We start from the raw sequence: 55,149 nt of genomic DNA on the forward strand, positions 1-55,149 counted from the left end.
AAGAAGGTCGCCAAGAAGCACAAGCTCAAGCTGTCCGTGCTCGTTCGCCTGGCCCTCGGCGACTTCTTCAGCGTTCCGGTGCGGATCGCCCGGACGAAGCGGTAGACCACCAACCCTCGCGCCTCCTCCGCGCGGTCCACTGCCGTGCGGAGGAGGCGCTGTGTAGGGCGTTATACAGTTGGACTAGTGGCTGGGGCCGGGAAGTCTCGACATGCTGCTGAACAGCAAAAAGCTGCACCCGATGACGACCGGCGAGCCAGTTGACCCGGCAGGCAACCCCGCCCCGCCGGATCACTGGGACCTGGTTCCTGAACTCGTGATTCAGGCGCCGGCGCTATTCGGTGGGCGCCGCGGACCCTTCCAGATAGCACCGTTCGAGCGACCCCACGTGCTCTGGCAGCAGGACGGCACGTGGCGTATCGACCCGTACGGCGTCGGCCGACGTGAAGGTTCTGACTACGAAAAGCAGACATTCCTCGTCGTGGATGGGCAGCTCCTCAACGACCTCGAACCCGAGCAGACCTACTTGCTCCGGCACACGCGGGCTGGCGACGGCCATTGTGGAGTCGAGCTCCGCCGCGCGTGACTGTCGGTAGCCCTCGATCGAACATCGTCACGTGTCATCCGTTCCCAGCCGGTCAGCTCCGTCCGTCCAGCACCTCAGCGGCCTCTCGGAACCGGTGGGCACGCTCCTGGAGGCGAGCAGCGAGCTCGCCCAGGATGATGATCGTGGTGTGGAGCCCCGGAGAACAGGCGGCTCGGTATTCGGCGGCCTGCTCACGTAGCGCGATGGCCAGATGTTGAGCCTCTTCGGCGCGCTGCCAGCAGTCGTACTGGTCGAGACCAGACGTACTCGGGGCTTCGAGGTGGGCAAGGGTGTAGTTCACGCTCCTACACCCCCATTGAACAGGGGAGACATGTAGCGATCCCGGACGATCTGCCTCGTCCACCCCCTCGCCGACAGCCTCATCGAAGTGCGTTGTCTTTGGACCCTTGCGGCGCGGTGGGTACCGGTGGCGGCTCGTTTTCCGTACCGCGTGCCGGGGCACTGGCTTCGGTCGATCGGCTCGGCCATGCTGGGCACGCTCCTTCCTGGTAGGGGGAGTGGCCCCGTCGCGGCGACGCTTGCTGGCTTGGCCGTGGCGGGGCGCTACTCGTGGGAATTCCTGCTGTTCAGCCGCGTTCGCGACAGGTGTTGAGCATCTGGGCGAGCGCGGTCTTCTCCGGACTGGAGATGGTCAACTTCCACTCGGTCTTCACTGCGACCCAGCGGACGGCGTAGTCGCAGCGTTCGGCCGGCACCGGGAGGTATTCCGGCGGCGGGCCGTCGCCCTTACTGCGGTTGCTGTGGGCGGTGACAGCGACCAGCTCGGTCTGCCAGTCGTTGGCGAACCGCTCGCGCTGGTCCTGGGGCCAAGAGGCCGCTCCGGTGCGCCATGCTTCGGCCTCTGGCACCAGGTGGTCAATGTCGAGTTCGGTTGGGTCGTGGACGGTGACCCCGTCATAGAGGGACACCCAGGTACCGGAGATGACCTTGCAGGTCTTTGGGTCGCTGCGGACGTCCCGGCCTTGGCGCTGAAGCACGATCTCGCGGGTGTCGCAGGAGTTGCCGTGGCTGGCCCAGCGGTCTCCGAACTTCGTCCGCGCGTAGCCAGCCATGGAGCCGGGCGCCTCGACGCGGAGCTCGCCGAGCTGGCGGACGGCGGCCGTGAGGGCGGACGGCTGGGTAGTCGCGACGATCGGCGCGGAGCTCCCTGTGACGTTTGCGCCGGTTTGCCCGGGTTTGCAGCTGGTCAGCGACGCGGCGAGGAAGATCGTCAAAGCGAGTATGCAAGACCGAGCTGGCTTGCCATCTGCGCTGTTCAAGGTGGGTTTCTCCACTTCTCCCGGGGGCATGGTTGCGGCGCGGGACGGAGACCTCGCGACCGCCCGGGAGGCGGCCACGCATGTCCAATTTGTGCGGTATTGGAGCGTGTTGGCGACGAACAGCTCGTCGAGCGGCCCGCGACCGGTCGCGAATGAGGGGGTGGCGGGCCCCGGTCAGGGCTCCGGCGAGCACGAATGTGCCGTTGAACAGGTCGAATGACATTCGACCGTCCAGGACGTCGGCGTTTACGAGGCGGCCTCGTTCAGGACGCCGCCGTTATTGACCGACCATTCGTTGACGACTTCCCAGACGGTGTGGTCTGGGCCGTAGTCGGGTGCGGCGATGGTGACCTGCCGTGACCTGATAACCGCGTTGATCGCGTCGCGGTGGCACTCGTCGTACTGGAATCGAATCTCGCTGGCGCGACGCTGGGTCCCGAAGCCGGTGCAGACCTGCTCGGCGCGACGCGTCACGTCGATGAAGTCGCGACAGCGGCGGGCGAACCGCGTGTTCAGGACGGTATTTGTGATGACGATCAACCCTGCTTGCTGGGCAACGTCGATCAGCTCGGAAGACCGGTCAGGAGCGATCCAGCCTTCGACTGCGGCCCGTTGAGCCCAGGTTGCGCCGTCGAACCCCGTGCCGGGTGCGCGGCCGGGCTGGCTGGCGTCGGTGACGTAGCCGGCGCGATTGGCGCGCGCCAGCACGGGGACGAGCTCTGCGGTTTCTTCGTCGGGGCCGAATCCGGGTTCGTAGCCGGGCTGGGACTCGATGGCGCCTTCGAGCCACAGGGCAGTCAACCGGCCGAGATCACGAAGGTCGCGTGCGGCGTACCAGCGCTCGCGGTCGGCGCGAGCCATGCGCTTCATCGCTGGTCCAGGGGGGCGGTTGCGCTGTTCATGCTGTCGCTCCCGAAGCGATGTCGGCTTCGAACTCGGCTGCGCTGCGCGCTTCTGCGGCGAAGCGGAGGCGGCCTTGAGCAACGCGGTGCCACTGCTGGGCGAGCTCGGCATCACCGGCCTCCGCGGAGCCGCGGGCGAACAGCGCGGCGGCATTCGCCGCGATCTCGAAGTCCTCGGCCACGTCGGCGAAGCGCCCCAGGCGAAGGAGTCGAAAGGCTTCCTGGACGGCGATCTGGGCCAGGATGTACAGGCTCAACGAGGGGCCTTGCTGGGCAAGCAGGCCCAAGGGATGCGCGTGAGACACTGATGGTCCCTTCCGTGCTGGTAGGGGCTGGCGGGTCGCACGAACTGTGGTAAGGGCTGTGCGGCCCGCCGCGCCGGATCTCCGTCCGGCAGCTCGGCTAGGTGATCATCAAGTCGCCTTAGAGACGACTTGATCAGGAGTCGGCCATCACCTCCCCGGCGTCCTCGAGCCGCTTCCTCACCTTGTAGACGTGCGCGGCCGTCCGGCCGATGGCGGCGCCGATCACCGTCTCGTTCATCGACCGCTTCTTGCCGTAGCGCACAGCGGCTTCATCGGCGAGCTTCGACTCCTTCTTCAGCCACTCCTCCAGCTTGTGCACCGCCGCTGCATAGGTCAGCGGGTCGCTGCTTGGCGGGGGAAGCTGCGGCTGCGGATCGTTGCTCAGGGTGTCTTCCATGCACTGATTCAACAGCGTTGACACGGTGACGTCAACCATAGTTCGCCGCCCTTTAGCCGGTGTTGACAACGTGGTTCGACGAGCATCGGCTCGTAGCGCAGAGTGACCAAAAGGCCAACTTGGCGATCCTGAAATCGCCAAGACATTGACCAGGAATCGCCCAACTTGGCGTTTGAATCGCCAAGTTGCCGAGCGGATGAGCAAGGCAATGACTGTGCGTTTCGTGGCGTGGTATACCTATATCCGCGCGCGCGCCCGCGCGAGCGCGCGCCACGCGCGCGGGGGCGCGCGCCTGCGCGTTACGAGCCCCCGCGATCGCCTATCCCGCGCGAGAGACCCCTTCAATCAGGGCTTGGCGTTTCACTCACCGTGCACTGGACGCTGGCCGGCGGGGCGCGTCGCCCCGCCGGCCAGGCCGGCTAGGAGAGGTGGTCGTCCGGCGCCTCGCTGATCAGCTTCAGCATCGCCTCCCGGGTGCCGGTGCCCAGCTCCTCGGCCTTCTCGTGGTCCCACGCCTTGTAGCGGCCGTTCGGGTCGGTCTTGCCCTCGTCGTCCATCGGGCCGAGGACCGAGTACCGCCGGCCTTCGGTGCGGTCGAGGGTCGCGGCGTACTGACCGTCGGCGTTCTCGTCGAAGAGGATCTTGTTCGTCATCGTGGCCTCCGCTGCTCGGGTCTGGCGTTCCCGTCGTTCTGTAACCAGTAAACCCCGGTTCGCCGCCGTTGTCAACACCCTTGACTCTGCCGTTTAAACTGCGTTGAATCGCGGGGTGAACGACGCGCTGACGGGACGTGGAGGACGTGACATGGCCGAGGGCACCAAGCACACCTGCAACTCGGACCGACCCGGCATGCCGCTGTCGTACGGCCGGCGAGCCGAGCTGGGCGTCTGCCCGCGGTGCGACGAGCTCCACGCTGGCGCTGCGCCGCGGACCCTTGCCTGGGGCGGCCGAGCGGCCAGCGCGGTGGTCGACGACCGCAGCGCGGAGATCCGGGCGCACTTCGCGGCCGGCGGGCCGCACTCGCGGGGTGCGTGCGGGCCGGTGTGCACTTTCGGCGACTGGTGAATGGCACCCGCCGCGTCACCAGCCGCCGGTCTCCGGGTCGTGGTTGCAGCGCACGGTCGGGGTGTCCGCGGGCACGTGCAGCCAGCCGAGCTCGTCGCACAGCTCGCAGGCGTCGATCGCGGCCCGGCGTGCTGCGATCTCCTCGCGGCGGGCCTGCTCGAACGCCTCCCGCTGCTGCTGCCGCAGGATCGGGCTGTTGCGCTCGACGTCGCGGATGACGCGCTGCTTGAACGGCGACAGCGTCGGCTCGGCCCGCGCCAGCCGCGCCCTAATCCACCCGCGGGCGCTGCGGATGTAGCGGGGGAGCTGGGTGAACTCCGGGTAGCCGTGCAGTTGGTCGGCCAGGTCCTCCCAGCTCCAGTCGTGGCGGTCGAGCAGGTGGGACGCCCGGATCTGTGCCGCCAGCCACCGCACCGACACCGCGTCGCACACCCGCGGATCAAGACGCGACCGAAGAAGCCATTCAGCGGCCCGCACAGCCTCAGACTGGGGCGCACGCTCGCGATCACCCTCGGAGCCCTGAGTTCGCCCGCCAGCGGCCGAATCAGAGCCGTTTTTGATCGAGGAAGCCGTCTTCTTGTCACTGCCCGGCGAAGCCGGTCGGTTATCCACAGGTTGTACGGAACTGGACTTCACTTGATCTTGGTTACACACCTGCGGGGGGTGGACATTTTGGTGTTTGTGCAGGTCAGCGCCCAGGGGGTTGAAGCGCAGGCACCCGGCAACCGGCCCGCAGTCCGGGCAGACCGGGTTCGAGCTGGGCGCCCAGGACACCAGGTCGACCGGCTCGTGGACGGTGTGCGCTCCGCTCGCGTAGACGACGGTCACCGTGCCGTACAGCAGCACGTTGGCCGGGTGGACGCGCTCGTCGGCGTGCTGGCGCAGCAGCTGCTCGCCCGCGCTGACGCACGCGTCGACCAGGGCGCTGGCCTCCTCCAGCTCCTGGACAGCGAGCGGGACGCGCAGCTCGTAGACGGGAGCCAGCTGTACGAGGGTCGGTTCGTCGGCCTGGTCCTCGCGCTCGACGTCGTCGTTCAGTTCGAGATCGAGGGTCTGCCGGGCGGCTGCGGCCGCCCGGCGGCCGCGAAGGCCGGCGCGGACGGCGTCGAGTTCGGCGCGAGCACGGGCGATTGCCGCGTCCTCCGCCGCGACAGCCTCCGCGACCCTGCGTTCCCGCTCTTGGCGCTCCGCGGCGGTCTCGCCGTCCGGGGCCTCTTTCCGGGGCAGCTGGCAGCCGGGCAGGATCTCCCACAGCAGCGCCTCCCGCTGGAGCCAGGCGACACAGCGCCGGACCGTCCGGTCCGAGCAGCCGACAGCGGCCGCGATCTCCTCCTGGGTCACCCAGGTCAGCGGGCGTCGTCCCTGGTCTGAACAGCAGCGGAGCACGTTGCAGATCCGCCACCAGCGCCGCCGCTTGGCGTTGTACCGGAACTCCTGTCCCGGCCCGCTCTGCTGCCGTATGCGGTCCTCGACGGCACCGAGCCACACCTCAGCCGAGTCGGCCACCCGCGTGCACTCCGGCGCGCTGCGACGAAGGATCTCGCCAGCCAGCCGCATCCGCGCCGGGACCGCGATGTGCCGCAGCACGGCCCACCGAACCCCGGACTCGACCAGCAGCCGGTCGATGGGGTGCAGCTGGTCGTACTCGTCGGCGGCCGCCAGGACGGCCTCGATGGCCGGGTCGAAGACCAGGATCGGCTCGAGCTGGCCGCTCTCGGTCGCTGCGACCTTGGCGTGCACGGCCGCGGTTCCGCCGGCCAGGTGCCAGCACTGGTCGCAGACGATCAGCTCGGCGCAGTCCAGTAGGCCGTCACCTGGCACGAGCGGTGCCCGCAGGCGGCCGAACGGCCGGCCGCAAGCCAGGCAGTCAGGCCGCTGAACAGCGGAAACAGGCGCATACAGGAGCTCGGCGGTGGTCATCGCGTCCATCCGGAGGCCGGTTGGCTTGATGACCTGCACGAACGCAGCGCGATGAGGTGTTCAGCGGCCGATGAAGACGCCGTGAACAGGGGAGAGGCGGACAGGCGGCGGGTGTGTCCCGGCGCGCATGAGTAGACCGCGCTCCTGGTGGTAGGTATGCTGCAACACCAGGAGCGCCGTGTTGTTGCCACGACGTGGGGCTTCCTTCTCCGAACCCGCCAGGTTCGGGGTAACGGCGAAGGCCGGTGTTGCTAGCACCGGAATTCGCACTCGGCTGTGAGCCAGGGGTGGTGCCCTGACTTTCTTGCTGAGGTGTTCAGTTGTTGTCCGAGTAGGGCGCTCTGGCTGGTGAGGCCAGATGTCCGAGTTGAAGCTTTGGGTGACTCGATCAGACTCGGGGCGCTGCGTGCGCCTTCGGACTTGCCGGGGCGGTCCCTTTTGGGGCCGCCCCGAAGTCGTTGTTATGAGGCTTGCGCCACCTCCTCGAGGAGGAGCTGCTGCTGGCCATCGAGGTCGTGGTGGTGAGCCATCTCTTCGGTGACGCGTGCAGCGAAGGCGCTGAGGTCGTTGGGCCCGTCGGCCTCGGCCAGGCGGGCGAAGCCGTCCATGAGGCGAACGGCGAAACTGGCGTGCTCGTACTGGGCGATCGGGATCACCACGGCCAGGGTTTCCTGGTAGCGGGTGATCGCGATGTGCGCGGACTCCTTCTCCACCTTCTCCAGATGGACGGCCTGGTCGCGGCGGAAGATGTGGGCGGGGACCTTCTGGATGTCGCGCGCGTAGGTGTCGTCCTGCGGTTCGGCGCGCTGGGTCAGGCCCTTGACGGCCTGGACTGCGAATGACATCCGGCGGTGGTCTTGGGGCGGCACCACGACGCCGACCGTCGTGCCGTAGCGGGACAGCGCGACATGACCGCCCGCCTTGACCTCGGCGAGGTAATCGGCCTGCTTCTCGCGGAAGCGCTGCGCCGGAACACTCATCAGGTCCATGGCACCGAAACTTACAACACTTGGCGCCGAAATGCATGATCGAGTTTTGGCGTGTCGGAACTTCGCTGCCCCTGCTACCTGCACCTTCCCTGGGTTCATCCGGATCACCTCCTCATCTACTCGGCATGGCGGCCGGAGCCAGCTGCGCCGGAAAGCCCTGTTCAGCGGCCATCTTTAACACGCGGTGATCGTCGTCGACAACCACGGCGATGGAGCGCACCGCGGCGATCATGTGCAGCCGTTCGAGCTTCCAGACCGGCGAGGGGCGGAGGTCGTCATCCGGACGCATCACCAGCTCGCCGTCCGGGAGTTCATGCTGGCGTAGCCAGTCGGCCGTCAGTTGATAGATGCGGTCCGAGCGAGCCGTGAGCCAGACGACGTCGTTGTCCGCAGCGAAGTGGTGGGCCAGGGCGACGCCGGAGGGGATCGGCCGGTCGGCGCCGGCCGCGTCGAAGAACGCGGCCCACGCTTGACGTGACGCCGTCGAAGGTCGGGGCCCGAGTAGCGGTAGCCGCCACGACCCGTCCGCCACGAATCCGTCGACGTCGAACACGGCGACCGGCCGATCGTAGGTCACTGTTTCTCCTGTTCAGGCGGCCTTGGCGTTGTTGTTCAACACGTGGTCGGCGGTGACGAGCTGGTCGCGGCCGATGAAGTACTTCATGGTGAGCAATCCGGCGTCGTGCCGCTTCGGGTCACCATGGGAGGTGCACGCGTCGGTGACGACCCACGGTGTGTAGCCCAACTCGAACGCGTCGCAGGCCGTCTTCATCACGCATGACTCTGTGGCGATGCCGCAGATCACCATCTCGTTCCACCCGTTGCGGTGAACCATCCGCGTGAACTCCGGAGTGAACGGCGAGTACTGCGCCGGCTTGTCGATTACCGACCATCGCGCGGCCGACTCGGCCAGCTCGGGGATGATCTCGGTTTCCTCCTCGCCGGGCATGAACCGCTCCCAGTGGATCAGCCTGGTGAACTGGCTGTCGGGCTGGTTGAGGAAGCGCGTGTACACGACGTCGCGGTCGAGCTCTTCCCATCGGCGCACCAGGTCGACGACGTGAGGAACGATCGGCCGCGCACGTGTGCTGACGAACCCGTTCTGCATGTCGACGACGACCAGCACGCTCTTTCCGCTGTTCACGGCGCTTCCTCCTTGAGTAGTTGCACGGTCTCAATGAGCTTCTGGTCCAGCTCGCTCGAGGACACCACGGCGGCGCGCAAGGCCCGCAGCTGTGCCGGTTCATTCGCGTCGCCACGCACGATTGCCGCCCGACGTCCGCGGAGCCAACGCCAGTCATGGCCGGCGGGCAACTTCGGGTCCTCGCCGTCACGAATCTGCTGCTCTAGTTCTTCGCAGAGGCACCACAGTCCCTGGGCCAGGAGCTCAACGGAGGCCAGATCGTCTTCGGTGAGCGCGGCCGCCGGCGCGAGCGGGTGGTACGCCACCCCGGCCCACGACGCCCAGCCGAGGGACACTCCGTCGACGCCAATCGGCACGTGGTCCTCGGGCGCGAACCCGTCGTTGAACAGGCGCTGCTCGATCTGACGAGCATGGTGGTGGTCACCGTCGCCGCTACCGAGCAGCGCGCGGGGCGAGGTGAGCAGCCGCAGGGCGGTGTGCAGATCACGTCCCGACCAGGCAGGTTCAACCAGCCAGAACGCTGTGAGCACATACCGAGCACACGCTCGTTCGTGATCCAGCAGGCGAGATAGGTGGGCCGCGAGTCGCTGCCGTACGAAGCGGTGGGACTCGCGCCGCCACACCGACACATCAGCGATCGCGTCTGCGCGGTGCGGGGTGACCATGTGCCACACCGCTACTCCCCAGCTGAACAGGTACAACAGACCACGCACCGGAGGTTCGCCGTCCTCGTCGAGAACGAGTTCGACTCGCTGCGCGTCGGCCCAGCCGACGGTGACCGGGACAGCCGACAGCGCGCTGGCCAACTCGTCGACTGCCGCGCCAACGAAGACAGGTACGAACTGGTGAGCGTGCACGAGGAACGTTCCGTCACCTGAGATCGAGGGCCGCAGGTTGCCGAACAGCTCTTCTGGACGGCGTCGGTACGCAAGGGAGTAGAGCTGGGCGTAGGGGTCGTCGGCGCGCTTGGGGGAGGACTGTCCGTCCTCGTGGCGCATCAGCGCTCGCCGCACGCTCTCGACGCTCGCGGTCATGGGTATTCCGGCCTCCTGAGCCATCCGGTGCAGCTCGAAGGCCGCGCGGTTCAGCGACCAGCCGCGTTCCTCACGGCAGCCGCGTAGCACCCCATTGGAGCGTCCCGCGTCGTCGTGGTTCGCCGCTAGTGACATCGGCAATGTCACCCCCATGTCCGTGCTGTCATCTACCGCACCCTCTCTGAACAGCCAAAACTGGCCACTAATAGGTCAGTTCCTTGACAACTCCATCAGTGACTTGCTGATCACCTTGCGCATCCGATACTGGCCGCTCGAACAGCGCGGCGGAAGGACGCTGCGGATCTGCAATCCGGACGAACCGGAATCCGGCGGCCCGGTAGTAATCGTGCAGCCTCGTGTTCGAGGTCCACGCGTCGAGCCGCACGAACGCCTTGCCGCGTTGGCGGGCGATCATCTCGGCGTGATCGAGCAGCAGCGAGCCGAGCCCGCGGTGCCGGTTGCGCCGATCAGTGATCATCCGATGAACGATCACGCATTCGGCCTGTTCAGCGGGCGTCCATAGCCACGAGTCGGTGTGCTCGTCAATCGCGATCGTTGCAGCAGGACGCTCGTCCACCTCCGCGATCCAGGTTTCGCCGGCGGCGACCGACGCCGCCACCCGCTCCTCGAACCGTGCCGCGGAGAGTCCCTTCTCGGACCACTGGTCGCTCCCGATCGAGGCGAGCCACTGGGCGGTCTCGCGCCGCCACCGGGCGATCATGGCCACTTCTGCGGTGTTCGCGCGCCGGATCTCGACGTCCGCCTTCCCGCTCACTCGTCCTCCCCACGGTCGTTGTCCCTGTTCAGAGCGGCGCGGATGAGCCCCAGGGCCTGGTGGTCACCAAGTTCGTGGATCAGCCGGTTCCGGTCCGCCACTGATCGCTTCCTCGTAACCCTGGTGATCTGGTGCGGGTTGGCGCCGATTCGGATGTAGTCAGTGATCCATGTGCCAGTGGGCACCGCGAGGGCCATGGCCTCGTCCGGGGTGGCCGGCCGCGCGTGGTTGGAGTCGCGCCAGGCCACTTCGCCCAGGCCGCGATCGGCCAGGCGGCGCGTGGTGCCTTCCGGGATGTCGTGCGGAGAGTCGAGTCCTGCCTCTTCGGCCAGGGTTTTCGGATACCAAGACTCCTCCCAGGACCACGGCTCCCCGTCGACCAGTTGCCGCAAGGTCCGCACCACCACCCACGACTCCGGCTCGATCCCCAGCCACCGTGCGACTTCAGCGTTCGCCGGCTCCATCCGCATCGCGAACTCCTTCGACGGCTCACGTCCGGCCAATCGCACGGTCTCCACGAAGACGTCGGAGATCGCGGATGGAGGCCGGTCAGGGCGGATGAAGTCGGTGACGACGTGGTCGAGCACTTCCTGCGACCGAACGATGGTGCCGCGGCTGGTCGAGGTCATCAGCAGCCGCTCCGCGACGAGCTGCTTCACGGCAGCGCCGATGGTGACCGGCGATGTATTGAACCGTTCGCCCAGTTCAGCGTGGGTTGGCAGCCGATCACCGGGCTTCCAGACCCCGTCGTGGATGTTCCGACGCAGCCGGTCGGCGACGTAGGTCGTCTTCGTCGGACTCAACGCTCAGCTCCCTCTTCCACGGTTTCCCAAGAGAAACCTAGCGAACACCCTTGACAGGCACCATCCCCGACATGTTTATTAAGAGAAACTGTTACTGATCTTGAACGGTTGAACCGATGAACAGGGAGGTTGAGAAGCGATGACCAGCACAAAGACCCAGCTCCGCGCCTGGTACCCGTCCCCTGCCCGGGGCTCGAAGGTGGAGCCGACGGTGCCCGAGCTGCTGGCGATGGCCGATCAGAGCCGCCAGGACTGGCGGCCGGAGGAGCCCTCGAGCCGCGATCTGGCCGCCTTGGACCCCGAGGTTCCGAAGCTGCTGGCCGAGTTCGCAGGCATCCAGAAGCAGCTGCTCGACACCGCTGAACGGAAGCTCGCGCGCACGATCCGGCCGTCTCGCCGACGCGCGCTTCGCGACGAGATCAAGGGCCACTGGGACGCCATCGGCCACCTGGCCACCGGCGCCTAGTCCCCCGGCCAACCAAGCCCCCGTGAACTGGAGTCCCAGATGACCCTTACGGAGCAGCCCACGACCAACGGGCACGCGCCGGCTGCGGCGTTCGTGCCGCCGCAGATGACCACCCAGCTCTACGCCGCGACTCCGCAGTCCCAGCCCCCCGCCACCCCCGACCGGTTCACGTCGATGCCGTCGGCGGCCGAGTTGAAGGCCCTCGAGCAGCGCGCCACCGAGGCGGTCGAGGTCCAGGACGCCGAGGTCATTCGCGAGTGGAAGAGCCGCAAGGAACTCGACGCTGACTGCGATCTGGCGGAGAAGCACCGCACCGCCCTGCGTGCCGTCCAGGCCAAGCGCAACGCATTCGAGATCGAACAGGCCGAGCGCGAACTCTCGACCGAGCAGGAGATCGCGAAGGCCAAGCAGCGTGACGTGCTGGACGCCATCAGGGCCAAGGACAAGCTGCGTGCCCTCACCAGTGCGACCGCGTTCCTCGGCGCGCAGTACCGCTCGCGGAAGCTGGCTCTCAACCTCGCTGGCGCACCGGCGGTCGCCGGCGTCATCATCGGCACCGTTCAAGCTCAGGACGCCTGGTCGCGGGTCATGCACCTGACCTGGACCAATCCTGTCTGGTCGGTGCTGTTCCTGCTGGAATCCCTGGCGACCGCTCCGCTGGTGGCCATCCTGATCTTCCAGGCTGGCAGGCCCGGCGGCTCGGCCAGCGCGATGCGGCAGGCGTTCGCCTCGATGCGCAAGGAGAAGTTCGCTGGGATCAAGGCCCTGCTGCTCGGCATCAGCGTGTTCATCAACGTCGCGCCGCACCTGATCCTCGGCGAGCTCTCGGGTCTGATCTGGCTCTGGGTCCCGGTCGCCGTTGTGCTCTCGCTGTGGCTGCTGCCGGTCCTCGCCGCGGAGTTCAACGACCGCATCCTCACGGCTAAGACCGACGCTGAGCTGAGCGCCCCGGCAGGACAGCTTTCGAGCGAGCTGTCGAAGCTCGGCCGCATGGTGCGCGCGGTCGAAGAAGCCGAATTGACCGGCGCGCTGAAGGCCCCGGAGGACCAGGCCACCGCCGGCGCCGGCGCGATCCGCAAGGTGCTCGCCGCACGCTTCGGGCAGGCCGGCATGCCGGACGCCCAGCTCACCCGTGACTGGCTGAAGTTCGTCCGCACCGGCGAACTGCCGTAACCCCAAGCCGGTGGTCCGGCCAACGCCCCCCTACCAGCACTGCGCTGGCCGGACCACCTCCCAATCGAACACGGAGTCCGTGGACGCGTTGAGGTCCACCGGTAGCAGATCCGGTGGACCTCAACGGGAGCACGGAAGCCCGTCACCCCAACTGAACAGCACAAACGAACGCTCCGGCCGCTGCGGGCCGGGCAGGCGCGGAACTGCTTTCGACTCACGGAACCCGCGCTCCGATTGCACGGAAGGAGAACGACCGCGATGTCCACACCAATCGACACCGGCAACCACGCCGGCAGCGAGACGGGTGCCGACGCGGAGTTCACCACGGCGGACTTCGCGCTGCTCGCCTCGAAGGGGAACTGGGAAGCCCAGCCTCCGACGCAGGTTGCGGCATCCGCCAAGACGGACTCTGCCGCGAACATCGACCGCGCAACGCCGATCGGCGACCCGGACGCCGAAGGCTGGAACTCCGCCGCCGCCAAGCAGGCCAAGAAGGCCGAGCAGAAACAGGTCACGGCGAACACCACCGACAAGAAGTCGCGCATCCTCACCGCGGCCGCTTGGACGCCGGGCGACTACACCGCCGTTGCTCCAGCAGATCTCGGCGCGCTGTTTGCTGAGCACCGCGAGCGCTGCCAGGCCATCGACGCACCGATCGGTCGCGGCCTTTACCACGTCTACGCCGGCTCCGCCGCGACCGTCGGCGTCGCCCTGAACGTGTTGTCCTACATCACCGCGAAGCTGTCTGCGTTGCTGACCGACCCCAAGAACTCCTCCGCGCCCGGCTCCCTGGAGGAGACCGTCGCAGTACACGTGCGCCGGGCGCAGAACGCCCGGTTCGGGGTCGGGAAAGTCCTGTACAGCGGCTGGGCCACCATCTCGACCCCGACGGCCACCGCCCTCAACCTGGTGTCGTGGCTGGCCGCCCAGTCCGCGGTTGCGGTCAACGATCCGCGCCGGTTGCGGCGCGTACTGCTCGCGGCGCTGCTGGCTGCGATCGTCATTGCCGGTATCACGATGGTGGCGGGCTGACCAATGCCGACCACCACCAGCAGCCGCCGGCGAAGCCGCTCCACCGCACCTACCCGTCCCGTCCGTGCGGCGGGACACCTGGCAGGTCGGCGCGCGGGTCGTCACGGCGACCCGGACCAGTGGTTGAACCGGGTCGAGCGGGAGGTCGGCGAGTACGCCCGCGACATGATCCACCGGGGTCACCAGGCCCGGCGGATTATCTACAAGAAGCGTCCTGCTGTTGCGGGGAAGGGCAAGATCCGACACGTCCGCGTCGCCGGTCGTGGACTCGTTGTTGTCGGCCGCGCTGCGGTCGGAACTGCCGCCGTCGCTGTCGCCGGCGCCTACCTGACGACCCGCTGGACCGTGCGGCACTCCTACCGCGGCTACCGCGCGGTCAGGCCGCACGTGAGCCGCGTTGCCGGGCACGCTGCTCGGTACGTGCATTCCCGCAGCGTTGTCTACGGCGATGCCGCGGCCCGGCGGATCGTTCGGATGCAGGCCCGCAACCGCGTTCGGGTCCGCCGAATGCGGTATGCGGCAGCGACACGGCTGTCTGAGCTGCACGTCCGCTCGATTCAGCGGGACTGGAGCCGGATCACCCCGGTAGCTGCGCGTGCGGCAGCTGCGGTCGCACCTCGGAAGGGTCGCGTACACCCGATTCGTCAGTTCGGTGTGTTCAGCGGCGGCTCCAGTGCGGCCGGCCGTCGAGCGGAGGCCGAGGCGATCCGTCGAGCGGCGGACAACCTCGCCGACACCGCGTCGACCGACCGCGGAAGCAACGGCGACTCGGTCGGCCGAGGTGGCGTCGGCACTCTCGACGGTTCGGGTGATGCGCCAAAGCCGGCTTCGGGTGTGCGGGTGGAGCCCTCGGCTGACGAGGACGCTGCTGTTCGTCGCGCTCGGGCGAAGCTCGCCGGCCTCGGCGACGTCGATCTCGGCCGCACCCCGACCGGCGACCCGGACAAGGAAGCCCGCCGGGCCGGACTTCCCGAGGCCACGCCCGGCGTCTGGCAGCAGAACAAGCCCGATGTCCAAGAGACGCCCAAGCCGCAACGCGAGTCCACAGAGGACAGGGCGCGGCGGCACGACCTGGAGAACCACACGCTGCTGCGGCCTGACGGCTACGTGCCTGGGTGGGTCGGCCCCCGCATGGAGTGGGACTACGTCGTCCCGCCCGACAACAAGGCCGCCCAGACGCAACGTCCGGACAGCGGAGCGCACGCAGCTCGGGCGGCAGAGAGCGACCGTGGCGATCGCTCGACCGCCGCTCCGAAGACCCCCGCCAGCAACACCCCGAAGTTGAGCACGATCAGCACCACTGGAGGAACGATGTCGAACGACCCGACCGTCCACCTGAACAGGGGTTTTGCCCTGCTCGCGGACTACACCCCCGAGGGCTTCCAGGACTGGTTGCAGATGCTCGCCGGCACGGCGCACGCCTTTCGACTGGGGGCGGAGGCGGTCACCGTGCTCGCGTTGCGCATGGACATTCAGGAGAAGATGGACCCCCGCGCACTTCAGAAGCTCTACCTGACCGGCCCGATCCTCGGCACGGCCATGCAGATGACCGCCGGGGCGACCAAGGACTTCTGGTGGCTCTACCAGGACCGCTTCGAGGTCAACGGTGATCGTGGTCGCACGATGCGCGACGAGTCCCGGTTCTTCGGCCGGCGCTAATCCCGAGATGGTCGCGGTCAATCCCGGCCACCCCGATCTCGCGCGCGGGGTGGCCGGGTGTTGTCCCTGACCAATCCACTTACGAACGATCGGTTTGATCAGAGAGCGAGAACGACTCCGATGGCGAACGCGACGAAGGTCAAGAGCCCGAAAGCACAGGCAAAGGCCGACGCCAAGGCCAAGGCCAAGGCGGCCAAGAAGAAGGCCCGCCACGACAAGCTCAAGGCTCAGTCGCGTGCCCTCGCGTCGCGAAACTCTCACCAGCTGCGCCCCTTGATGATCAACGGTTCGGCGCTGACGACCAGCGTGCTGCTGCACGGGATTTCTCCGACCATCGGCGCAGCGTTCGGTCTCTCGGCTGCTGCCGTGACCGCGGTCAACGCCTGGCTTGGCAGGCTGTCCGAGAACGAGCGCAAGCACATCGCCGTTCACGGGCTCTCGGCAGCAGCATGGTCCGCGCTGGCCGGCCTGGTCGGCTTCACGCCGATGGTCGATGTCGCCGGCCTGGTCGGCCTCATCACCTCGCACTTGACCTGGCATGAACGTCGCGGCGTCCCAAAGCAGGGTGTCTCGGAGCGCGCGACGTCGAACGAGTGGAACGCAGTCTCCGACGAGGGCGACGACCGCGACGGCATCCTCGCCCGCGCCGGGTGGCCTGGCGCACGGATGTTCTACCGGGAACCGATCACCGACGCGAAGGACACCCAGATCGGTTTTCGCTACCACATCGACATCTCCGAAGCCTCCACCACCGCTGACGCGTTCGTGGTGTCCGCGCCGGCCATGATCGCCAAGCACCTGCCTGGCCGCACCCGCAAGGGCGCGGTAACCGCCCACGCCATCGAGGAAGACGTCAACCACGTCTACGTCGACGTCATCTGGCGGAAGCAGTGGTCGATGGAGACGAGCCTGTTGCACCCGATCGTGCAGCACCTGCCGGAGCTCACCGAGCTGGTCCACTGCGCGATCGAGCACCACCAGTCCGGCGGCGCCACCGAGCCGATCGTCATCCCGCGGCACCTGCGCCGCCTCATGCCCGGCATGGCGACCGTCCGTGACCCGATTCTCAAGGGCTTCAAGGCCGACCAGTCCTACGCGACCGAGACGATCTTCAAGAAAGGCTACGGCCCGTTCCACAAGTTCGGCGTCGGCAAAAGCGGCTCCGGCAAGACCTCCGACATCAACTCGGAAATCGCGTCGCTGATGCCGTGCCGCGACGCGATCGTCTGGGCCATCGACGTCAGCGCGAAACGAGGCAAGCACTTCGCGCCCTGGGGTAGCTGCATCGACTGGCTGGCCACCGAGATCCCTGACGCCAACGCGATGTTGAAGGCGATCGTCAACATCATCAACGCTCGCGGTCGCCATCCGGCCTACCGCACTGGCGCGGTGGTCTCTCCCAAGACCGCGCCCACCATCGTGCTCATCATCGACGAGCTGCCCGCGTTGTGGGAGGCGCTGGGCAGCGAGCGGATGAACAAGTTCCTCGCCAACATCGCGCGGCAGGCCCGTGCGCAAGGCGTGCGCCTCGAGCTGTGGGGTCAACGTGGCGTGCAGACGGACTACGGCAACGGGTTCCACTCGGTGATCACCCAGTGCGACAGCCGCACGCTGTTGAAGGTGCTCCACGAGACCGAGGCCGGCTACGTGCTGAACAACGCCGAGCTGGTGCAAAACGACGTGACCGCGATGCTGCCCGGCGAAGGCATCGACCAGGACGCGGAGACCGGCGAGATGACCCACCGCCGCGGCTGGCTCGTCCGCGAAGGCGACGACGAGGCAGACGAGGGCTCGTTCGAGGCGCTGGGCGACATCCCCGCGATCGCCGCCCTTTACGCCCCGTTCCGGCCGAAGCTCGATGCGGTGTCCGCGCAAGCCGCGGGTGAGGCGTACGCCAACCGGAAGGTCTTCCTCCCCGACAACCCGCTGCTCACGCCTGAAGAAGTCGTGACGCCGCGCGTCACCGTGGAGCCTCCGGTGTCCGAGGACGACCAGGACGCCGTGATCAGCCAGCTCCGCACCAACATCTCCTGGCTTGACGCGATGCTGGACGGCCGCCTGTCGGTCCCCGGCATCACCGCTATCACCGACGACGGCGAAGCCGTCATGACCGACGAGGACGACTCCCAGATGGACATCGCAGAACTCGACACCGCCGGCGTCATGCTGGACATGGGTATCCCAACCGGTGAGTCAGACGCCGCGCGGGAGCAGCGCGGCGAGATGATGAGGGCGCAACTGGACAAGCAGCTTGCCGGAGCGACCGCCGAACTGGACGAACTGACGTCCGCGATCGCCACAATAGAGCCGACTGTCACGGTGGCGGAGGCCGCTGGCCGCGACGAGGCGCCGCAGGCGTTTCCAGACGATGACCCGATCATCCTGGCCGCCCTGGAGATCATGGGCAGGCAGGGCCCCAAGGGCGCACCGGTCGGCGAGATCGTCGCGGCGCTGGGGAAAGCCGGCAAGACGCCGTCCTCGGAGACCGTCAGGGCCCGCCTGCGGGACCTCGCCAACCGGAACAAGGCTGTGCTGGCCGGCTCCGGCCGCGGAGCTCGCTGGTACCTCACCCACCACGCCCCGAAGGGCGGCGACAAGTGACCAGCCGGAAACGCCAGCCCTCCAGGACCCGGACGTCGGCGCGGAAACCCGCGCGGCGCAGGGGGAGCGGCCGGTCGAAGAGCGGGAACTTCACCGCCTCGGTAGCGACCGCGTGGAAGTCGGCTGCTCGAGGCACGGGCAAGCTCACCCGAGCAGTCGGTAGCACCCGTGAACTCGACGTTCCACACCAGCGTGACTGCACAGCACTCGGCCTCATCGTGGCTGCTGTCGTGGTAGCAAGCACGGCCTGGTTCCAGGCTGGCGGTTCGACCGGGCGACGGGTTGGCGACGGCATCCACGCTCTGCTCGGCCTGCCTGGCCTCGCTGTTCCTGTTGTGCTGATGGCGACGGCGGTCACGCTCATGCTCACCACCGCGCGGGTTGAGCGCCGCCCTCGCCTCATCTCGGGTGCCGTGCTGCTGGTGGCCACGATCCCCGGCCTGTTCGAGGTTTTTGCCTCTGCTGGTGGTGCAGTCGGTTCCCTGGCGGGCGGCCTTCTCGCGGAGTCGGTCACGGTGTGGCTCGCCACACCTCTCCTCCTTGCGGGTTGCGTCTTCGGCGCCATCTTGGTCGGCAACGTATCGCTGGCGACTGTCCGAGCCGTCCTCAAGGAGACGTTCATCGGCACGCCCGACGCCACCGACGTCGCCCAGGCCGGTGTAAGTGATCAGCCTGCCTCGATTCCGCGCCGAAACCGGCCACGCGTCGCCACCTCCGGCACCTCGGGCACGGTGCCGGATTCCACATCGGACATCTTCGAAGAGCCGACGTCGGCCGAGGTCGCTCCTGTCGACTTGGACGCTCTCCAGTCAGCTCAGCCCGCGGTCTGCCGTGTTTCTTCGAGCAGCTACCAACTCCCGCCAGCTGACCTGCTCGCGCGCGGCGACCACTCCGAGATCGACCGCGAGGGTGTCAGCAGGCAGGCCAAGGCGATCACTGCCGTGTTCGAGGAGTTCAAGGTGAACGCCAAGGTCACCGGCTTCACCTGCGGCCCGACGGTCACTCGCCACGAGGTCGAGCTGGGTCCGGGGGTGAAGGTCGAAAAGATCACCGCGCTAACCAAGAACATCGCGTACGCCGTGGCAACGGACAACGTCCGGCTGCTGGCGCCCATCCCCGGCAAGTCCGCGGTCGGCGTCGAGGTCCCGAACGTCAACCGGCAGACCGTCCACCTCGGCGACACCCTGCTGTCGAGCACTGCCCTGAAGGACAACCACCCGATGGTGATCGGGCTCGGCAAGGACATCGAGGGCCACTTCGTCACCGCGAACCTGACGAAGATGCCCCACCTGCTGGTCGCCGGTTCCACCGGTTCCGGTAAGTCGAGCTTCGTCAACTCGATGCTGGTGTCGCTGCTCGCCCGGTCGACGCCCGAAGAGGTGCGGATGATCTTGATCGACCCGAAGATGGTCGAGCTGACGCCGTACGAGGGCATCCCGCACCTGATCACGCCCATCATCACCCAGCCGAAGAAGGCCGCCGCCGCGCTGGCCTGGCTGGTGGAGGAGATGGAGCAGCGCTACCAGGACATGCAGGCCAACCGGGTCCGGCACATCGACGACTTCAACCGCAAGGTCAAGTCGGGGGAGATCACCGCGCCGCCGGGGTCCGAGCGCGAGTACCGGCCGTACCCGTACATCATGGCGATCGTCGACGAGCTCGCCGACCTGATGATGACCGCCCCGCGTGACGTCGAGGACGCGATCGTCCGGATCACCCAGAAGGCCCGTGCGGCGGGGATCCACCTGGTCCTCGCGACGCAGCGGCCGTCGGTCGACGTCGTCACCGGCCTGATCAAGTCCAACGTGCCGTCGCGGCTCGCGTTCGCGACGTCGTCGCTGACGGACTCGCGGGTCATCCTGGACCAGCCCGGCGCGGAGAAGCTGATCGGCATGGGCGACGCGCTGTACCTGCCGATGGGCGCCGGCAAGCCGGTCCGCATTCAGGGCGCGTTCGTCGGCGACGAGGAGATCGCCGCGGTCGTCAACTTCGCCAAGAGCCAGGCGCAAACCGAAGCTATCGACAGCGTCGCAGGCAAGACCGGTGGAGCGAAGGTGCCTGCTCCGGATATCGGTGACCTCGACGAGCTGCTTCAGGCCGCCGAACTCGTCGTCACATCGCAGTTCGGCTCCACCTCGATGCTGCAACGGAAGTTGCGCGTCGGTTTCGCCAGGGCGGGCCGGGTGATGGAGCTGCTGGAAGACCGCGGAGTGGTCGGGGCGCAGAACGGGTCCCAGGCCCGGGACGTGCTCGTCCACCCAGACGAGCTGACCGTCGTTCTTGCCGCTCTGAGTGCCTACTACTCGAACGTCGACTCCGGGACCGACACCAGGACTGACGCATGACCGCCGGCGCCGGGGTTACCCCTTGAACCGCTCTCGCAGTGGCTTCAGTCCACCCTTCCGTACCCACGTCTTCACGTCGCGGCGAACGGTTGCAAACCACCAAACGAACACCACGAGCGCGATGGGCACGGTAAGCACACCTGGCCACCAGCCCCACCATGCCGTGTCGAGCCACCAGCGCAGAAGGCCGGTAAGCACGAACCAAGTTCCGCCCCCCAACATCGCGCCGATCCAGAGGCCCTTGATGTACACACCAGGGGCTTGCAGGAGGCGGGTGGAGCGGTCGGGAGCGTCGGGAAGCTCGAAGTTCAGCTCCGGTATCCGCACGCGCGGTTCGGGCACGCGGTACTCGTCCTCATCGAACGCGTCGTCCTCATCGAACGCGTCGTCCTCATCGAACGTGTCGTGCGCATACGGCTCCGGCTGGGGCGGTGCGCTCGTTGCCGGCGCGGCCGTGCCGGTGCCAGGTCCGCCGAGAGCGGTTGCTAGCGCGGCGTCCAGGTGGCCCTGCGTGGTGTCGTACCAAGCCATCGCTTCAGCAACTTCACGCTCGTCATGCGCACGCCCGCGGACCATCTTCTCGAACCCGGTCCGGGACCGGACGTTGAAGTCGCGGGCGCCCGCGTCGAGCTGGTCCAGGCTGGCCACCAGCCATGGCGGCATCTGCTCATGCTGGCTGCCCATCGCCTGACCTCGCCTTTCTTCGTGTCGTCCGCGTCATTGTCTCATCACGGACCGACATCATCCACAGCCGCGAACAGCGAGCCGCCTCTGAACCTGGCCCTCGACCGTGGCGCCGGCCCGGAGAGCCGGATGCCCTGGTGAACGGGGATGCAGCCCCCTTTTGCCCACCAGGGCATCACCACGCGACCCAACCGATCCGAAGGGACAACGCGCACTATGAACGATGCACCACGAGCAGTGACATCGCCAAGCCTGCCCCCGGCACTCGGCGATCGACCCTCGGCGTCGTCCACGCGCCCTAGCCGCGAGGCGGCGTGGAAGCTGGGGGTGCTCAGGTGACAACCACGGGAGCCATGACGGCGGCGGCGCTCGTCGCCCGCCTGCGGGCGCACTACCTTCCGCCGCCGAAGCCGGCGGCTGGGCTGCCGATCACCGCTGAACAGCTCCTTCCCGGTGCGGTGCTGCTGACCGAGGTGCCGTCCCCGGCCGGCCGCAGGATCGACGCCTTGGTCGTCAACCTCACTCGCTCTCGGCAGGGGCTGGACGGGTTCGAGATCAAGGTGTCCCGCAGCGACTGGCTGGCGGAGCTCGACGCGCCGGAGAAGGCCGACCCGTGGTTCGCGGCCACCCACCGATGGTGGATCGCCGCGCCGTCCACCGACGTGGTGCGGCCGGAGGAACTGCCCGCCGGGTGGGGCCTGATGGTGCCGTCCCCGCGGTCGGCGGCGCGGATGAAGATCGTGACCCGCGCAGACACCCGCACTCCTGAGCTGGGGTGGCTGGAGCTGTGGGAGATCGTCAAGAAGCTCGACCGCATGCGGGCGGGTGAGTGCGCCGCGACGGCTGAGCAGGTACGGCTCCAGCTCGCTGAACAGGCTCGTGAACAGCTCGAACGCATTCGCGAGAGCGCGACCGCGGTTTCAGGAGACGCTGCCGCGGCCGGGTCAGCACTGTCTGCCGTTACCGGGTTGCCGGATTGGAGGCTGCGGCACGCGCTCGAGAAACCCTCGCCGTGGCTCAGTGAGGCGCTGCGCGCGGTCTTCGCCGTCGACCAGCTCCGAACCGGCGGGGCGACCGAGGAGGTGGTGCGTCACGTCCGACGGGTCGCTGAACAGCACGAGCAGGCCCTGACCGCCCTGAACAGGGCGCTTGTGGCGCTGGCGCCGCCCACCCGGGATGAGGAAGGCGAGGTGGGGACGTGACGATGGTCCTTGCCTCTGGAGCAACTAGTTCGCCGGTCGTCGCTGATCCGTCACGGTTTCCGGGGAAGCCGGGATTGCTTGAGGTCTTCGGGGACGGGCCGCTGCTGGTCGCGTTGCTGGGAGCGCCAGGCAGTGGCAAGACGACGTGGCGTCGTCGCTGGCTGCCGGTGGTGCCGGCGGTGAACCTGGACGAGAACCGGGCTCTGCTGTCCCCGTTCCGGTGCGAGTCCGATCAGGCGGTCACCGCAGCCGCCCTGCACATGGCGTACACGCAGGCCGGTGCCGTGCTGGCGAGTGGCCGTCAGGTGCTCTGGGATGCGACCAGCACCGACCGCGCCAGCCGGATGGCCTTGCAGGTCCTCGCCGCTGAGCACGGCGCGACGACCGCAGCCTTCGTCCTGCTTCCGCCGTTGGAGGTGTGCCTCGAGCGCAACGGGCGACGCGACGCGACGTTGTGCCCCTGCGGGTTCCCGCGCCGGGTGCCAGAGGAGTTCGTCGTGGGCAGCTACGCCGACCTCGCCGCCGTGCTGCCGTCGCTGCCCAGCGAGGGCTGGGATGTCGTCGCGTTCGCCGACCAGCTGGTGCATGAGACACCCGCGGGCACCTCGACGCCGGTTCAGCACCTGGGCGGCGGGCGATGACGCTGCTCGAGCGGGTGCTGGACGAGGTCGGCGAGGGCTTGGTCGTCGACGAGCATCCGGACCTTCTCGGATCCGCGTCCGCGGTGTTCGACCCGGACGGGATCTACCGATATGCGCTGTTCAGGCACTGGGGGCCGGGCCCGATCGCGCTGCTGGTGATGCTGAACCCCTCGACCGCCACCGCGACCGACGACGACCAGACCATCCGCCGGTGCGTGGCGTTCGCGCGGCGTGAGGGCTGCGGGTCGCTTGGCGTGGTGAACCTGTTCGCGTTGCGCTCGACCGACCCGAAGCGGCTGGCTGAGCACGCCGAGCCGGTCGGGCCGCACAACGACCAGGTGCTCGCTGCGGTCGCGCGGCTGGCAGCACGGCTGCCGGGCAGCCGGGTGATCGTGGCGTGGGGAACGGGCGGGCAGCTGCTCGAGCGGGATCAGCGGGTCGCGGCGACGCTGACCGGCGCCGGGCTGGACCTGCTGTGCCTCGGCGTCACGGCCGAGGGCTTCCCGCGGCACCCGAGCCGGCTGGCGAATTCCACGCCGTTGCGGCTCTACCGCGCGGCGCCGGCGGAGTTCCGGGTCCTCAGCGTGCGCCGCCCGTGGGCGAACCTGCTGTTCAGAGGCAAGAACATCGAGAACCGCTCGTGGTCGACCCGCTGGCGGGGCCGGGTTGTCCTGCACGCCGGGCAGCGCTGGGAACCCCGTGGCCGGGAAGTCGCCGCGGCGCTGGGCATCGAGGTCGCCCGCGACGAGCCGGAGGGCTATCTCGGCGTCGCCGAGCTGGTGGACGTCCACCTCGATGCCGGTTGCTGCCGGCCGTGGGGCGAACCGGGCGCGTTCCACTGGCAGTTCGCCGAGTCGCTGCTGTTCAGCGCCCCGATCGCCGGTCCAGGACGGCTGGGCCTGTACCGGGCGGTGCCATCGGCGGTCCGCAGCGTCCTCGGAGTGGCGGCGTGAGCGTCGCCGAGGCCGCCGAGGCATGGCCGCCGAAATTGCTTTGCCCGACCCCCTTGCACGAGTGTCGGTAGGTTCGGTAGCTTGAATCTACCGGAACTACCGAACCTACCGAGTTCCACAAGCCGGAATCGGCAGCAGTCGCGCACCAGCCCTGGTGCCCTGCCGGTTCCGCGGGGCCGGGCAGGGCTTCCCCGCCTGCCCGGCCCCGCCAGCAGACTCCCGGCCGGTCGAGCGCAACCCCGATCGCGCACCCGCAGCGCGAGCGCTCCCGGCTTCCTCCGGGGCCGAGCCGCCATTGCCTCCCCGCGGCTCGGCCCCGGCCATGGCCTTCGGTCGCACGGCGCGCACCACGCCGGCGGCCCCGCGAGCGAGGCCCGGACCGCACGGCACCTCCCCCCAGCCGGCGGTCTGGGCCTCGCGCCCCGCACAACGCGGAGATCACCAGACCCGCATAGCCCGGACTGGCTGGGCAGCTGCGTAACCACGAGTTCGACACGACGAGACACCGCGAAGGAGCGGCAAGATGGCGAACCAGTTCGGCGAGACGGTCCACGACAGCCAGGCGTACAGCCAGGCGCGCGACGCCCTCGACCACATCGACGACCTCGACTCGGTCGAGGCGCTGGCGGACACCCCGGTGAAGAAGGCCGCCCTGGCCGACGCGCGTCGGGCCCGGTCCGCGCCGCGCAGCTGAGGCGACGGCGGTCGTGCCGAAACCCTTCAGCAGTCCCGCATTCGGTCGAGGGAGAAATTCGATAATGAACGCTGCCGGGCAGATCCCGGAGGTCACCGTGGCGCGCTACGGCGCGCCACGGGTGAGCGTCACGCCGGTGACGGACGTAGTGTCGTCCGAGCCGATCGAGGGCCGATCACGGCCAGGGCACTACCAGAGCGTCATGCTGAACGTGGGAACGGCGGAGCTCAGCTTCCACGAGAGCACCGAGCACCTGGAGCCGTGGCTGCCGCAGTGGAAGGCGGTCAACGACGTTCCCCGCGAGACGTGGAAGCGATGGCACCCCGGCACGCTCTTCTCCTTCCGGGGGCCGCACATGTGGTTCCAGCCGGTTCCGGAGCTGCTGAGCTGGGTGATCGACTCCGGTGTCAAGGAGTTGCCCTATCTCGACGTCCCGGCCGCGAACGCGTTGCTGGAGACGATGGTGCCGCACGCTCAGGCCCTGCTGGACGGCCTGTTCGAGGCCGGTGGCGAGCTGGACTGGTCGGCAGGTTCTGCCACGGCCGGCCGCAACATCGGCCGGTTGTGCCAGCGCGACCCCAGAGTCGGCGCCGCGGACGAGGACCGCGACCTGGTGGACTTCGAGATGATCGTGCGGCGGTTCCCGCACGTCTACCGGCCGGAGTTGCTGCTGCTGTCGCAGGCCAGGCTGGCCAAGGAGTGCGAGTACGTGACGCGGTACCTGGGTCACAACGAGCGCTGGCACGGCGAGATCAAGAAGGTGTTCGGCAAGCCCTACAGCGACGGCAGCGGCGTCGGCCTGGACGTGCTGGGCGTGCGGGCCTGGTACCGGACGGTTCTGCTGGACGGCGACCCCCGGGAGCTGCGCGATTTCAGCGACTGGGATGCCGAGCACGGGCGCCTGGCCGACGGTGAGATCACCGCCGCGACCACGGACGACGAGCTCGCCGTCTGGGTGGAGCGCGAAGAGGGGCGCGCCGCGCGGGAGAACCTGCGCCTGCTCGGGACGCAGGAGGCGGTCGGCCTGCACCGGGCGCGGCTGCGCGCCACGGCGATCAGCTCGGGCGGTGGAGACGGCGAGATCGCCGAGGACGCCCAGGTGGGCGAGACAGAGGTAGGCGAGGCAGAGGTGGACGAGCTCCGCGGCTGACGCACTACCCGCGCGGAACGGCCAGACGCCTCGGGCGGCCCCCTGAACAGCGTGTTCAGGGGGCCGTCTCGCATTTGCGCGCCCTTGCGCGACGGCGGTGCGTGTGGTGTCGCCGGGGCCCCGGCCGGGGCAGGACAGGCAGAAACGGCCCTGGCCCGGGACTGTCCGGTCGTCCGGTTCCTGGCGCCGTGCCGAGCTTCCTGGCGCGCCGTGGTTGCTCGCGTGCCGGTGACCGCCATCGTGGAACTACCGGACCTTCCGGGACTGCCGAACCTCTTGCACAGTTACGGTAGGTTCGGTAGTTTCAACCTACCGAACCTACCGGCTAGAAATGGGAGACGGGATGAAGCCGACCGCGAGCCCCGAGGTCACCAGCACGGTGAACAGCGGCGACGTGGATATCGAGTTCACCGGCGAGGTGGTGCAGCTGCGAGTCGACCCGAACGGCTCGAAGGGCGACGTCGTCGCGGTCGCCTACGCCACCACCGAGGACGGCAAGACGGTCCGCATGTGGCTGCGGATCGACGCCGCCGGCGCGCGCTACCTGCGCGAGCGGATCGAGGACGCCACTCCCACGCCGGCGGCGGTCGCGCAGGGCATGGGGCCCGACAGTCGCGTGTTCCGCACCGAGCTGGTCTGGGCCGAGACCGACCAGAGCGCCTGGAGCCAGAAGGCCGGCTGGTCGCTGTTCGTCGACGCCGAGTTGATCGCCCACACCGGCGAGAAGCTGTCGGCGGACGACGCCCAGGCGTGGGCGGACACGCAGCTCGCCGCGAGCATGCGCTGGCTGCCGGGGCACGAGACCAGCAGCTTCTACTGGGTCGCCTCCCCGGCCGCCTGCCGCGCGTAGCTCTCTCCCGGCCGCCGCGGCCTTCCCCGTCCGTGGCGGCCGCCAGCTCGCACCCGGTTCCAGCTGCGAAAGGCTCGACACGATGCCCGTCACCCGGCTACTGCTCGCCGCGTCGGCCGCCCTGCTCCTGGCCGGCTGCGGCGGGACCGCGACCATGCCGGAGTCCTCGCCCTCCGCCGCGCCGTGGACTGCAAGCGGATCCCCGGCCGACCTCGACCCCGCCCGCGGTCCGTGGCTGGTGTCCAGCACCGGAATGTGCTGCAACAAGATCGGCCCGGGTCTGCCGCCGGTGCACTGGTACGTCGTGTGCGAACCGGCGACGGAAGTCTGGGACGAGATCCACAGCCCGGACAGCGGCGCGCCGCACTACCGCGACCCGGACGCGCCGCACATGGTCCAGCTGGAGGTCACCGAAGACGTCTCCCACAACGCGCAGCCCGGCCAGCCGTGCCCCGTCCCGCCCACTTCCACCCCCGACAAGTCCTGACAGCCCAACAACATCGAACCGCGAAAGGGCTCACGCCGATGACCGCCACCACCCCGGAAACCGTGTCCACCGACCAGCGCCTGGCGACGCTGGCCAAGGTCCGCGAGATCCTGCCCGACATCGACGCCGCCCAGGCCACCGCGATCGCCGCGTGGGCGATCAGCGGCTCGATGCCGCTGGACCCGGACGCGCTCAACGCCGCCGGCAAGCGGCTGGCGCAGGTCTCCGGTTTGGCCTGGGACATGCGCGAGGTCGCCAACGACTGCCGCGGCAAGGCCGCCGAGGTCATCGGCGCCTACTACGCCGCCGCGCACCGGCCCTGACCCGCAGTCGAGCCCGGGATTCGTGACCCGTCGCCCGGCTCGCTCCGCCCCACCAGCCCACGCGGCGGTGGCACCGCCCCCACCGGTGCCACCGCCGCCTTCTCGTTTCCACCCCAGCCTTGATCGGAGGCCACCGGCCATGCCGTCCCTCGCCGAGCTCGAACAGATCGCCCGCCACCCGGAACCGGCCTACCCGGAATACGACGCGCTGCGCGCGCAGACCACCGCGGTGTTCGGGCCGTTCGTGTCCCCGCAGGAGGTCGACGAGGGCACCGCGGTGCTCCGGGCGCACACCACCGATTGGGCTTCGGCGGTGCTGGGCCGCCCGTTTCCCGGCAGCCTCCGGGCGGTCAGCACGACCGACGCCCGGTTGCTGATCCTGGCGCACCGCCGCGAGCTCGACCCGCCGCTGCCTGAGCGGCTGCGGCGCTGGCAAACCGAGGCTGAACAGCACGAACGCGCCCAGACCGAGCGGCGGGAAGCCGCGCAGCGGCAGCGTCGGCAGCGGTGGGAGACAGTGCGCGCCGGCTGCGCCGTGGCGGTCGAGGTCCGCTTCAACACCCGCCACGCCGGCAAGTCCGGTCCGCTGGGGCACGTCGTGCCCCGCGTCGACGTTCGCTCGCCGCGCCGGCGGCACCCGGCCGGGCGCGCGCTGTGCGAGACGCCGCGCCGCTCCAGCCCGCTGGTGCTCGGCGAGCCCGTCGACGAGCCAGCCACCTGCGAACGCTGCCTGGAGTTCGCCCGTACCGTCCAGCCTGCCGCCTGACCGCGGCCGCGCCCCCACGACGAGGACCCGATGCCGAAAGTTTCCGCTGTTCAGAAGGCCGCCGAGCTGTGGCAGGGCCTCAACGAGCGGCAGCAGACCTGGCTGATCGTGATCTACCGCGCCGACCAGGACGCCGAAGGCACCGCGCGCGGCGCGTTCGCCCGCGGCGAGCGGTCCCGGCCGGCGTCGCAGTGGCGCTGGCTGGACTACGGCATCGTCGACGACCCGCTGGGCAGCGGACCGTCCGGCGATCTCCAGTTCGAGCTCAACCAGCGCAAGGTGTGGGACCAGGGCGCCGGGTCGACCATGACCGTCCTGATCGAGCGCGGGCTGATCCTGGTCAAGCGGGAGCCGCTGATGATCGGCTGCCGGATGCTGATCCAACTGACCAGGCTTGGCCGCGCGGTCACCCGTGCCGGCGGCGCCGACGACACCGAGCCCGCCCGTCGTCGGCCGCCCGGGATGCTCAGCGAGACGATGTGGTCGATGCTCGTCGACGTCCGCCGCGCCGGACGGCGGGGCGTGCTGCGGTACGCGCCCAGCGGCGCGTGGCAGGCGCTGGCCGAGCGCGACCCGGCGCTGGTGCAGTTCGGCCGCGACCCCGGCGGCAGCGGAAAGACCAGCATCACGCTGACCGACGCCGGCGTGGCGCACTACGCCGACGGCTGGCGGGAGTACGCCCGGCTCTACCCCGGCGTCGCCGCACCGCACCCGGACCCGCAGGCCGAGCCGGTGTGGCCGCGCGAGGTCGACGCCCGGCTCGGGCAGCTGGCCGAGGCGGTCGCGGCGATCGGAACGGACCTGCGCACGCTGGCCACGCAGCTGCGCGAGCTGGAAACGCTGGGGGAGCTGCCGCCGGTGCCAGACAAGGGTGCGGTGCCGGAGTTCGCGGCCGCGGTGAAGCTGCGGCGCGAGCGACACCGGCGCGCCGAGCGCCAGCGGCAGCTGGCCGGCGAGCATCGAGAGCAGCTGCTCGGCCTGTACCGGGACGCGATCGCCCGCTACGTGGCCGTGGCGGCCGCGGTGGTCACCGCGGCCGCCGAGGGACGCGACCCGCGCACGGTGCTCGACGCCGTCCCGGCCACGCTCGACGAGAACGACCGCCTGGTGGGGCTGAACTGCCCGCGGACCGGGCTCGCCGGTGTCGACCGCGAGATCGCCGTCGTGCACCGGGCCGCGGTCAAGGGTGCGAAGCCGGCGCGCCGCCGTGAGGACCGCGAGCGGGAGGAGCGCTCGGCCCCAGCCGGACGGCAGCTGGCCGCGGTCAACGGGTTCGGCGCCCACCTGCGCGCATTGGTCGGCAAGGGCCAGCTCGCTCGGCTGCTGCTGCGCCGCGACGCCTGACCGCGAGGCGAGCACGCCGACGCGGCGGCCACGCTAGGGTGGGCACCGGGCCGAGGCGCTGGCCCGCACCGCCTTCCGGACCGACGCCCACGCCGTCACCCCGGAGTCTCACCTGGCGGGCAAGGTCTGGTGATCGCGCTGAGCGTGATACTCCGTCGTGCCCCGTGAACAGCAGGTGCGGAGCGTGGGAAGCCGTGCCGCGCAAGGAGTTCCGGCATGACCCGTGATCACTACCGCAAGAAGGACGTGCGTGCGCACGCCGCGGCGACCGGCCGCCGCTACCTCGACGCCGCGACCACCCTCGAGGGCGCCATCTCGGGCCGGAACCGGACGGCCACGCAGCTGCGCGACGCGCTCGCCGCGGCGCTGGAGACAGCCGGCTGGCCCGTGGTCATCGAGCACCACCCCCAGTTCCACGCCCTGCCCCTCTACGCCGGGCCGGCCACCGTCCACGTAGGACGCGCCGCCGAGCCGCCGCTGACCGCCACCGGTGACGAGCACCCCGACGACCCGGCCGTCTTCGACCTGGCCGCCCCGCTCACGGTGACGGCGTGGGCACCGCTGAGCGTGGAATATTCCGAGGCCCTGGGCCGGGTCACCGGTGTCGACGCCCACGAGCTCCCCGCCACCGCGACGCCCGCGGAGATCGTCGCGGAACTCGACCGGGTCGTCGGCCAGGCCCGCCGCCGCGACCTCGCCGACTTGAAGCTCGACACCGGCTGCGGGGTCTGCGGCGACCGCTACGCCGCGGGCGGGCTGGCCCGCCCGGCGCGGCCACGGGTCGCGGTGTGCCCGTGCTGCGCGTTCGACGGCGACCTGCTCGACCCCGAGCCCGGCCAGCTGGCGTTCGACCTCGACCAGGCCGCCTCGGGGACGCTGACCGCGCCGGCGGGATGGGCCGGGGTGCAGGCGCTGCTGTGCTGCCTGGGCGGCCCGCGGTTGCCGGACTGGCTGCACGAGGACTGGCGCAGCGCCGGAACCTCCTATGTGCCAAGGGAATGGTGGAGCAGCGCGGAGCAGACCTGGGTCTGGTTGCCACCGGCCGCCCAGCGACCGGCAGCCCTGACCGGGCTCGGCTGCGGCGCCTCGCTGGCGCGCGTGATCGCCGCGGTCGACCATGCGCACCCGGACGCGCGCGACCGCTTCCACGCCTACCTCGCACACGAACTGGCCGAAGGGGACGACGTCGACGACCTCGACGAGGACCGGGTGCCCGGCGAGGTCGTCGAGCGGTTCTGGCCCGCCGTCGTCGCCTACGCCGTCGCCCTGCTCACCCAGCAGGCCGAGCGGCCGGGACAGCGGCGGCCCTGGCACGTGCTCGCCTCGTTGGAGCTGTCGGACTGGTTCGACATTCTCGCCGGCGACCAGGACGACGACCTCGATGCCTACCCGGTCGAAACGCTGCTGCACGGCGGCATCATCACCGTCCGCGACCTGCTCAACCCGGTCGAACCCGGCCGGCAGCCCGAGTAAGCTGCACGCGTTCGTCCTCCCCGCGTACGTACACGGGGCTGGCCCCATCGACGAACTGTCCGACGTCCACTCTGGACGTGTTGTCCCCGCGCGAGCGGGGCTGTGCCGGCGGCGATCGATGCCGCGGCTGCCCTGCGCCCGCGAAAGGACAACTCCCTCTTGCACAAGCCCCTTCACGAGGACGTCTCCGCGGACCGCGCCTGGGTCGTGGGGCGCCGGATCTACGTGCGCTGTCCCAAGAACTCCCAGCTCGACAGGAAGCTGATCGAGCTGGGAGCGAAGTGGGACTGGGACGTGCGAGCTCGCTGGGTCGGCACCGGCAAACGCGAGCAGGTGCTACCCCTGGTCCTGGCCGACGAGCAGCGAGCGCGGGCCGAGCAGGAGGCCGCCCGGCAGGTGCTGGAGGCCGGTCGGTGGGTGACCGTCCCGCGCGGCGTCGTCGCCCTGCACGGGCGCGCCGGCGAGCTGGGTGCGGTGTGGGACAGCGCCGGCCACCGCTACGCCATGCCCAGCGAGGACAGCCGGGCCGAACTCCAGCGGATCGTCGACGCCTGGGTCGCCGAGCAGAAGGCCGCCCAGCAGCGGCGCGCGGCCGACAACGCCGAAGCGCGCGCGACGCAGGAGGCCGAGGCGAAGGCGGCCGCGGTCGAGGAGGCCGAGCGGCGGCGGGCCGAGATCGTGGCCGACAGCGGCCGGGCGCCCATCGGGGACACCGAGACGTTACACACGATCAGCACCCGGTGGATGAATCGCGCGACTGCGGAGAGCACGGCGTGGCCGGTCGGGACGGTGCACCGGCTGCGCGGCGGCCGCCGTGGACTGGTGGTCGCGCGAAAGGTGTGGTTCACCAACGACGACGACGCCACCGACATCGACTGGCACCCCGACGCGCCCGACGAGGCGCACTGGAACTTCCAGTACACGCTGGCGATCGTCGAGCCGACCAACGCCGAACTCCGAGCCGACGCCGAGGCCGCCGCGCTGCGCGCCGACGCCGCGCAGCTGCACGCGTTGTTCCGGGAGCTCGGGCGGGCCGGACGCGTCGTCTACGCGTTCACCGCGGTGCCCGACTCGGCCCGGGTCGGCACGATCCGCGGCACTGCCGGCACGCCCGGCACCAGCTCGTTCGACACCGGCACGGTCATCCTCACCGACGACGACCGCGTGGTGTGGCAGCACCCCGGCCACCACGACGACTGGATCCGCACCGAAGCCGTCGTCACCGGCTCGGATCAGCTGGACCGGGTGCGCGCCCTGCTCGCCGCCGGCGCTCGCACCCGCCACCACGTCGACCAGCTCACCTACACCTACGAGATCACCACCACCGCCACGCGGTGACGTGGTGACCGGTCCCACGCGGCGCCACAGCGCTTCGGGCGGCCCCCACGGTGCGCGCGAGCGCGACGTCCCCGAACCCCGGAATCTGGCGCTGTCCTGGGTGGACGCGTCTCGCGGCGGTCGGCCCGTCGGGCCGCAGGCGCTGCTGCTGCCCCGACGCCGCACACCGACCCACCCGCAAAAGTACGTCCACATGAGTTGACATCGGCCCGGCAAGCCCTAGTATCGACTCCCGTAGTCGTCAACTCATATGGACGTTCGGGGAGTTCGTCCGGGTTGGCGGCCATGGACCGGCTGTGGGGGCCGGTCCGGCTGAGCCGGTCCGTGAGGGGAGCCGACCTGTTGGTCGGCAGCGCACGCGTGGGATGCGACGGACCGGCTCGTCCACGACGGGAGGGGACGAGCAATGCCAACCACCAGGCCCAGGAACTCGACACTGACCAGGACCGGGCGCGTGGCGGCCGCGGCCGCCGCGGTCGGCCTGGCCGCCGTCGGAGCCGGCATCGCCGGCGCCGGGACCGCCGCCGCGTCGGTCGCCGCGTACCCGTGCGGGTACAGCTCGCAGGGGATGGACGCGCACTATCGCCACTGCGCGGACAGCTTCATCCTCATCCGCGCCGACTGGGACACCGGCACCCACTACACGACCTGCGTCGGTCCGTGGGGCGAGGTGCCGCTCTACCACGACGGGCCACACCGCCAGGTCAACGCCTACTACGTGCCCAAGGCCCCGGCGCTGATGCAGAACATCCACGGCGAGTGGATCTGCCGGACCGGCCAGCCGGACTGGCCGTGAGCGGCCGGGGAGGCACCGTGCGGGACACCATCATCGCCGTGGCCGCAGACCTGTTCGCCGAGCGCGGCGCCGACGACGTCGGCTTCGACGAGATCGCCGCCACCGCCGGGATCAGCGCCCGCCACCTGCGCGTGTACTTCACCTCGACCACGGCCATCCGGGCCGCTGTCGACGCGCACGCGGGCGAGCACGAACGGGAGGAGGCAGGCGGTGCCGGCGCGCAGCTGGTCGCCTGACCCGGCCGCGGCCACAGGATGGCTGCGCGGCACGGTCCGCACCGTGCGCTACCAGGTCACCGCGGCCGACTCGGTGCGGCGGCTGGCCGGGCGCAGCGTCGAGTTCGCCCGCAAGCCTGACGTGGTGGCCTCGGCCCGGTTGCTGGAGCTGTGCGAGTGGCCCTGCATGGACGCCGTCCGCGACGCCATCGCCCCCGCCGAGTGCAGCCTCGGCGCCCGGCAACACCTCGACCACCAGGCGCCGATCGCCATCGGCGCCGAGCTCACCATCACCGCGCGGTGCACCGTGGCCACCCACTCCTACAGCGAGTGGGAGGTCGACGTGCACGACGGCCACGAAGTCGTCGGCCAGGCGACGCTGGCGTTCGTCGTCGTCGACCAGGACACCTTCGAGCGGCAGAGGCTGAGGCCGAAGACGACGTCCGCCATCCCGAAAACCGCGTAACAGAGCCAAATCCGAAGCTTTTCGCATTCCACACGCGGGTGACGTGTGCCCAGATTTTGCACCACTGCAACGAGAAGGGGAAACCAGTGAAGACTTTGACTAAGGGGCGCCGGATGGCGTCGGCGCGGACCTTGGCCGGCGCGGCGCTTGCCGGAATGCTCGCGCTCAGCGCGCTCGCCCTGGACGTGTCCACCGCCGCGGCCAGCCCGGCGCCGCCCAGCGCGGGACTCGACGCCGGGATGCCCAGCGACGGCCTGCACCCGGATGCCCCGGTGACCGCACCGGACGGCACCCGGATCTGGGGCACCCGCGAGGGGGCGGCGCCGGCTTCGGTCGCGCGCGCAGCCATGCCCAACACGATCGAGATCCGGGTCGACGGCGCCCGGGTCCGATCCTCGGTGCCGAACGGGCCGGTCGTCGGACTGGCCTACCGCGGCCAGACCGGCGGCGCGAACTGCAAGGTCTCCAGCGGCGGCTACACCTGGGGATTGGTGTCGGTCAACGGGTCCTACGGATGGATGCGCACGGACCTCTTCACCATCATCTACCAGAGCACCGGCCCCTGGGGCTCGCTGCCGCGGTGCTGATTCCCGGCCCGGTGAGCAAACAGGCGGTGAGCTCGCGGCCGCGGCACCCGGACCGAATGGGCGCCGCGGCCGCTGGGCCGCGCGGCGGTTCGCCCCCGCCAATCAGGACGTTCAGCGCGGCAACGCGCCGCCCCGTCGTCGCATCGTCCACGCACGACGGTGCTTACAGGCATTACCAAGGGGGACAACATGACAGCGCGGACACGACCTGAGCATCCGGCGCACGGCGCGCGCGGCCGCGGCGGGCGGGCCGTCCGTGCCGGGCTGCTGCTCGGCGCCGCCGGGATGCTGGCTGCGGTCGCGGGTGGATGCTCGGACACGCCGACACCGCCCGCGCCGACTCCGCCGTCGGGAACGCCGGTGGCCACGGTGCCGCTGCCCGCGCCGTCGGCGGACGGGCCGGTGCTCACCGTGGACGGCCAGGCCAGCTGGACGACCGGCCACCCCGGATGCGCGGTGCTGCGCACCGACGCCGGGCAGGAGTTCAGCCTCGTCGGCCCGGCGACCCAGCAGCGCCTCGGCGAAGTCCGCTCCGGAGCCTCGCCGGCCCAGCAGCGGGTGCGGATCACCGGCTACGTGCCCAAGGTCGGCGCCTCGGTGTGCGGCGCACTCCGCGCATTCGTCGCCGAAAAGGTGACGGCAATGAACTGACAGTCACCAAAACACAAAAGCAGACGCTTACGCAATCCCGGTTTAGCTACATGAGCCGGGGCCGTTTTCGTGCCCAAAAAACGGCAAGAAAAACGGCTGGGAATATTCGTTCAGAAACGGGTTGACATTCCCGATCCAGGCGATGCAGAGTGAGGCTGTCCAGCTGATACACGCTGGTCACAGGCCAGCAGGGGAGACGCTGGCCGCACCGAGGGGGACTCGTCGCCACGTAGGGGGAATCGTCCGGCGCGCTATCGCCATGCCGGTTTCGCATTTCTCCCACATCCGTCCTGTTGTCGATAGCACTCGCCGTCGGCCCGGGGTCTCGGTGTGTCGGAAGAGCAAACGGAATCGGGGACATTAATGGCAGTACGACCATCCCGTGCGGCCGGGCTGATCGCCGGGTGCGCGGTACTCGTGGGGATCGCGGCCGCGCCGTCCGCGCTCGCCCAGGGATCGACGACCTCGCCCGGCGCCGACCGCTCCGCGGTCGAGGGCAACCAGCCGAGCTGGGCGACTCCCTCGGCCAAGGTCGGGCACGCCGACCTGCACCAGCAGCGGCACATCAAGGTGGCGCTGGCGCTGCGTGATCCGCAGGGCGCGGAAGCCCTCGCCAAGGCGGTCAGCAAGCCGGGCTCGCCGCAGCATGGCAAGTTCCTGTCCAGCAAGGAATTCCTCGACCGGTTCGGCCCGACCCAGCAGACGGTCGACCAGGTCACCTCCTGGCTGCGCGGGCAGGGCCTGAAGGTCGACGGCGTCGCGAGCAACCGCCACTTCGTCGAGGTCACCGGCGACGTCGCGCAGTTGCAGACGACGTTCGCCACCTCGCTGGCCACCTTCCGGCACCAGACCAAGGACGGCCGGTCGTTCACCCTGACCGCGCCGGAGTCCGCTGTGTCGGTGCCCCGGCAGGTGCGCGGCGCGGTGAGCGCGGTGCTCGGCCTGGACGACGCGAGCCGGACCATCACCACCGGGCAGGTCGCGCCGCGAGCGGCCAACGGCGCCCGGCCGGGAGTCACCCCGGCCGCGGGCGACCCGTCCAGCTGCGCGCGGTACTGGGGCGAGGTCAACAACGGCGCGGTGCCGCAGAAGTACGCCGGCGGCAACCAGTCCAACTACCTGTGCGGCTACACCGCCCCGCAGATCCGCGCCATCTACGGCCTGAACAGCGCGAACACCGGTGCCGGGCAGACGGTGGGCATCGTCGGTGCCTACCACCTGGACTCGATCGTCGCCGACACCAACAAGGCCGCCGGCCAGTTCGGCGCGCCCGCGCTGACCGCCGGCCAGTACAGCGCGGTCCTGCCGGGCAGCTTCGACAACCAGGACAAGTGCAACCCCGACAGCTGGGCAGGGGAGCAGGCGCTGGACGTGCAGTCCATCCACGAGGTCGCACCGGCGGCGAAGATCGTCTACTACGGCGCCAAGAGCTGCTACGACCTGTACAACGCGCTGAACAAGGCCGTGGCCGACAACAAGGTCTCGCTGATCAACAACTCCTGGCTCTACCCCGGTGAGACCGCGGTCTCGCAGGCCGAGCGCGACCAGATGGGCTCGATCGCGGTGCAGGCCGCGATCCAGGGCCAGGCCCTGACCTTCTCCAGCGGCGACTCGGGCGACAACTCCGGTCCGGGCGCGGCGGGCAAGGCCGAGGCCAGCTTCCCCGCGTCGCACCCCTGGGTGACCGCGGTCGGCGGGACCTCGGTGGCGCTGGACGCCAGCTCGAAGATCAAGTTCACGGCGGGCTGGGAGAACTCGGGCAACACGCAGTCGGGCTCCAGCTGGGTTGCGCAGAACGACGCGGACGGCCGGTTCGCCGGCGGCGCCGGCGGCGGCGTGTCCAAGCTGTACGACCAGCCGGACTACCAGAAGAACGTGGTTCCCGCCGGGGTCGCGAACGGCCACCGCGCGGTGCCGGACATCGCGGCGCTGGCCGACTCCTACACCGGCATCGCGATTGGCTACACCACGCCGCAGGGCTACATCGCCTACTCCTCCGGCGGCACGTCGCTGGCCTCGCCGATCCTCGTCGGCCTGGTCGCCAACGCCCAGCAGGCCCAGGGCCTGACGCGGATGGGCTTCTTGAACGACGCGATCTACGCGCTGGCCGGGAAGCCGCAGATCACCGACGTGAAGCCGACGCAGGCGGGTGTTTGGTCGCCGTTCATGGCCGGGTTCGGCCACGTCTCGGTGCCCACCCAGAACGGCTCCTACCTGCTCGACCTCGACTCCAAGCCGCAGTCGCTGGTGTCGGGCTCCGGCTGGGACGCCGTGACCGGCATCGGAACGCCGACCTCGGGCTTCGTCACCGCCCTCGGCAAGTGATCGGAGGCGGTGCGGCCGCCGCTGCCTGACCCGCGGCGGCCGCACCGCGACTCCCCAGACCCCCCAACGAGCAGGAAGGAGGTTCACCGTGATCGACGGCGACGGCGACCGGCATGCCCACGCGGACGGAGACGATCCGCGCCCGGACGGCACGACCGACCCGACCACCCCCTCGGGTGCGCGGCACAGACTCGAGCAGCCGCCCGCGGTGACGCGCCGCCGCCGGACCGTGCTCTGGACGCTCGGCGCGCTGGTCGTCGTCGCCCTCGGCGTGACCGGCTGGACCGTCGCCTCCGGCGGCACGCCGTCGGCCGCGACGAACACGGCCACCGCCACGGCGACCGCCGCCGTCCATCCCGGCGCCGACGACGGGCCCGCGATCGTGGACCCGCAGCCGGTGAGCCCGCAGCAGCTGAGCCAGCTGCCCGCGGCCACCACCTTCGGCACCGTCGCCGCCGCACTGAAAGACCCAGCCCCGGGCCAGGCGCCCGGCGGCCGGCTGGTGCACCCCTCGACCACGGTGCCGCTCTACGCCTCGCCCGGCGGCCCGGCCATCGCCGCGCTGCCGCCCACGCAGCTGGTCAGCGACACCTGGCTGCCGGTGGTGGCAGAGCAACCCGGCTGGGCGGAAGTCCTTCTGCCCTCGCGCCCCAACGACACCGCGGCCTGGATCTACCTCGACGACACCGTCACCACCGCGCACAGCCCGTACCGCATCGAGGTCGACCGCGCACGGTTCACGCTGACGCTGTTCAAGGACGGCAAGGAGACCGGGCACTGGACGGTCGGCATCGGCAAGCCGAACTCGCCGACCCCGGCCACCCGCACGTTCCTCCTCGCGTCCATTAAGGACACTCACCCGACTTTCAGTCCGATTGTGCTGCCGACCGGCGCGCACTCCGACACCTACGAGTCCTACGGCGGCGGTCCCGGGACCGTCGGCCTGCACACGTGGCCGAGCGCAGACGTCTACGGCCACCCCAGTTCTGACGGCTGCATCCGCATTCCGCCGGATGCGCTTCAGGTGATCAGCAGCGACGTCCCGATCGGGTCACCGGTGCTGATCAGGTGAAACACCCATCCAGAGGCCCATCCGGGCCACACCACACCAAGGGGGGACCAGTGGTCCGTACCACCTCTCGATCCACGCGCATCCTGGCCGGCGTCAGCGCCGGCGGTGTCCTGGCCGCGGGCGCCGTCGCCCTGGTGCTCAGCACCGGGTCGCCAGCCAGCGCGGCGGGCACCACCTCGACCGCCTACGGGGTCTCGGCCACCGGCGTCGATCCGGTCGGCGCGACGCCGTCGGTGTCCAGCGACGGCGCGGTCAAGACCGCCTCCGGCTCGGCCGCGGGCAAGGCCGGCACGTTCAGCGCCTCGGGGATCACGGTCAAGGCCGGCGCCGGGATGGCGGAGGCCACCGTGGGCGCGCTGACCGTGGGAGGCAAGTCCATCGGGTCGGTCAGCGCCAAGTGCGCCGACGGCAAGACGACCTACAGCCACTCCGGGGCCGCGCCGGAGGCCAGCAACCTCAAGGTGAGCTTCGGCGGGGGCGCCGGTGCCACCGTCCAGATCATCGGCGCCGGTGGCAAGGCCGTGGAGACGATCACCGTCGCGGTGGTCAAGTGCGGCACCGGCACGCCTCCGACCGAGCAGCCGCCGACGCAGCAGCCCACGGGTCAGCCGACCGGCCAGCCGACGCAGCACCCGACCGGTCAGCCCACGACCAAGCCGACCGGCACGACCAAGCCCGGCCAGAAGCCCGGTCAGCGGCCCGACCAGCCGGCGCCCAAGCCGGTCCCGCACGACGGTCACCACCCCGTCACCGGCTGACCCTGGCCGAACCGGTACCCATCCGCTGGTGGGGCGAGGTCGAACCCGGCCTCGCCCCACCAACCCGCGCAGCAGGGGAAGACATGCCCGCACGCACCACGACACCGTCCTCCGCCGCGGTCCGGCGGGTGCTCGCCGGCGCCATCCTCGGCGCGGCGCTCGCGGCCGGGGCGACCCTGGCCGCCACCTCACTCACCTCCGCCGCGCCGGACTCGCCGGGGTCGGTGCGCACCGCGGCCGTCCCCGATGTCGTGGGCCTCAACGGCGCGATGCCGAATGCCCCGTGACCCCAACCCCGGCCGGTGTTGCGCACCGGCCTCCCCACCGCGGGGGCCCGGACCATCTACGGTCCGGGCCCTCGTGCCTGTTCAGGGGCTGTCCGGCTGGAGCCCGCGACCGCCACCAGCGAGCCGCTGGTGCCGCGCGGCTTGCCTTTCGGGAGCGAACCCCGAAAAATCGGTGGTCAACCCTGTTTAGGAGGACGATCCGATGCCTTCGGTACGCCCGCAAGCCCGTCGCCGCGACGCCGAGGGGGAGTGGGTCTACGACGCGCGCATTCCGGCGAAGATCACGCTGGAGCAGGCCGCGACCGCCCTGGCCGTGGTCGACGGCACTCCGAACCGCGCGCGGGTCGCCAAGGACGCCTTGCCGAAGGCGCTCCAGGAGGTCGTCCGGCTGCTGCTGGCGGGCGAGACGATCGCGCCGCCCGCCGCTCTGGTGGGCCAGTGGCGCGAACGCCTCGTCGCCGACGGCGTCTTCCCCGCTGCCTGACCCGCGCGGCGGCGCAGCGTGCGCCGTCGGCCGGTCCGCGGCGCAACCGTGGTCCGTCACGTCCCAGCGATCCCGTTCACCCGAAATGATCAGGGTTGAACCCTGGAATATCGGGGTTGAACCCTGTTTAGATCGAGGTGTCCGCATCAGCGGACGCCGCCCGCTTCTCCTGGCCGGATTCCCGGGCGGCGTCCATGCCCTCGCTGGGAGAGCGCCTTATGGATACCAGTCTCAGGATCACCACGTCGTCCACCGCCGGCCGCGGGCCGGGCCGGGCCGGACGGGGACGCTGATGGCCACCGCCGGGGAGCTGCGGGAAGCACTCCAGAGGCTGCGCAACGCCTCGCCCGCGGAGAAGAACGCGGCGAAGTCGGCCGCCCTGACGCTGGGCGCGCAGACGGCGCTGGAGATCTCCGACCGCACCGCGCGCGGCCAGTTCGTCGCCTCCTTCGAGTCCGACATCAACGCGGCGGCGGACGCCTGAGCGTGTCCCGCTCGCCGACCGGCGCCCCGGCACGCCATGATCAGGCGTGCCGGGGCGCCCGCTCCGCGCACGCCCGATTCGCGCGGAGGTACTGGTGGACCGCATCGCCCCCGGCGACCAGCCGTTCACCGTGGCCGAGGCCCGCGACTACGTCGCGACCCTGATCCGCGAGTTCGAAGGCCAGCCCGGCGTGGAGCTGCTGGGCCTGGTCGGCGGCGTGCTCGACAACGTCGTCTGCACCTGCCGGCACGACACCGGCCGCCTGGCCGACGTCGTGCCGCTGCACCCGCGCGCGGACTGAACCCCGCGGACCGGCCACCGCCCGGCACGCCGACGACGTCGAGACACCGACCCCCGGGCCACGCGGCTCGTCAGGTGCGCGCGGCGGCCAGCTCGGGGAACATCTCGGCGACGACGCGCCCGACGGTCGTCTCCAGCTTGGAGGTCTCCGGCACGATGCGTTCGCCGATGCCGGGAAGCAGGTCGCGCTCGATGTACCAGCCGCGCAGATGCTCGGGGCCGAACTCGGCGGCCTGGGGACGGGTGGCGTGCCGGCGCAGCGACTCCTCGAGGGAGACGTCGAAGTAGTAGAACGCGGTCGGTCCGCGGTGGTCTGCGTGCAGGCGGGTGAGCATCGCGCCGTAGCGCTCGGCTGCCAGGATGCCCTCGACCACGACGTCGTAGCCGCGGTCGAGGGAGAACCGGGTGACCTGGTCGATCAGGTCGATGTTCGCCCCGCCGTCGACGTCGTGCTCGCGCAGCACCCGGCGGCGCAGGTAGTCCTGCTCGACCAGGGCCAGGCCACGGCCGCGTCGGCCGCGCAGGCCCGCGGCGGTGGAGGACTTGCCGCTGCCGCTCGGGCCGCGCAGCACGATCAGCCGGGTCTCCGTGGTGCCTACCTCGCTCATCGGCGGTTGCCGCCGGCCAGGCAGGCGAGCTCGGCCGCGCGGGCCACGCACCGCAGGCAGGGCCGGTCGCCCAGGGCGTCGACCACCTCGATCCGCCCGCGATCGGCCGGGCGGCCGCACAGCGTCCGCGGTTCGACAGAGGTGTCCAGCAGCGCCACGTGCACCTCTCCCGTGTCGGCGGCGCCGTCTGGAGAGCTGGCCGCGGCCCCTGAGGAAGGCGGCGGGACGTCCGGGAGCAGGCGCAGGTAGGTGACCGTCGCGCCGGCGTCGGCCAGGGCCTGCCGGGCAGTAGGCCAGGCGTCGTCCATCTCGTTCCCCTCGCCCGGTCGCCGGGTGGATGCCGTGCTCATCGTCGCGTACCGCCTGGAGTTGCAACCGACCGGAGCCGCTGTGCCCTGAACAGCACATTCACTCGGAGTTTATGCCTATAGTCATAAGGTGCGTCACCTTATGGCAGTCGCCTCTGGCTTGATCCACATTGTGCCTATAGGCATAGCGATCTATGCCGGCCGTCGAACCACCCTCGGACTTCGCACGCGAGCTGGGCAGCCGCGTGCGGGCCGCCCGGCTGGCGAAGGCGCCCAAGCGCTGGAGCCTGGAGCGCCTGGGGCGCCGGGCCAGGGTGAACTGGAGCTACATCGCCGAGATCGAGCGCGGCGAGGTCAATCCGACGGTGCTGGTGCTCGCGCGCATCGCCGCGGCGTTGGAGATCGACCTGGGAGTCCTGCTGGGCGAGTTGCCGGCGCCGCCGCCGGGCAAGGACCCCGATCTCGACTGAGCGGGTTCCGCCGGCCCGCGGGCGGCGGTAGCGTGCGGCCGCCGACGCGGTCAATTGTTCACGACCATGCGCTCCGACGTGCGCGTGATCTCCCTCGACGCGGTCCCCGAAGCGGATACCGTGGTGCGCGCACGGCTACGTAGCGTTCGGGGCTGCCAACGGCGGAGGCCCGCGCCGTCACTCCCGGCGCGGGCCTCCGCACGTCTTGCTGCCGCTGCGCGACTCGGTTACGCGATCAAGTGGTCGAACTCGCCGGCCTTCGCGCTGATCAGGAACGCTTCCAGCTCAGCGATCGTGAATCCGAGCGTGGTGCGCTTGTCGACCGGCGTCGTCGTGTACTCCTTGTCGTCCTGCACCCCGATCCAGTCTCCGACCCTGGTCAACCGGAAGCAGTTGCCTTTGTCAGGCGAGGCCGAGGGCTTCTCGTACTTGCCCCTGCGCAGCTGCTCGATGGGCGGCCGTTCTTCTGTCATCTCCACTCCTTCTGCGGTTACGGGTGGGGCCGCCATGGGTGGTGGTCCCACCCAAACGCAGCATCCCCCGCGCTCACAGAGGGTGCGCGGGGGTGCGGCGACGAACACCGTAACGGCGGCTGGCTCAGCCGCTGTACATCGCCCAGATCTCCTCGATCCGCCGGCGCGAGTCCTCGATGTCGAGCGCGACCGCGCGGCTGGCGGCCACGCTGAACAGGTTGTTGTAGTAGCGCAGCTCGGACGGCTTCTCCAGGAAGCCGCTGCCCGGCCCGGACTCGACGAACACGGCTTCGGGGTCCTCCGGGTCGGAGAACTGGGTGATCTCGAAGCTCATGCCCTTGGCACCGTAGGCGTCGGCGGTGAACGGTGCCACCAAAATTTCGACGGTGGCCGCCCAGTTGGCGTCCAGCAGGTGCCGCAGCGCCGAGGCCAGCACGAGGCGGCCGCCGACGTGGCCGTGCAGGGCGGCCTCGCCGATCACCACGGTGTAGCGAAAGTCCGGGTCGGTCAGCCGCTGCTGGCGCAGCATCCGGAACTCCACCACCCGCGACATGTCCACCGGGCGCGTGTGCTGCGACGCGCTCACGACGGCACGGGTGTACGCCTCGTCGGCCAGCAGCGTCGGGATGTAGGCGTCGACGTACTGGCGCACGTGCGCGGCGTCGAGCTCGAAGCCGGCCAGCATCTCGTCGTGCTCGGTGATGACGTCGACGTAGTCGGACCACCACCCGAGCTGGTCGCCGTGCTCCCACCACTCATGCCACCGTTCGGCCTGTTCAGGCGTCGGTTGCAGGATTTCTACGGCCTTGCCGAGCTGGAAGTGGGTCAGCTTGGCCTTGCCAATCTCGATCTTCGACCACCGGGACTGGTTCATCTTGCCGATGTAGTTGGCGATGTCGGTGCCCGACAGCTTCAACGCGGTGCGGCGATCGCGCATCTGACGGCCGAGGCGGCGCCGGCGCAGTGTGGGACTCACGTTCCCGTTCATCGTGCCCTTCCTGGGTCGGGCCACATTCCGTGGCTGTGTCACCCATGTCTCCGGCCGCATACCGCGGCCGTTCACCCGAATGGCGTCCTTGACTAGCTAAAGACTAGTTCTGGACTATGTTCTACATAGGTCGGGTACTAGATCGCAACGGTAGTCGACCTTCCGAGTTGTCGGGGGAGGGCTCGCACGGCAGCCCCCCAGGTCGTGCACAGCGGCCCTCTCCCGGCGCCGAAAGAAGAAACGGCGTGTCCCGAAGGTCCCCCGCCTTCCCCGGGGACGCGCCGACGAAAGGAAACGTGGCGGGCCCTCGCGGTCCTCCCCCTCCCGCAGGGGCCCGCCACCCCAGACAGCGGTGGCCCCCTCGTGGAACCCCTCGAGCGAGGGGGCTACTGCACCAACCGGCACCGGGAGCCGCGATGGATCAGGCAGCGCACGCGCCCAGCGCGCCGTTCCTGGTACGCGGCCGTATCGGTGATACCCCAGTCGAGCGCGCGGTCGCCACGATCGAGGAAGCCGAAGAACTCGCACAGCTCGCGGCCACCGCCGGCGACGGCTCCTGGGGCTCCTGGATGGTGCTGCCCACCGACCCTGACTCCCCGGCCGAACCCATCGTGCTGTTCGGCCGCCTCCGCAAAGGCATCACCGGCGAATCCCGCCGGGAAGTCCACGCCGTCGGCGTCGTCCCGGGCCTGCTGCTGGCCGAGCAGCTGCGCGCCGCCTGCGGTGCCCAGCTCGCGCGCGGCGACCTCGAGTTCGTCGAACTGGGCCACCACATGCCCTGCGAACGCTGCCTCCAGCGCCTCGGCCTGATCCCCGAGCGCGTCGAGCTTCCGCCCGCGGCCGCACCGGCACCGGCCGGGCTGCCGGACCTGCACCCGGACCTGCACGAGCTGTTCGCCCAGCTCGGCCACGACAGACCCGTCCTTCCTGGAAGGGGATGCATCGAACCACCAGTCACACGACCAGAGAGGTGAACGTCTTGACCGTCCTGACCGACCATCCCGCCCCCGCCGGCATGTCCGACCCGCTCGACCAGGCCGCGGCGCTGCTGGCCTGCATCGAGACCGAACCCGCAGTGTTCCTGCGCGGACTGGACCACCACCACGCCGGCGCTCTCATCACCGCCGGATTGCCGACCCTGCGCTACCGGCGCACGCCGTACCCCGGCCACCAGGAGCACCTGGTCGTCGACCTCGCCACCGGCGACGGCGTGCGCATCGACGTCCGCTACGACAAGACCGACCGCGCGGCCATCGCGCGCGTCGCGCAGACCGACAACGGCGTGCTGTTCAACCGGCTCGTCGCCCACCTGACCTGGTGGGACCTCAACGGGCGTCCGGCCGTGGCGAACATCCCGGCCGCGCTGGCCGCCCAGAACAACGTGCTGAGGGCATCGTGACCGCCCCGGCCGGAACCGACGAACTCGACCGTCGCGAACCCGGCACGCACATGCCCGGCATCCTCAAGACCCTCCGCATCGACTGGCCCACCCGGGACCCGGACGAGGAGGAAGCCGAAGCCCACACCCGGCTCCTCGAGCGCATCGCGGCCGGTCTGGCGAAGCTGCCGGAATCCGGGCCGGTCGTCGTGGAGGTGCCCTCGCAGCTGAGCGCGGCTGACGCCGAGGTGCTGCGCCCGATGCTGGACTCGCTGCGGAAAACGGCCCCCGAGCTCAAGTTCGCCTTCTTCACCCCGTCGTCGCCGGATGCAGCCGGCCCCGACGAGGTCTGACCCGAATCCGATCCGAGGAAGTGACGATGACCAGCATGCTTTCCGCGCCACCGGCACCATCGATGCCGTCGCTGGCGTTCCCCGACCTTCCGGAGCGACCGGCGCTCGCCCTGCCCGTGGAGGACCCCGCCTTCATGGCCCTGCTGCGCGACGCCGAGCCCGATCTGACCCACGTCCGGCAGAACCACCGCCACGCCGGCGAGGTCGTCCACGTCTGGCGCCACACGCACACCGGCGCGTTCGCCGTCCTGATCATGCGCGACTCCGGCCGCCACGGCGTCAAGGAGTCCGGCGGCACGCCGCTGTACGACCGGCTCTCCCAGCTCGCTGGGATGTGGCTGGCCAGCGAGAGCCCACGCCCGGCCCGGTGCTGATCGTGTGGCAAGGCGCTGGGCTCCTTCTCGGGTGCGCGCTCGCGGGCCTGTTCGCCGTGGCGCTGCTGGCAGGGCTCGTGCTGGCCCTGCGCAAGCGGGCCGTCCAGCGGCAGCCGCGCTATCCCGATTACCAGGAAACCCTCGTGCAGAAGCGGGTGCGCACCCTGCGTCTGCGCGATCGCTCGCCCGACGCCACTCAGCCGCTGCGCCCGGACCCCCGGTGGACGCGCTGACCTCGAACCCTCTGGCGAGTCACCCAGATCCGGCCCGGACATCACCACCACGCGATGTCCGGGCCGGGTCGTCTCGAACCTCATTCCGCACCACCGCATCAACCCTGGAAGGCAATCTTCATGATCGACACGACGACCGAGTCCGCCGACACCACAATCGGCACGGCCGCCGACGGCTACACCGACCCGCCGCCCACGACCGTGGCCGCCGACGTCGTGCTGTTCGGCGTCGACGACGAGGGGCGGCTGCGGGTGCTGACGATCCGGCGGCTGTGGGACCCGTACGCCGGTCGGCGGGCGCTGCCCGGCGGCCTGCTGGAGGAGAACGAGGACCTGGCCGCGGCCGCCGTGCGTGAGCTCGGCGAGGAGTGCGGCATCCACGTGGTCGCAGACGACCTGACCGAGATCGGCTCCAGCAGCGCCCCGGACCGCGACCCACGCCGGCGCGTGCTGTCGGTCGCCTTCGGCGCCGTGCTGCCGGACTGCCCGGTGCCGACCGCCGGTGACGATGCCAGCGAGGCCCGCTGGATGCTGGCCGAGGCGATCATCGACGATCCCGAGTCGGTGGCCTTCGACCACCACCAGATCGTGGTCCGCGCGAGGAAGCAGCTGGTTGAGCAGATCATGCGGGTCGCGCCGGGCGCGCTGCCGGCGCTGGACCGCGTCGAGGACGCGGTGCGGGCGTTCACCGCGGTGCTCGGCTCCGTCGACCGGGAGGCCCTGGTCACCGAGCTGAAGCAGGTCCGCAAGAGCCAGCTGCACGAGCTGGTCGGTGGACTGGACGGGGCGCTGTCCAAGATCTCGGATGTGCTCGGCGACTGCGGCGAGACCGTCGGCGACTTCCTCAGCTCGACCGAAGAGCTGGAAGCAGCGAGCGAAACCCTCGCGGAGGTCGGCACGCATCTGGAGAACGTGGTGCACGAGCTGCGCCCCTGACCCCGTCCCCGTCCCCGTCACGCCACGACACGAGTCCGGCCCCGGCACCGCGAAGGTGCCGGGGCCGCTCGTTGTCACCGCGCGCGCGGGGTGTCGCCGGGGCTGTCGTGCGCGGCCGTGACCGCTGCGCGGCCGCGCAGCGCGGCGACGTCGGGGTCGCGGCGCAGCATGGCGGCGACCTGGATCAGCCAGCGGGCCTCGGCGAGCAGGTCCGGCGTGGCGGGGGAGTGCTGTGGCATGACGACGTCGACGACTTCGGGATGGTGTCGTCGCCCGGCCCGGTAGGCGTCGAGGGCGGCGCCGAGCTCGGCTGCTTCCAGCAGGACGTCTCCGGCGACGGGGCTCAGGCCGCGTTCGCGGGCGGCTGCCAGCGCCCAGCCCGGGATCTGCGGCGGGATGTAGGGCCGCAGCGCCAGCTGTGCGTCGCGGATCTCCAGCGTGCGGCGGTAGAGCCGGTACTCGGTGCGTTCGGCGCGGGTCAGCCGTCCCTGCTCGGGCTCGTCCAGCTGCACCTGCGGCATCACCTCCTCGACCACCTGCCGCCACAGCGGGGTCAGGCGCCGGGTGGCGTGCCACACCTGCCAACGGACCGGCAGGTTGCGCAGCGCTGGCCACCAGCTGGTGAAGGTGGCGCCGGCCGTGCCGACGCCGATCGAGAGCAGGGCCAGCCCTTCGGCGATCTCCGCCTGCAACGGCAACGCGTGGCCGGTCACGGCGAGCACCACCACCCCCGCGCCCTTCCACGCCGCCCACACCAGGCCGAGGATGGCTGCGCCCAGGACGATGCGGAAACCGGTGCGCAGCAAGGGGTGCAGTTCGCGGGCGCGCACGTAGCGGCGCATCAGCGCGAGGAAACTGATCAGGCCCCAGCTCATGAAGGCCACGTACAGCGTCAGGTAGGCGACGATCCGCGGGTCGCGGCCGTAGGTGGCCGCGAACTGCGGGGTGTAGTCGGTGTCGGCCAGCGCCAGCAGGATGGCCATCGCTGCGACGCAGCCGGCCAGCGCGGCCGCGCTGATCACCGACCGGCGCCGGGCGTCCGGTCCGGCGCCGGCGTGGTTGAGCACGCCGATCAGGCAGAAGGCCGCGCCCATCGCCAACGCGTTGCCCAGCAGCCGGACGCTGTTGTCCACCGGCTCCAGCCACCGTGCGGCTGCCAGCGTCGCCGGCGCGGTCACCGCCAGCGCGAGCGCGAAGCACACCATGGCGGCCACCAGGTACTTCCGGCTCGTGCTCATCGAGATGCCGCGGGTACTGAGGATCTTGGCCGCCGCGCCGGCCAGGGTGAGTGCCGAACAGAGGTAGGCCAGCAGGTCAACCACGCCGGCCGCCGGCCCGGACCGGGTGGCCGAACGCGGACTCCAGCCCCACCAGGCCGTCACCGTGCCGCCGTCGTGGTGTGAGACCGCGATAGGCGTCCCGGGTCGAGCTGATCCGGGAGAGCACCAGCGATGCGAACAGCTCCGCCTCGCGCTCCTGGTTGGTCGCGTAGACGGTGCGGCCCAGGATGCGGCGAACAAGCGCCGGCGACAACGTGGGCAGCAGCAGCCGCAGGGCGTCGTCCCCGGCCACCCGCGGCGCCTCGCCGCAGTCCGACATCGAGGTGCAGTGGTCGAACAGCAGATGGCCGACCTCGTGCATCACCGTGTGCTGGGACTGCAACGGAGACACGTTGCTCGCGCAGTAGATGTAGTCGATCTCGGTGGTGCTGATCAGCATCCCGCACGGCTGGTCGGCGCCCAGCCGTCCGGGGATCAGCTGGATCTTCTTCCCCCGCTTCTCGGCCAGGGAGGCCAGGAAGTGGTCGATGTCGAACGGACGCGGAATGACCAGGGTGTCGATCAGTTCTTCGCACCGTGTGGCCATGTCCTGCACGGCGGTACTCAACGCACAGCCTCCCCTCGTGCAGTTCCGCGTAGCGCGGCCGGCCTGCCGTCCGTGCGCTCGACAACGGCGGCGTGGCGCGATGAGCCACGTACCGGCTTTCCGTGGCAGCCGATTGGCACGTTCTTACCCCCTTTGCCCCTCGATGCCGATGAGCCTCCGGACCACCGTTTTTCCGCCATCCCCTGCACGGCGGAACACCCTCGGTGCGGAGGCTCATCGACGTAGCCACAATAGGCCAGACGGTGGCGTTGTCAACGCACTTCCACACATCTCGGTAACCGATTTTCCGAGGGGCTTGTGCGAAATGTCAGGGGAACCACGTAGCCTTTGCGCGCAGCGCCACGTAGACATCAACACTGCGTAGTAACTCCTGCCCACAGCGTCAGCGGTGACGACCTCAGCCCTGTGGCCCGTCGACCAGGGCCACCTCCCGCCGACTTGTGACCCAGGACTCTTCGGCAGTCGCTACGCGCACCAGACAATTGTTTGCCTTTAAACGAGTATGTTCCGAAAATAATTGCGATACGTGGTATCTATCGCCACGTTACGTGGTCCGTTCATATCGAGTACGTGGTCCCATTCGGAGAAATTACGTGGTTACCCTGATAGTGCCTGAAACCTTTTTCGCAGATGCTCGAAGTAGGCCCGCCAAATGACGGGACGAAGTTGACGCGCGCCATCACCGCCGCCTCCGACTGCACGGCACTCGATGTGGCCGCACTCCCGCTGGTGCAGGGCGTCGCGCACGAGGAAGGCATCCGGCATGACGCCCTGCACGACCGCCCTGTTCGGCGAGAACTACTGGAACCAGTCACTGGCGGTGGCCGACGCGTTGCGTCCCCAGGCGTCGGTGCATCGCGCGACGCTGCCCAACCAGGTCCGCGTGTGGGTCATCAGCCAGTACGACGACGCGCGCGCCGCGCTCAGCGACCCGCGCCTGAGCAAGGACAACGCCGGCCTCACCGCGATCATCCGCGACCAGCTCGCCGCGGCCGGGCAGGAAGCGGACCTGTCGAACATGTTCGCGCCGCACATGATGTTCAACGACGATCCGGCTCACGCCCGGCTTCGTGCCCTGGTCGCGGCGAAGTTCACCCGCGGCCGGGTCCGTGCCTTGCGGCCGTGGATCGAGCAGCTGGCCACCGCGGTGCTCGACGAGCTTCCCGTCGACCGGCCGGTCGACCTGATCGACACCGTCGCCTTCCCGCTTCCGCTGAACGTCATCTGCCAGCTGCTCGGGGTGCCGCTCGACGACCGCGAGTATCTGCGGGAATGGACCGCGGCGCTGATGGAGGACTTGCCGGAGCGGGCTCTTCCTGCGTCCCGCGAGATGGAGCGGTACTTCGATCGCCTGATCGCCGCCAGGCGCGCGGTCCCCGGTGACGATCTGCTCTCGGCGCTGGTGCAGCAGTCCGAGCACGGGGACCAGCTGACCCCGCCCGAACTCATGGGCACCCTGTTCCTGCTGTTCGTGGCCGGGCACGAGACCACGACGAACCTCATCGGCAACACCGTGCGGCACCTGCTGGCCGAACCGAGCCGGTGGCGCCGGCTCGCCGCCGACCCTGGCCTGGTGCCCGCGGCGATCGAGGAGTCGCTGCGCTACGACAGCCCGGTACGCATGGCCACCCACCGGTTCACCACCGAGGACGTCGCATACGGCGGTGTCGTCATCCCGGCCGGCGAGATCGTGCTCGTGTGGTTGCAGAGCGCCAACCGCGACGACAACCGGTTCCCCCGCGCGACCGACCTGGTGCTCGGGCGGGCCGACGCCGCCGCCCACCTGTCGTTCGGCCACGGCATCCACTACTGCCTGGGCGCGCCGCTGGGGCGCATGGAAGCCGAGATCGTGCTACGCGCCCTCACACAGCGGTTTCCTGACGCCCGGCTGGCCGCCTCCGCGCACGAGCTCCAGCGGCGTCCCAGCGCCATCATGAACGGCTACGTCGGGCTGCCGGTCCGCCTCGCCGGCTGACCCCTGCGGCGGCCGCCTCGGCGTCGGACGGCCGGCCGCTGCGGGTCACTTCCCGGCTTCGGCGAGGTACCAGGCGGCGATCTCCACGCGCTTGCTCACGCCGAGCTTGCGGTTGATCCGGCGAATGTGCTCCTCGACGGTGCGGAAGCTGATGTGCAGCCGCTCGCCGATCTCCCGGTTGCTCATCCCTTTGGCGACCAGGTCCGCCACCTCGAGCTCCCGGTCGGACAGCCCGCCGGGCAGCATCTCCTGAGCTGAGGGCTGCCGCTGGGTCGGAAACGGCGTGGCGGCCAGCGCGTAAATCTCCTCGGGACGCAGCGACTCGCCGAGTTCTACCTGCTTCTCGAACCGCCTCTTGTATTCGTCGTCACCGAGCTCACGCCTGGCTGCGGCCTTGGCCTGCTGCTGTACCCGTAGGAACGGCAACAGCCCCAGCACCGTCGCTTCGGTGTGTCGCCAGCCGGCCTGGGCCCCGCCGAGCAGCTGTCCCGCCAGCTCGTAGTCCCCGCGCGTCACGGCGACGATGGCGATCAGCCACAAGCTCCAGGTCGGACCCCATGTGTCTCCGGTCGCCTGCTGCGAGCGCAGCGCTTCCTGCGCCAGCCGGGCGGCGGCATCCGGATCGCCGTGCAGCAGCTCGGCGAGCGCGTTGTTCCACAACGCCCAGGAAAGGCACCACGGGGCGCCCGACGCGCGGGCTGCCGCGAGCACCCGCTCGGCTTCGGCGAAGGCGCGCTGGGCGTCGCCGAGGAACGAGGCGGCCATGCCCAGGAACAACATCGTCATGAACACGTCGCCCGGCGTGCCCTGGCTGCGCAGTGCGCGCTCCGCGCGCGACAGCAGCTCCAGCGACTCCCGTGCCTTGACCCGGTCGGGCTCGGTGAGCAATTTCTGGGTGCCCTGCCCGTAGAGCAGCGGCCCGAACGGCTCGTCGATCCCAAGCTGGCGGACGACCTCCTCGGCCTGGGCCAGCAGCGGCCTGGCCAGCGCCTGGCTGCCCTGGATGAGCGCGACCCAGGACGACATCGACAACGCGGCGGCCTGCTGGAGGCTCGGTGCGTCGGAGCAGCCGTCGAGTCCCATCGCCAGCATCCGGCGCGCCTCGTTCAACTTGCCGGAGAAGACGAAGAACCGGGTCCCCGTCGCGCGGATCGCCATCTCCCGGCCGCGTTCGGCTGTGGCCGGGTCGGACAGGAAGTACTCTTGCGCGGCGCGCAGGTTCGGCAGTTCCACCTGCAACCGGCGCATCCACTCGATCTCGGCGGGGCCGAACCATTCGCGTGCGCAGCGCGCGACGAGCTCGTCGAAGTACTCCGCGTGCGCCTGGCGCAGCTCGTATTCTTCGCCGGCGGCGGCGACGAGCTCCTGGCCGTACTCGCGGATCGTCTCCAGCATTCGATACCTGGTGCGGCCACCGCGGGCCTCGGTCACGAGCAGAGACTTGTCCCGCAGTCGGACAATCAGGCTGAGCACATCCGGCTTCTCGACGCCGCGGCCGCCGCAGATGGCCTGCGCCGCGTCGAGGTCGAAGCCGCCCTCGAACACCGAGACCAACGCCCACACCCGACGCTCGGGCACCGGGAGCAGGTCGTAAGACCAGTCGATCATGGCGTGCAGGGTGCGGTGGTGGTCCTGCTCGTGCGGCCCGTCGGCCAACAGGTGCAGCCGGCTCGGGTGCTCGACCATCTCCTGGAGCGTCATCGCCGCCAGCATCGGCGCGGCCAGTTCGATGGCCTGCGGAATGCCGTCGAGCAGCTGGCACAGCCGCGCGGCCAGCGGGTACTCCTCTTCGGAGATGCGCACGCCGGCTGCGGCCGCCCGGTCGATCAGCAGCTGCTGGGCCTCGTGTATCCCGTTCTCGTCACCGTCGCGCCCGCAATCGCCCGTGCCGATGCACAGCGGCGGGACGATCAGCAGGTGTTCGCCCTGCACGCCCAGCCGCACCCGGCTGGTGGTCATCACCTGGAGACCCGGCGCGGCCTTGAGCAGCGTGGTCAGCAGGCGCGGCACCTGGCCGGTCCCGGGCGACTTGCCGACCAGGTGCTCGCAGTTGTCCAGCATCAATAGCATCTGCCGGTGCCGGAAGTACTCGATCAGCCGCGCCAGGCCGGGGGTGGACGAGTTGTCCAGGATGCCCAGCTCGCCGGCGATCGTGGACTCCAGCCGGTCGTCGGCCTCCTTCAGGTCGGCGAGCTGCACCACGACTACGCCGTGCTTGTACGCGCCGGCGTCGACGAGTTCCCGGGCCATCCGCAGCAGCAGGCGGGTTTTCCCGACGCCGCCGGTGCCGATCAAGGTCACCAGGCGGGCGGTCCGCAGCAGTCGTATGCCGTCGTTGAGCAGGCTGCCGCGACCGATGAAACTGTTCATCTCCGCGGGCAGGAGCGATGGGCTGGCGGGCGAGATGTACTCGTCCGTCGGCGCTTCCCCCTCGCGGACCAGGTGATCGTGCTGGGTACTGCTGACCATGCGTGTCCCCCCGACACGTTCGACGATCAACAGGCGACGCGGCCGCGCCGCCCGGCATCCGCTTCGTCGACACGGGTCTGGATCACGCGGCCCCCTTTGCCACGCCCGGCCCAAGCTCCCCGGTTGGTCCTTGACCCGTCACGAACGGACGAGCCGATCACGCCCCGTGTCTCAGTGCAGCGGTGTCCCGGCTCGCGGCACCGCATGCCACGAGCCCCTTCATGGGACCGGCTACGCCCGACGACCAACGGGAACGAGCCTTGTGACCAGCGCATAGGCTGCATGGTCACGACTTCATCAACACTATCGGATCAACCGACGACGACTGTACGGTTTTCGTGACCTCGGCGCGTCAGCCCGCTCGGGTTACCCCGTTTGAGCAGGAGGTGTCACGTGCTGTAGTTGGCCTTGTTCACCCGTCTCAGCGATCTTTCGCGGCGGGATGTCGGCCGACTGGCCTAGTGCAATCTGCCACATAGAGTTGACCAGTGACCCGTGAACAGTGGGAATACCGGCATGGACTCCACAATGGACAGCGTGGCGAGGGTTGTGGCCGGGCGCGGCCGCGTGCGGGCGGGACGACGGACGCCCGCCGGCTCATGTTGACCTCATCACGATCGCCCCTGGCCGAATGACCGGACCCCGCGAGGCCGGCAGAGATCGCTGGCGGCACGCCGGGCAGTGGATTCTGCTCGACGCGCGTTTCCACCTACTGGCCATCGGCCAGGCCCTCTACCAGGGCATCTCGCCGAGGTTGGATGTCACCGCCCGCCGGGTCCTGCTTCCGCGGATGCGCCTGGCCGCCCAGGAGCGGCGCCCTCGCGCCCAGGTCGCCGAGGACTTCGGCCGCCGGTGGTCGGTTCGTGTCCAGCCGATCCTCGGGCCGGCCAGCGGCGCCGTGCTCGCCGTGCTCGGTTGCTACGTCCCCGAGGGCACCGAGTTGCCCGAGCCGCCGCTGGTCGGCGGCTGGGAGTGGCACGCGACCCCGCCCGGCCCCGACCAGCAGATGCGCCTCTACTGGTCGCCGGACACCTTCGCCGTGCACGGGCACCCCGTGCCGGACGGTGAGGAGCCGCACTGGTGGGAAGCCGCGCAGTGGCTGGACGAGGTCGTGGCCGGTGCCCATCGGGCCGACATCCAGCGGGTGCTGGAGACCTTCCAGGCCGCGGCCTCCGACGGTCTGCTCATTCACAGCTTCGCCGCGCGCACCGCGCAGGGCGCGCGGGTGCACGTGCGCCTGGCCGGACGCCGTGACGTCGATGGCGCCGGACCGGACAGGTGGTTCCGCGGGGTCAGCACCCGCGTCGAGAACGACGGGGCCACGCCGCCGGCACCGTCCACGGCCGCGGTGCTCGACGCCGCCTTCGCAGTGTCGGCCGATCCGCTGTGCGCGATAGACACCAGCTACGAACACATCTACATGACCTCGGCGAACTTCGCCGTCCTCGGCATCGAGCTGCCCGCGGACCGGTATCTGCCCAAGATGGCACATCCCGACGACCTCCCCGCGCTGCGTGGCTTCCTCAAAGAGGCGGCAACGCGGCCGGCCGAGACGATCGGCCCGGTGACCGTCCGCATGGCGACCCGCGGCCGACGCGGGTGGACGCGAGTGACGCTGGTCGGCACGGGGATGCGGCTGTCGGCGTCGGGCCCGCAGCACCACGTGCTGTGCCGGGTCACCCCGGCCGTCGGCTGAACGGTCCGGACCCGCGGATGGACGCGAGGGAGTCGGCCGCGCCGGTCCGGACGAACTCGCTCGACGGTGCGCGCGGGATCAGGTCCAAGTGCAGGTGAGGCGGCTCATCGCCCGCCCGTACCTCCTCGCGCGTGGCGAGGATGGTGCAGCACGGGTAGTCGGCGGCGAGCTCCGCGGCCGCGACCATCACCACGC

The 55,149-nt window shown here is 70.1% G+C and carries 64 protein-coding genes (2 of these 64 running past the window's edge); 41 read left to right on the forward strand and 23 right to left on the reverse strand.

Annotated elements, in window-relative coordinates; genetic code table 11:
• Both AB5J73_RS47945 and AB5J73_RS47950 read left to right on the forward strand, forming a co-directional pair.
• On the forward strand, positions 1-105 hold the 3' end of the coding sequence (locus AB5J73_RS47945; protein WP_370973706.1) for a hypothetical protein. 987 nt of this gene lie to the left of the window's left edge; the window shows 105 of its 1,092 coding nt (coding positions 988-1,092); the start codon falls outside the window, past its left edge; the stop codon is at positions 103-105.
• A gap of 106 nt (positions 106-211) precedes the next feature.
• Positions 212-586 carry a hypothetical protein gene (locus tag AB5J73_RS47950; protein ID WP_370973708.1) on the forward strand — a complete coding sequence of 125 codons (375 nt, stop codon included), beginning with the start codon at positions 212-214 and terminating at the stop codon, positions 584-586.
• Positions 587-638: 52 nt separating this feature from the next.
• Here the strand turns inward: AB5J73_RS47950 and AB5J73_RS47955 are convergent, their stop codons facing one another.
• The 6 genes from AB5J73_RS47955 to AB5J73_RS47980 form a co-directional block, all read right to left on the reverse strand.
• Positions 639-887, reverse strand: coding sequence for a hypothetical protein (locus AB5J73_RS47955; RefSeq protein WP_370973710.1), 249 nt, complete (start codon positions 885-887; stop codon positions 639-641).
• A gap of 286 nt (positions 888-1,173) precedes the next feature.
• Positions 1,174-1,821 carry an HNH endonuclease family protein gene (locus AB5J73_RS47960; protein ID WP_370973711.1) on the reverse strand — a complete coding sequence of 216 codons (648 nt, stop codon included), beginning with the start codon at positions 1,819-1,821 and terminating at the stop codon, positions 1,174-1,176.
• A 291-nt stretch (positions 1,822-2,112) separates the two neighbouring features.
• Positions 2,113-2,736 (reverse strand): hypothetical protein, encoded by a 624-nt coding sequence (locus AB5J73_RS47965; protein WP_370973713.1) that lies wholly within the window; start codon positions 2,734-2,736, stop codon positions 2,113-2,115.
• Positions 2,737-2,764: 28 nt separating this feature from the next.
• Positions 2,765-3,025 (reverse strand): hypothetical protein, encoded by a 261-nt coding sequence (locus AB5J73_RS47970; protein WP_370973715.1) that lies wholly within the window; start codon positions 3,023-3,025, stop codon positions 2,765-2,767.
• 181 nt (positions 3,026-3,206) lie between these two features.
• Complete coding sequence (locus tag AB5J73_RS47975; protein ID WP_370973717.1) at positions 3,207-3,470, reverse strand: hypothetical protein; 264 nt, start codon at positions 3,468-3,470, stop codon at positions 3,207-3,209.
• A 419-nt stretch (positions 3,471-3,889) separates the two neighbouring features.
• Entirely contained in the window at positions 3,890-4,123 is a 234-nt protein-coding gene (locus AB5J73_RS47980) for a hypothetical protein (protein WP_370973719.1), read from the reverse strand.
• A gap of 151 nt (positions 4,124-4,274) precedes the next feature.
• Between AB5J73_RS47980 and AB5J73_RS47985 the strand changes: the two genes are divergently transcribed.
• Entirely contained in the window at positions 4,275-4,535 is a 261-nt protein-coding gene (locus AB5J73_RS47985; RefSeq protein ID WP_370973720.1) for a hypothetical protein, read from the forward strand.
• A gap of 15 nt (positions 4,536-4,550) precedes the next feature.
• Here AB5J73_RS47985 and AB5J73_RS47990 read toward each other — a convergent pair whose 3' ends face one another.
• The 7 genes from AB5J73_RS47990 to AB5J73_RS48020 all read right to left on the reverse strand — a co-directional run bounded on the left by AB5J73_RS47990 (position 4,551) and on the right by AB5J73_RS48020 (position 11,200).
• Positions 4,551-6,494: a hypothetical protein gene (locus tag AB5J73_RS47990; RefSeq protein ID WP_370973722.1), complete on the reverse strand. Its 1,944-nt coding sequence runs from the start codon at positions 6,492-6,494 to the stop codon at positions 4,551-4,553.
• A 422-nt stretch (positions 6,495-6,916) separates the two neighbouring features.
• A complete protein-coding gene (locus AB5J73_RS47995; RefSeq protein WP_370973724.1) occupies positions 6,917-7,444 on the reverse strand; it encodes a hypothetical protein in 528 nt (175 codons plus the stop codon).
• Positions 7,445-7,556: 112 nt separating this feature from the next.
• Positions 7,557-8,021 (reverse strand): hypothetical protein, encoded by a 465-nt coding sequence (locus tag AB5J73_RS48000; protein ID WP_370973726.1) that lies wholly within the window; start codon positions 8,019-8,021, stop codon positions 7,557-7,559.
• Between the two features lie 12 nt (positions 8,022-8,033).
• Positions 8,034-8,588 carry an isochorismatase family cysteine hydrolase gene (locus tag AB5J73_RS48005; RefSeq protein WP_370973728.1) on the reverse strand — a complete coding sequence of 185 codons (555 nt, stop codon included), beginning with the start codon at positions 8,586-8,588 and terminating at the stop codon, positions 8,034-8,036.
• A complete protein-coding gene (locus AB5J73_RS48010) occupies positions 8,585-9,769 on the reverse strand; it encodes a hypothetical protein (RefSeq protein WP_370973730.1) in 1,185 nt (394 codons plus the stop codon). The genes AB5J73_RS48005 and AB5J73_RS48010 overlap by 4 nt, the downstream gene beginning before the upstream one ends.
• A 55-nt stretch (positions 9,770-9,824) precedes the next feature.
• Positions 9,825-10,397, reverse strand: a complete 573-nt coding sequence (locus AB5J73_RS48015) for a GNAT family N-acetyltransferase (protein ID WP_370973731.1) — start codon at positions 10,395-10,397, stop codon at positions 9,825-9,827.
• A complete protein-coding gene (locus AB5J73_RS48020) occupies positions 10,394-11,200 on the reverse strand; it encodes a GntR family transcriptional regulator (protein ID WP_370973733.1) in 807 nt (268 codons plus the stop codon). The genes AB5J73_RS48015 and AB5J73_RS48020 overlap by 4 nt, the downstream gene beginning before the upstream one ends.
• A gap of 139 nt (positions 11,201-11,339) precedes the next feature.
• Here AB5J73_RS48020 and AB5J73_RS48025 point away from each other — a divergent pair, with 139 nt between their 5' ends.
• From AB5J73_RS48025 to AB5J73_RS48050, 6 genes are all read left to right on the forward strand, one after another.
• Complete coding sequence (locus tag AB5J73_RS48025) at positions 11,340-11,666, forward strand: hypothetical protein (protein WP_370973735.1); 327 nt, start codon at positions 11,340-11,342, stop codon at positions 11,664-11,666.
• A gap of 39 nt (positions 11,667-11,705) precedes the next feature.
• Complete coding sequence (locus tag AB5J73_RS48030; RefSeq protein ID WP_370973737.1) at positions 11,706-12,839, forward strand: hypothetical protein; 1,134 nt, start codon at positions 11,706-11,708, stop codon at positions 12,837-12,839.
• A gap of 258 nt (positions 12,840-13,097) precedes the next feature.
• On the forward strand, positions 13,098-13,871 hold the full coding sequence (locus AB5J73_RS48035; protein WP_370973739.1) for a hypothetical protein: 774 nt from the start codon (positions 13,098-13,100) through the stop codon (positions 13,869-13,871).
• A 123-nt stretch (positions 13,872-13,994) separates the two neighbouring features.
• Positions 13,995-15,530 (forward strand): hypothetical protein, encoded by a 1,536-nt coding sequence (locus AB5J73_RS48040; RefSeq protein ID WP_370973740.1) that lies wholly within the window; start codon positions 13,995-13,997, stop codon positions 15,528-15,530.
• 120 nt (positions 15,531-15,650) lie between these two features.
• A complete protein-coding gene (locus AB5J73_RS48045; protein ID WP_370973742.1) occupies positions 15,651-18,131 on the forward strand; it encodes a hypothetical protein in 2,481 nt (826 codons plus the stop codon).
• Complete coding sequence (locus AB5J73_RS48050) at positions 18,089-20,476, forward strand: DNA translocase FtsK (RefSeq protein WP_370973977.1); 2,388 nt, start codon at positions 18,089-18,091, stop codon at positions 20,474-20,476. Before AB5J73_RS48045 ends, AB5J73_RS48050 begins: the two co-directional genes overlap by 43 nt.
• Before the next feature lie 15 nt (positions 20,477-20,491).
• Here AB5J73_RS48050 and AB5J73_RS48055 read toward each other — a convergent pair whose 3' ends face one another.
• The gene (locus AB5J73_RS48055; protein ID WP_370973744.1) at positions 20,492-21,160 is read right to left on the reverse strand and encodes a hypothetical protein; all 669 of its coding nucleotides are present in this window, start codon (positions 21,158-21,160) and stop codon (positions 20,492-20,494) included.
• A gap of 335 nt (positions 21,161-21,495) precedes the next feature.
• Between AB5J73_RS48055 and AB5J73_RS48060 the strand changes: the two genes are divergently transcribed.
• The 24 genes from AB5J73_RS48060 (at position 21,496) to AB5J73_RS48175 (ending at position 40,807) form a co-directional block, all read left to right on the forward strand.
• Positions 21,496-22,362, forward strand: coding sequence for a hypothetical protein (locus tag AB5J73_RS48060; protein WP_370973746.1), 867 nt, complete (start codon positions 21,496-21,498; stop codon positions 22,360-22,362).
• 2 nt (positions 22,363-22,364) lie between these two features.
• On the forward strand, positions 22,365-23,003 hold the full coding sequence (locus tag AB5J73_RS48065) for an AAA family ATPase (protein WP_370973978.1): 639 nt from the start codon (positions 22,365-22,367) through the stop codon (positions 23,001-23,003).
• Positions 23,000-23,956 carry a DUF1643 domain-containing protein gene (locus AB5J73_RS48070; RefSeq protein WP_370973748.1) on the forward strand — a complete coding sequence of 319 codons (957 nt, stop codon included), beginning with the start codon at positions 23,000-23,002 and terminating at the stop codon, positions 23,954-23,956. The genes AB5J73_RS48065 and AB5J73_RS48070 overlap by 4 nt, the downstream gene beginning before the upstream one ends.
• A gap of 523 nt (positions 23,957-24,479) precedes the next feature.
• Complete coding sequence (locus tag AB5J73_RS48075) at positions 24,480-24,650, forward strand: hypothetical protein (RefSeq protein ID WP_370973750.1); 171 nt, start codon at positions 24,480-24,482, stop codon at positions 24,648-24,650.
• A 64-nt stretch (positions 24,651-24,714) separates the two neighbouring features.
• The gene (locus tag AB5J73_RS48080) at positions 24,715-25,800 is read left to right on the forward strand and encodes a hypothetical protein (RefSeq protein WP_370973752.1); all 1,086 of its coding nucleotides are present in this window, start codon (positions 24,715-24,717) and stop codon (positions 25,798-25,800) included.
• 343 nt (positions 25,801-26,143) lie between these two features.
• Positions 26,144-26,650, forward strand: coding sequence for a hypothetical protein (locus AB5J73_RS48085; protein ID WP_370973754.1), 507 nt, complete (start codon positions 26,144-26,146; stop codon positions 26,648-26,650).
• An 82-nt stretch (positions 26,651-26,732) separates the two neighbouring features.
• Positions 26,733-27,137: a hypothetical protein gene (locus AB5J73_RS48090; RefSeq protein ID WP_370973756.1), complete on the forward strand. Its 405-nt coding sequence runs from the start codon at positions 26,733-26,735 to the stop codon at positions 27,135-27,137.
• 38 nt (positions 27,138-27,175) lie between these two features.
• Positions 27,176-27,460 (forward strand): hypothetical protein, encoded by a 285-nt coding sequence (locus tag AB5J73_RS48095; RefSeq protein WP_370973758.1) that lies wholly within the window; start codon positions 27,176-27,178, stop codon positions 27,458-27,460.
• A gap of 139 nt (positions 27,461-27,599) precedes the next feature.
• Positions 27,600-28,226 (forward strand): hypothetical protein, encoded by a 627-nt coding sequence (locus tag AB5J73_RS48100; protein ID WP_370973759.1) that lies wholly within the window; start codon positions 27,600-27,602, stop codon positions 28,224-28,226.
• Positions 28,227-28,256: 30 nt separating this feature from the next.
• Positions 28,257-29,570, forward strand: coding sequence for a hypothetical protein (locus tag AB5J73_RS48105; protein ID WP_370973761.1), 1,314 nt, complete (start codon positions 28,257-28,259; stop codon positions 29,568-29,570).
• Positions 29,571-29,786: 216 nt separating this feature from the next.
• Positions 29,787-31,043 carry a hypothetical protein gene (locus tag AB5J73_RS48110; protein WP_370973763.1) on the forward strand — a complete coding sequence of 419 codons (1,257 nt, stop codon included), beginning with the start codon at positions 29,787-29,789 and terminating at the stop codon, positions 31,041-31,043.
• Between the two features lie 159 nt (positions 31,044-31,202).
• Positions 31,203-32,381 carry a hypothetical protein gene (locus AB5J73_RS48115; protein WP_370973765.1) on the forward strand — a complete coding sequence of 393 codons (1,179 nt, stop codon included), beginning with the start codon at positions 31,203-31,205 and terminating at the stop codon, positions 32,379-32,381.
• A 454-nt stretch (positions 32,382-32,835) separates the two neighbouring features.
• A complete protein-coding gene (locus AB5J73_RS48120; protein ID WP_370973767.1) occupies positions 32,836-33,177 on the forward strand; it encodes a DUF6355 family natural product biosynthesis protein in 342 nt (113 codons plus the stop codon).
• A 17-nt stretch (positions 33,178-33,194) separates the two neighbouring features.
• Positions 33,195-33,413 (forward strand): helix-turn-helix domain-containing protein, encoded by a 219-nt coding sequence (locus tag AB5J73_RS48125; protein ID WP_370973769.1) that lies wholly within the window; start codon positions 33,195-33,197, stop codon positions 33,411-33,413.
• On the forward strand, positions 33,388-33,858 hold the full coding sequence (locus AB5J73_RS48130) for a thioesterase family protein (RefSeq protein WP_370973771.1): 471 nt from the start codon (positions 33,388-33,390) through the stop codon (positions 33,856-33,858). Before AB5J73_RS48125 ends, AB5J73_RS48130 begins: the two co-directional genes overlap by 26 nt.
• A gap of 86 nt (positions 33,859-33,944) precedes the next feature.
• The gene (locus AB5J73_RS48135; RefSeq protein WP_370973773.1) at positions 33,945-34,445 is read left to right on the forward strand and encodes a hypothetical protein; all 501 of its coding nucleotides are present in this window, start codon (positions 33,945-33,947) and stop codon (positions 34,443-34,445) included.
• Between the two features lie 189 nt (positions 34,446-34,634).
• Positions 34,635-35,096, forward strand: coding sequence for a hypothetical protein (locus AB5J73_RS48140; protein ID WP_370973775.1), 462 nt, complete (start codon positions 34,635-34,637; stop codon positions 35,094-35,096).
• Positions 35,097-35,459: 363 nt separating this feature from the next.
• Positions 35,460-37,421, forward strand: a complete 1,962-nt coding sequence (locus AB5J73_RS48145) for a protease pro-enzyme activation domain-containing protein (protein WP_370973777.1) — start codon at positions 35,460-35,462, stop codon at positions 37,419-37,421.
• Between the two features lie 88 nt (positions 37,422-37,509).
• Entirely contained in the window at positions 37,510-38,493 is a 984-nt protein-coding gene (locus AB5J73_RS48150; RefSeq protein ID WP_370973779.1) for a L,D-transpeptidase, read from the forward strand.
• A gap of 50 nt (positions 38,494-38,543) precedes the next feature.
• Positions 38,544-39,251, forward strand: a complete 708-nt coding sequence (locus tag AB5J73_RS48155; RefSeq protein WP_370973781.1) for a hypothetical protein — start codon at positions 38,544-38,546, stop codon at positions 39,249-39,251.
• An 83-nt stretch (positions 39,252-39,334) separates the two neighbouring features.
• Complete coding sequence (locus AB5J73_RS48160; protein WP_370973782.1) at positions 39,335-39,538, forward strand: hypothetical protein; 204 nt, start codon at positions 39,335-39,337, stop codon at positions 39,536-39,538.
• A 202-nt stretch (positions 39,539-39,740) separates the two neighbouring features.
• Positions 39,741-40,022, forward strand: coding sequence for a hypothetical protein (locus tag AB5J73_RS48165; protein WP_370973784.1), 282 nt, complete (start codon positions 39,741-39,743; stop codon positions 40,020-40,022).
• 292 nt (positions 40,023-40,314) lie between these two features.
• On the forward strand, positions 40,315-40,506 hold the full coding sequence (locus AB5J73_RS48170) for a hypothetical protein (protein WP_370973786.1): 192 nt from the start codon (positions 40,315-40,317) through the stop codon (positions 40,504-40,506).
• 94 nt (positions 40,507-40,600) lie between these two features.
• The gene (locus AB5J73_RS48175) at positions 40,601-40,807 is read left to right on the forward strand and encodes a hypothetical protein (protein ID WP_370973788.1); all 207 of its coding nucleotides are present in this window, start codon (positions 40,601-40,603) and stop codon (positions 40,805-40,807) included.
• Positions 40,808-40,877: 70 nt separating this feature from the next.
• On the opposite strand, the gene AB5J73_RS48180 is transcribed toward AB5J73_RS48175, so the two are convergent.
• Together AB5J73_RS48180 and AB5J73_RS48185 are read right to left on the reverse strand one after the other, a co-directional pair.
• A complete protein-coding gene (locus tag AB5J73_RS48180) occupies positions 40,878-41,414 on the reverse strand; it encodes an AAA family ATPase (RefSeq protein ID WP_370973790.1) in 537 nt (178 codons plus the stop codon).
• Positions 41,411-41,764, reverse strand: a complete 354-nt coding sequence (locus tag AB5J73_RS48185) for a hypothetical protein (protein ID WP_370973792.1) — start codon at positions 41,762-41,764, stop codon at positions 41,411-41,413. The genes AB5J73_RS48180 and AB5J73_RS48185 overlap by 4 nt, the downstream gene beginning before the upstream one ends.
• Positions 41,765-41,916: 152 nt before the next feature.
• Here AB5J73_RS48185 and AB5J73_RS48190 point away from each other — a divergent pair, with 152 nt between their 5' ends.
• Positions 41,917-42,192 carry a helix-turn-helix domain-containing protein gene (locus AB5J73_RS48190; protein ID WP_370973794.1) on the forward strand — a complete coding sequence of 92 codons (276 nt, stop codon included), beginning with the start codon at positions 41,917-41,919 and terminating at the stop codon, positions 42,190-42,192.
• Positions 42,193-42,419: 227 nt separating this feature from the next.
• Here AB5J73_RS48190 and AB5J73_RS48195 read toward each other — a convergent pair whose 3' ends face one another.
• The 3 genes from AB5J73_RS48195 to AB5J73_RS48205 form a co-directional block, all read right to left on the reverse strand.
• Positions 42,420-42,665, reverse strand: a complete 246-nt coding sequence (locus AB5J73_RS48195) for a hypothetical protein (RefSeq protein ID WP_370973796.1) — start codon at positions 42,663-42,665, stop codon at positions 42,420-42,422.
• A 124-nt stretch (positions 42,666-42,789) separates the two neighbouring features.
• Positions 42,790-43,641, reverse strand: a complete 852-nt coding sequence (locus AB5J73_RS48200) for a DUF5753 domain-containing protein (RefSeq protein ID WP_370973798.1) — start codon at positions 43,639-43,641, stop codon at positions 42,790-42,792.
• Between the two features lie 398 nt (positions 43,642-44,039).
• Positions 44,040-44,564 carry a hypothetical protein gene (locus AB5J73_RS48205; protein ID WP_370973800.1) on the reverse strand — a complete coding sequence of 175 codons (525 nt, stop codon included), beginning with the start codon at positions 44,562-44,564 and terminating at the stop codon, positions 44,040-44,042.
• Positions 44,565-44,632: 68 nt separating this feature from the next.
• On the opposite strand from AB5J73_RS48205, the gene AB5J73_RS48210 reads away from it, so the two are divergent.
• The 5 genes from AB5J73_RS48210 (at position 44,633) to AB5J73_RS48230 (ending at position 46,927) form a co-directional block, all read left to right on the forward strand.
• Positions 44,633-45,052 carry a hypothetical protein gene (locus AB5J73_RS48210; RefSeq protein WP_370973802.1) on the forward strand — a complete coding sequence of 140 codons (420 nt, stop codon included), beginning with the start codon at positions 44,633-44,635 and terminating at the stop codon, positions 45,050-45,052.
• Positions 45,049-45,384, forward strand: a complete 336-nt coding sequence (locus AB5J73_RS48215; protein ID WP_370973804.1) for a hypothetical protein — start codon at positions 45,049-45,051, stop codon at positions 45,382-45,384. Before AB5J73_RS48210 ends, AB5J73_RS48215 begins: the two co-directional genes overlap by 4 nt.
• 26 nt (positions 45,385-45,410) lie before the next feature.
• Positions 45,411-45,758 carry a hypothetical protein gene (locus tag AB5J73_RS48220; RefSeq protein ID WP_370973806.1) on the forward strand — a complete coding sequence of 116 codons (348 nt, stop codon included), beginning with the start codon at positions 45,411-45,413 and terminating at the stop codon, positions 45,756-45,758.
• Positions 45,752-45,991: a hypothetical protein gene (locus tag AB5J73_RS48225; protein WP_370973808.1), complete on the forward strand. Its 240-nt coding sequence runs from the start codon at positions 45,752-45,754 to the stop codon at positions 45,989-45,991. The genes AB5J73_RS48220 and AB5J73_RS48225 overlap by 7 nt, the downstream gene beginning before the upstream one ends.
• 120 nt (positions 45,992-46,111) lie before the next feature.
• Positions 46,112-46,927 (forward strand): NUDIX domain-containing protein, encoded by an 816-nt coding sequence (locus AB5J73_RS48230; protein WP_370973810.1) that lies wholly within the window; start codon positions 46,112-46,114, stop codon positions 46,925-46,927.
• Between the two features lie 74 nt (positions 46,928-47,001).
• On the opposite strand, the gene AB5J73_RS48235 is transcribed toward AB5J73_RS48230, so the two are convergent.
• Both AB5J73_RS48235 and AB5J73_RS48240 read right to left on the reverse strand, forming a co-directional pair.
• Complete coding sequence (locus AB5J73_RS48235; protein ID WP_370973812.1) at positions 47,002-48,249, reverse strand: MAB_1171c family putative transporter; 1,248 nt, start codon at positions 48,247-48,249, stop codon at positions 47,002-47,004.
• Positions 48,242-48,793: a hypothetical protein gene (locus tag AB5J73_RS48240; RefSeq protein WP_370973813.1), complete on the reverse strand. Its 552-nt coding sequence runs from the start codon at positions 48,791-48,793 to the stop codon at positions 48,242-48,244. The genes AB5J73_RS48235 and AB5J73_RS48240 overlap by 8 nt, the downstream gene beginning before the upstream one ends.
• Positions 48,794-49,577: 784 nt before the next feature.
• On the opposite strand from AB5J73_RS48240, the gene AB5J73_RS48245 reads away from it, so the two are divergent.
• Complete coding sequence (locus AB5J73_RS48245) at positions 49,578-50,789, forward strand: cytochrome P450 (RefSeq protein WP_370973815.1); 1,212 nt, start codon at positions 49,578-49,580, stop codon at positions 50,787-50,789.
• Between the two features lie 45 nt (positions 50,790-50,834).
• On the opposite strand, the gene AB5J73_RS48250 is transcribed toward AB5J73_RS48245, so the two are convergent.
• On the reverse strand, positions 50,835-53,258 hold the full coding sequence (locus tag AB5J73_RS48250) for a LuxR C-terminal-related transcriptional regulator (RefSeq protein ID WP_370973817.1): 2,424 nt from the start codon (positions 53,256-53,258) through the stop codon (positions 50,835-50,837).
• Positions 53,259-53,889: 631 nt separating this feature from the next.
• Between AB5J73_RS48250 and AB5J73_RS48255 the strand changes: the two genes are divergently transcribed.
• A complete protein-coding gene (locus AB5J73_RS48255; protein ID WP_370973818.1) occupies positions 53,890-54,954 on the forward strand; it encodes a hypothetical protein in 1,065 nt (354 codons plus the stop codon).
• Here the strand turns inward: AB5J73_RS48255 and AB5J73_RS48260 are convergent.
• Positions 54,935-55,149, reverse strand: partial view of an HIT domain-containing protein gene (locus AB5J73_RS48260; protein ID WP_370973820.1) — the 3' portion only. The gene runs 178 nt beyond the window's last position; only the last 215 of its 393 coding nucleotides appear in the window; its start codon lies beyond the right edge, outside the window; it ends in the stop codon at positions 54,935-54,937. The two genes, AB5J73_RS48255 and AB5J73_RS48260, sit on opposite strands and share 20 nt — an antisense overlap.

This window comes from Amycolatopsis sp. cg9, assembly GCF_041346945.1.
Classification (GTDB): Bacteria; Actinomycetota; Actinomycetes; order Mycobacteriales; family Pseudonocardiaceae; genus Amycolatopsis.

What these genes read in the sequence shown, in the direction of transcription:
- AB5J73_RS48145 (WP_370973777.1), top strand. Translation starts at nt 35,460, where the DNA reads ATGGCAGTACGACCATCCCGTGCGGCCGGGCTGATCGCCGGGTGCGCG.
- AB5J73_RS48095 (WP_370973758.1), top strand. Translation starts at nt 27,176, where the DNA reads ATGACCGCCACCACCCCGGAAACCGTGTCCACCGACCAGCGCCTGGCG.
- AB5J73_RS48255 (WP_370973818.1), top strand. Translation starts at nt 53,890, where the DNA reads ATGACCGGACCCCGCGAGGCCGGCAGAGATCGCTGGCGGCACGCCGGG.
- AB5J73_RS48240 (WP_370973813.1), bottom strand. Translation starts at nt 48,793, where the DNA reads ATGGCCACACGGTGCGAAGAACTGATCGACACCCTGGTCATTCCGCGT.
- AB5J73_RS47980 (WP_370973719.1), bottom strand. Translation starts at nt 4,123, where the DNA reads ATGACGAACAAGATCCTCTTCGACGAGAACGCCGACGGTCAGTACGCC.
- AB5J73_RS48105 (WP_370973761.1), top strand. Translation starts at nt 28,257, where the DNA reads ATGCCGAAAGTTTCCGCTGTTCAGAAGGCCGCCGAGCTGTGGCAGGGC.
- AB5J73_RS48090 (WP_370973756.1), top strand. Translation starts at nt 26,733, where the DNA reads ATGCCCGTCACCCGGCTACTGCTCGCCGCGTCGGCCGCCCTGCTCCTG.
- AB5J73_RS48170 (WP_370973786.1), top strand. Translation starts at nt 40,315, where the DNA reads ATGGCCACCGCCGGGGAGCTGCGGGAAGCACTCCAGAGGCTGCGCAAC.
- AB5J73_RS48055 (WP_370973744.1), bottom strand. Translation starts at nt 21,160, where the DNA reads ATGGGCAGCCAGCATGAGCAGATGCCGCCATGGCTGGTGGCCAGCCTG.
- AB5J73_RS48100 (WP_370973759.1), top strand. Translation starts at nt 27,600, where the DNA reads ATGCCGTCCCTCGCCGAGCTCGAACAGATCGCCCGCCACCCGGAACCG.
- AB5J73_RS48230 (WP_370973810.1), top strand. Translation starts at nt 46,112, where the DNA reads ATGATCGACACGACGACCGAGTCCGCCGACACCACAATCGGCACGGCC.
- AB5J73_RS47975 (WP_370973717.1), bottom strand. Translation starts at nt 3,470, where the DNA reads ATGGAAGACACCCTGAGCAACGATCCGCAGCCGCAGCTTCCCCCGCCA.
- AB5J73_RS48195 (WP_370973796.1), bottom strand. Translation starts at nt 42,665, where the DNA reads ATGACAGAAGAACGGCCGCCCATCGAGCAGCTGCGCAGGGGCAAGTAC.
- AB5J73_RS48070 (WP_370973748.1), top strand. Translation starts at nt 23,000, where the DNA reads ATGACGCTGCTCGAGCGGGTGCTGGACGAGGTCGGCGAGGGCTTGGTC.
- AB5J73_RS48080 (WP_370973752.1), top strand. Translation starts at nt 24,715, where the DNA reads ATGAACGCTGCCGGGCAGATCCCGGAGGTCACCGTGGCGCGCTACGGC.
- AB5J73_RS48165 (WP_370973784.1), top strand. Translation starts at nt 39,741, where the DNA reads ATGCCTTCGGTACGCCCGCAAGCCCGTCGCCGCGACGCCGAGGGGGAG.
- AB5J73_RS48245 (WP_370973815.1), top strand. Translation starts at nt 49,578, where the DNA reads ATGACGCCCTGCACGACCGCCCTGTTCGGCGAGAACTACTGGAACCAG.
- AB5J73_RS48035 (WP_370973739.1), top strand. Translation starts at nt 13,098, where the DNA reads ATGTCCACACCAATCGACACCGGCAACCACGCCGGCAGCGAGACGGGT.
- AB5J73_RS48250 (WP_370973817.1), bottom strand. Translation starts at nt 53,258, where the DNA reads ATGGTCAGCAGTACCCAGCACGATCACCTGGTCCGCGAGGGGGAAGCG.
- AB5J73_RS48085 (WP_370973754.1), top strand. Translation starts at nt 26,144, where the DNA reads ATGAAGCCGACCGCGAGCCCCGAGGTCACCAGCACGGTGAACAGCGGC.
- AB5J73_RS47965 (WP_370973713.1), bottom strand. Translation starts at nt 2,736, where the DNA reads ATGAAGCGCATGGCTCGCGCCGACCGCGAGCGCTGGTACGCCGCACGC.
- AB5J73_RS48045 (WP_370973742.1), top strand. Translation starts at nt 15,651, where the DNA reads ATGGCGAACGCGACGAAGGTCAAGAGCCCGAAAGCACAGGCAAAGGCC.
- AB5J73_RS48185 (WP_370973792.1), bottom strand. Translation starts at nt 41,764, where the DNA reads ATGAGCACGGCATCCACCCGGCGACCGGGCGAGGGGAACGAGATGGAC.
- AB5J73_RS47950 (WP_370973708.1), top strand. Translation starts at nt 212, where the DNA reads ATGCTGCTGAACAGCAAAAAGCTGCACCCGATGACGACCGGCGAGCCA.
- AB5J73_RS48180 (WP_370973790.1), bottom strand. Translation starts at nt 41,414, where the DNA reads ATGAGCGAGGTAGGCACCACGGAGACCCGGCTGATCGTGCTGCGCGGC.
- AB5J73_RS48140 (WP_370973775.1), top strand. Translation starts at nt 34,635, where the DNA reads ATGACAGCGCGGACACGACCTGAGCATCCGGCGCACGGCGCGCGCGGC.
- AB5J73_RS48075 (WP_370973750.1), top strand. Translation starts at nt 24,480, where the DNA reads ATGGCGAACCAGTTCGGCGAGACGGTCCACGACAGCCAGGCGTACAGC.
- AB5J73_RS48220 (WP_370973806.1), top strand. Translation starts at nt 45,411, where the DNA reads ATGACCAGCATGCTTTCCGCGCCACCGGCACCATCGATGCCGTCGCTG.
- AB5J73_RS48110 (WP_370973763.1), top strand. Translation starts at nt 29,787, where the DNA reads ATGACCCGTGATCACTACCGCAAGAAGGACGTGCGTGCGCACGCCGCG.
- AB5J73_RS48065 (WP_370973978.1), top strand. Translation starts at nt 22,365, where the DNA reads ATGGTCCTTGCCTCTGGAGCAACTAGTTCGCCGGTCGTCGCTGATCCG.
- AB5J73_RS48160 (WP_370973782.1), top strand. Translation starts at nt 39,335, where the DNA reads ATGCCCGCACGCACCACGACACCGTCCTCCGCCGCGGTCCGGCGGGTG.
- AB5J73_RS47985 (WP_370973720.1), top strand. Translation starts at nt 4,275, where the DNA reads ATGGCCGAGGGCACCAAGCACACCTGCAACTCGGACCGACCCGGCATG.
- AB5J73_RS48025 (WP_370973735.1), top strand. Translation starts at nt 11,340, where the DNA reads ATGACCAGCACAAAGACCCAGCTCCGCGCCTGGTACCCGTCCCCTGCC.
- AB5J73_RS47995 (WP_370973724.1), bottom strand. Translation starts at nt 7,444, where the DNA reads ATGGACCTGATGAGTGTTCCGGCGCAGCGCTTCCGCGAGAAGCAGGCC.
- AB5J73_RS48030 (WP_370973737.1), top strand. Translation starts at nt 11,706, where the DNA reads ATGACCCTTACGGAGCAGCCCACGACCAACGGGCACGCGCCGGCTGCG.
- AB5J73_RS48190 (WP_370973794.1), top strand. Translation starts at nt 41,917, where the DNA reads ATGCCGGCCGTCGAACCACCCTCGGACTTCGCACGCGAGCTGGGCAGC.